This window comes from Nocardia acidivorans NBRC 108247, from assembly GCF_001625085.1.
Lineage (GTDB): Bacteria > Actinomycetota > Actinomycetes > Mycobacteriales > Mycobacteriaceae > Nocardia > Nocardia acidivorans.
In genome coordinates this window covers 1-56,992 of record NZ_BDAW01000030.1, presented here as the reverse complement: position 1 = coordinate 56,992, position 56,992 = coordinate 1, and the positions used below count along the sequence as shown (strand labels likewise).

Sequence of the window (56,992 nt, the reverse complement as noted above, 5' to 3'; positions counted from 1 at the left end):
GGAATTCGCGGTTGTACTCGTCGATATAGCCGAATCGTGGTGTGCCGCTGAGGCGTTTGGCCTCGGCCTGGTAGATGGCGACGGCCGCGTGCCACTGGTCGAAGGACTCGTAGGAGGCGATCACCAGGGCTTCGAGGGTGTCGCGGGCGCTCAGGCCGGAGCCGACGATTTCGCGGTAGCGGCTGAAGAGGTCGTCGAGGAAACCCCGCAGAATTTCGTCCACCATCGCTTCTTTGGAATCGAAGTGGTGGTAGAGACTCCCGGATAGAATGCCCGCGGCGTCGGCGATATCGCGAACCGTGGTGGCGCGCAGTCCTCGTTCGGCGAAGAGGTTGGCGGCCAAGCCGAGCAGCTCGCTACGACGCGCAGACTTGGAAGGCTCCGGGGGTGTGGTCACGTAGCCCAATATACAACCAAGCATTTGCTTGGTCGAGGGGGGTGAGAACAACTCTCGCAACTCTCAGGGGCCTCCGCCCCCGAACCCCCGACAACTCTCGGGGCTTCGGCGCTTCGCCCGAGCCTCCGAAGCTATCGGACCGAGTACCTGAGTGGCGAGGAAACGGACAGGTCGGCCAGTAATCGGTCGCAGATGACTATCGGGGAGATTCCGGCTCTGGCCATGCGGGCCACGAGGGCCAATCTTCGTTCGGGGCTGTCCCATTCGACGGTGAGGGGTTCCCGGCCCGGTCCGGCGTCCACGGTCGCCATGACGCGGGGCGGTTCGCCGTCGTAACCGGGTTCCTCGACGATCTTCAGGACCATGCCGCGCTGCCAGGCGCGATAGGTCTCCATATCCGCGCCCTCCACCAATTTGTCGGTGGCGGCGCACAATCCCTTGGCGATGCCGTCTGCGAAGGTGGTGCGGTCGTAGTGCACGCGCCCGCAGGTTCGCACCACTTCCAGCAGATCGGCGCGCACTTCACGGAGTAACTCGGTCTGTTTTCGCCGGCGCTGTTCGGCCTCGGACGGCGGATGCCAGGATTCGCGGACCAGTCCGATCCGCCTGGCTCGATCGCGATCGCGAATCAGATCGTGGCGCAGGGCCGCGCGCGGATCGCGCAGGACTTCGCCCTCGTCGACCGCGTGCTGTTCGAGTATCTGCGCCGCGCGCGCGGCGGTGGCGCGTTCGGAATCGTGTTCGAGTAATTCCGCGCCCAGGGTGAGCGCGGCCAAAACGACATTGTCGAGTCTTCGGCGCGCGAGCACGACCTCGCGGACCAACTCGAGTTCCAACTCGGAACGGGGTTCTTGCGTGGCTGCTTGTTGTCGGCGATCCGGACCCATGGGTCGCGCCCTTCGACTATGCGGAACCGGCCTAAACCAGGATTGCACAACGACACCATCGGCGCGCCAACCATTTCGCGCCGCCGATAAATCAGGCAGCGTTCAGGGCTGAGAAAACGCACCGCCAAACCCTCGCGGCGGATGGCGGTGCGAAATACCGCAACCGGGTGACACGGCTTTCCACATCACCCGTATATCCGAATTCGGTTGTGTTGAACCGAAATCGGTGAAATTACGTCAAATCAGGCGCGCTGACTCGAAATGGAGACCACCTCGCCGGTGAGGTAGGTGGTGTAATCGCTCGCCAGCATGGCGATGGTGGCGGCCACCTCCCACGGTTCGGCGGCGCGACCGAAGGCCTCGCCCGCGGCCAGGCGATCGAGCAGATCGCCCGAGGTGACCTTGTCCAGGAAGGCGTGCCGGGCGATGGACGGCGCGACGGCGTTGATGCGCACGCCGTATTCGGCGGCTTCGACGGCCGAGCAGCGGGTCAGCGCCATGACACCGGCCTTGGCGGCGGCGTAGTGCGCCTGCCCGTGCTGGGCGCGCCAGCCGAGCACGCTGGCATTGTTCACGATGACGCCGCCGTGGCCCGCCTCGCGGAAGTACTCGAGCACCGCGCGGGTAGCGCGGAAGGTGCCGTTCAGGGTGATGTCGATGACCTTGTCCCACTGCTCGTCGGTCATATCCACGACGGGGGTCTCTCCGCCCAAACCGGCATTGTTGACCATGATGTCGATGCGGCCGAGCGCGGCGACGGATTCGGTGATGAGCTGGTTCACCTGCTGGGTGGAGCTGACATCGCAAGGCACGGAAGCGATTCGGCGGTCCGGGAATTCGGTGTGCAGCGCCTCGGCGGTTTCCCCGAGGCGACGCTCGTGCCAGTCGGAGACCACGACATCCGCGCCCTCGGACAGCAGACGGCGCGCGGTGGCGGAACCGATTCCGGTACCGGCGGCGGCGGTCACCACGGCGACCTTGCCCGCGAGCAGATTGTGGCCGGGGGTGATTTCGGGGGCGGTGGACAAGTCGACGGCGCCCACTGGCCGTTCGCTTCGCTCACTCATGGACGAGCCTCTCGAGGAAGTCCGAGCACCCGCTCGGAGATGATATTGCGCTGTACCTCGTTCGAACCGCCGTAAATGGTGTCCGCGCGAGTGAAGAGGAAGAGTCGCTGCCAGGCATTGAGGTCATCGCCGGGAGCATCGGCGATGAGGCCGGGCGCACCGAGTACGTCCATGGCCAGTTCGCCGAGATCGCGATGCCAATTGGCCCACAGCAGTTTGGTGACCGACGCCGAACCGGCCGCGGTGCGGGCGTCGACGGTGGCGCCGTCGTGACCGGACTCCAGGGTGCGCAGCACGTGTGCGCGCAGTACGCGCAGTCCAACCCACGCCTTGTCGAAACGGTCTGCGACAACGGCGTTTTCGAGGGTCCCGTTCTTGCGGGCGACATCCTCGAGGTCGGCGAGCTCGCGGGCGTAGCGGATCTGCTGACCCACCGTGGAGATGCCGCGCTCGAAGGTGAGCGTGCCCATGGCGACCTTCCAGCCGTCGCCGGGCGCGCCGACCACCAGATCGGCGGCGGTGCGGGCATTGTCGAAGTAGACCTCGTTGAACTCCGCGGTCCCGGTGAGCTGGATGATCGGCCGCACCTCGACACCGGGCTGATTCATCGGCACCAGCAGATAGGACAGACCGTGGTGACGGCTCGAGCCCTTCTCGGTGCGCGCGACCACGAAGCACCAGTCGGCCAGGTGCGCGAGCGAGGTCCACACCTTCTGTCCGGTGATCGACCATTCGTCGCCGTCCAGATACGCCGAGGTGCTGACCGCGGCCAGGTCCGAGCCCGCGCCGGGTTCGGAGTAGCCCTGGCACCAGAGTTCGGTGACATTGCGGATACCGGGCAGGAAGCGGCGCTTCTGCTCCTCGGTGCCGAAGGCCAGCACGGTCGGGCCGAGCAGTTCCTCGCCGAGGTGCGAAACCCGGCTGGGCGCATCGGCCTTGGCGTACTCCTCGTGGAAGATGACCTGCTGCGCGAGGGTGGCATCGCGGCCGCCCCACTCCTTGGGCCAGCCCAGGCAGGTGAGACCCGCGGCGGCGAGCGCGCGATCCCATTCGAGGCGTTCCTCGAAGGCTTCGTGCTCGCGTCCGGGACCACCCAGACCGCGCAGTTCACGGAACTGTCCGTTCAGGGCTTGGGCCAGCCAATCCCGCACCTCAGCACGAAATTCCTCGTCTTGCCTGCTGGTCGTCCCGCTGGCCGGTTCGGGGGTCTGGATCATGCTCACCCCCGTAGAGTAACCTACCAAGCACTTGCTTTGTTAGACCCATTCCCGGACGCTCGGAGACCCTGTGACATCCCCACCGCAGACCACTCCGCTCGCACTGCACCACGCCGCGAGCGTCTTCGGTTCCGCACCCGCCGTCTCCGACGGTGCCGTGCGATTGAGCTGGGCACAACTGCTCGACTCGGTCCGCGAGACCGCCCGTGTGCTCATCGCCCGCGGTGTGCGACGCGGCGACAAGATCGGCATCTGGGCTCCGAACACCCACCACTGGGTGACCGCGGTACTGGCCACCCACTATGTGGGTGCGGTCATCGTCCCGTTGAACACCCGATACGTGGCCGATGAGGCCGCCGACGTGCTGGGCCGGGTGGAGGCCAAGGCGCTGTTCGTCGTCGGCACCTTCCTGGGCCGCGACCGGCTCGCCGAACTGCGCGCGGACACACCGGAATTGGCGATCGAGACCGTCATCGTGATTCCCGCCGAGCGGGAAGAGGATGTCGAGAACGCCATCGCCTGGTCCGAACTGCCGAAGCTGGCCGAGGCCGTCAGCCTCGACGATGTCATCGCGCGCGCGGAATCCATTCGGGCCGAGGATCTTTCGGATATCCTGTTCACCTCCGGCACCACCGGCCGCAGCAAGGGTGTGCTCATCTCACACGGCAAGGCGCTCACCAGCGCCCGCGCCTGGGCCGACTGCGCCACCCTGAACAGTGCCGACCGCTACCTCGTGGTGCCGCCGTTCTTCCACAGCTTCGGTTACAAGGCGGGCATTCTCGCGTGCCTGGTCACCGGCGCGAATATCCTGCCGCAGGCCACTTTCGACGTGCCCGAGACCATGCGATTGATCCAGGATGAGCGGATCACCGTGCTGACCGGTCCGCCGACCATCTTTCAGACCATTCTCGAGCATCCGGCGCGCGCCTCGGCCGACCTGTCCTCACTGCGCGTCGCGGTCACCGGCGCGGCCACCGTGCCGGTCGTGCTCATCGAGCGCATGCGCGATGAACTGCGCTTCGATGTGGTGCTCACCGCGTACGGGCAGACCGAATCCGGCGGCTTCGGCCTCATGTGCCGCCCCGAGGATTCGGCAGAGACCATCGCCAATACCTGCGGCCGGGCCATCGACGGCTTCGAGGTCAAGCTGGCCGACAATGGCGAACTGCTGCTGCGCGGTTCGCAGATCATGGTGGGCTACCTCGATGACGCGCAGGCCACCACCGACACCATCGACCAGGACGGCTGGCTGCACACCGGCGATGTCGCGGTGATCGATGACCGCGGGTACGTGAAGATCACCGACCGGCTCAAGGACATGTACATCTCGGGCGGCTTCAATGTGTATCCCGCCGAGGTGGAACAGGCCATGGCGCGACTGGACGGCGTCGCCGAGACCGCGGTCATCGGCGTACCGGACGAGCGCCTGGGCGAGGTCGGCAAGGTGTACGTGGTGCGCCGCCCCGGCGCGACCCTCACCGCCGAAGACGTACTGGCGCATGCCAAGACGCTGCTCGCCAATTTCAAGGTTCCGCGGTTCGTCGAGTTCCGCGATCAGTTGCCCTACAGCGCCGCGGGCAAGGTTCTCAAGCGGCAACTACGTGAGGAGAAGGAATGACCGGTCAAGCGCGGAGGCGGCAGCGCAGCGTAACCACGGAGCGCTCCGGTCATTCCGGAAAGGATGCGGCGTGAGCGCGCACGACAGGGCGGATCCGGGACCGATTCCCGATGAGGGCGATGTCGTCCTCTATGAGAAGCGGGGACCGGTCGCGGTCCTCACGCTGAACCGGCCGGACTATCGCAATGCGCAGAACTCGGTCATGACCTACGCCCTCGATGCCGCCTTCGTGCGCGCGGTCGAGGATGCCGAGGTCAAGGTGATCGTCTTGGCCGGCGCCGGAAAGCATTTCAGCGCGGGGCACGATATCGGCACACCCGGGCGCGACCATCACATCAAGTACGAGAACCAGGCCGCGCTGTGGTGGGACCACACCGATCGGGCGGGCGGGGATCAGCGGTTCGCCCGCGAGACCGAGGTCTACCTGAACATGTGCCGGCGCTGGCGGGAGATCCCCAAGCCGACCATCGCCATGGTGCAGGGCGCGTGCATCGCGGGCGCTTTGATGCTGGCCTGGTCGTGCGACATGATCGTCGCCTCCGAAGACGCCTTCTTCTCCGATCCCGTTGTCCGCATGGGCATTCCGGGTGTCGAGTACTTCGCCCATCCGTGGGTGCTGGGCCCGCGCCGCGCCAAGGAGATCCTCTTCACCGGCGACCGCTTCACCGCCGCACAGGCTTACGAGTGGGGCATGGTGAATCGCGTTGTGGAGCGCGAGAATCTGGAGACCGAGACCTTCGCGCTGGCCGAGAAGATCGCCACCATGCCGCAGTTCGGATTGGCGCTGACCAAGAAGGCCGTCAACCAGTGCGAGGACCTCATGGGTATGCGCGCGGGGATGGATTCGGTATTCGGGCTGCACCATTTCGCGCACGCGCACAATGCCGAGGTCGGCGCGGACTCGCTCGGCGGTATGAACGCCAAGTCCATGAAGGCGACCGCCACCACCACAGACGCTGCAGAGCAGAACGGGGCGAAGTAAGTGGATCTCGAATTCGACGCCAAGACAGAGGAATTCCGCCGCGAGGTCCGCGAATTCCTGGCGGCCAACGTCCCGGCGACCCCGCTGCCGTCGATGGACACCAAGGAGGGCTTCGAGGCGCATCGGGCGTGGGAGGCCACGCTGGCCGAGGCCCGGCTGTCCTGCGTCGCCTGGCCCGCCGAGTACGGCGGCCGCGATGCCTCGATGATCGAATGGGTCATCTTCGAGGAGGAGTACTACGCCGCGGGCGCGCCCGGCCGCGTCTCGCAGAACGGCATCTTCCTGCTCGCACCGACGCTCTTCGAGCACGGTTCGCCCGAGCAGCTGGCCCGCATCATGCCGAGAATGGCGCGCGCGGACGATATCTGGGCGCAGGCGTGGTCCGAACCGGAGGCCGGAAGCGATCTGGCCGGTATCCGCTCCACCGCCAAGCGCACCGAGGGCGGCTGGCTGCTCAACGGTCAGAAGACCTGGAGTTCGCGTGCCTCCTACGCGGATTGGGGCTTCGGCCTGTTCCGCAGCGATCCGGAAGCTCAGCGGCACAAGGGACTCACCTACCTGATGTTCCCGCTCACCGCGGAAGGCATTACGGTGCGGCCGATTCCGCAGCTGGACGGCGAGCCCGGCTTCGCGGAGATCTTCCTCGACAATGTGTTCGTCCCGGACGCCGATGTGATCGGCGAGGCCAATAACGGCTGGAAGGTCGCCATGGCGACCTCGAGCAATGAGCGCGGACTGTCGCTGCGCTCGCCCGGCCGGTTCAATGCCACCGCCGACAAGCTCATCGGGCTGTGGAAAAACGCTGCGGCCGAGACCGATACCGCGGTGCGCGACCGCGTGGTCGACGCGTGGGTGGGCGCCGAGGCATATCGCCTGAACACCTGGGCCACCGTCACCCGGCTCGCCGACGGCGGTCAACTGGGCGCGGAATCCTCGGTGAACAAGGTGTTCTGGTCCGATCTGGATATCGCCATGCACGAGACCGCACTGGATCTGCACGGCGCGGCGGCCGAACAGGAATCGGCCTGGACCGACGGTTACCTGTTCGCGCTGGCGGGTCCGATCTACGCGGGTACCAATGAGATCCAGCGCAATATCATCGCCGAACGCCTGCTCGGGCTGCCGCGCTAGTCATCCGGAGGACGAACATGCGATTCGCACTGACCGCAGAACAGATCGATTTCGCCGCCAGCCTGCGCAAGATGGGCGAGGCCGCCAAGACGCCCGGTGTCGTACGGGCCTGGGGCACGGGCGATTCCACCGCAGGTAGGGCACTGCTGGGCCAGCTGGCCGAGGCCGGTGCGCTCGGCCTGACCATTACCGAGCAGAACGGCGGCTTCGGTGCGGGCCCGGTCGAGCTGATCGTGGCCTTCACCGAGATCGGCCGGGCCGTCGTGCCCGGACCGCTGGTGGAGACCGCCGCCGCGATTCCCGCACTGCTACAGGCGCTTCCGGATACAACGGCGGCCGCCGAATGGCTGCCGCAGCTCGCCGAGGGGGCCGCACTCGGCACCCTGGCCATCGGCACCGGCGTGAATACCGCCGCGGGCGTGCACAGCTCGGCGGGCGCGGGGACCGCCGGGGCCAGCGCACTGTCCGCGTCCGGCGCGCCGGTCGCGCTGGACGCCGACCTCGCCGACCTGATCCTGCTCGCCGAGGGCGATCGGGTCTCCATCGCCACCGCGGGCGCGCAGGCCGCGTCCGTCGATGCTGCCCGCCGCCTCTTCCCGCTGACCGCCAACGCTGTCCTCGCGGAGGGCGAAGGGGTCGGCGCCGCAATCGATCTCGCCTTCGATACGGCCGCCCTGGCCGCCGCCGCCCAACTGCTCGGCGCGGGACGCGCCCTGCTGGACACCAGCGTCGACTACGTGAAGCAGCGCCAGCAGTTCGGCAAGCCGATCGGCCAGTACCAGGCCATCAAGCATCACCTGGCCAATGTCCTCATCGGCCTGGACATGGCACAGCCGCTGCTCTACCGCGCGGCACTCACCCTGCAGGACGACGCGGATGCCGCCACCCGCGCCCGCGATATCTCCGCGGCCAAACTGGCCTGCGGTGAGGCGGCGTACCGGGCGGCCCGCATCGCGCTGCAGGTGCACGGCGCGATCGGCTACACCGCCGAATGCGATCTGTCGCTGTGGCTGACCAAGGTCACCGCCCTGCGTTCGGCCTGGGGCGCCCCGGCCTTCCACCGCGCCCGCATCGCCACCGCGTTGCGCGCCGAGTCCACCGCGGCCGTGGCGTGAAAGCCGCTGGGCGACAGTGCCGCGCGGCCGACCCGCTCGGCGGCATCGGCCCCTCTCTCCGACAGCTCGACACGATGGGAGCCGACGCATGAGCATCACGGCCGATCAGCAGGAACTCGTCAGCACCGTGCGCGCGGTGCTGACCAAGCACGGCGGCAGCGCGGCCATGCGGCGCGGCCTGGACGCCGAGCGCGGGTATGACGAGCAGCTGTGGAAACTGCTCTGCGAGCAGGTGGGCGTTGCGGCGCTGGCCATTCCGGAAGAATTCGGCGGGGTTGGGGTCGGCCTGGTCGAATCCCTGCTCGTGGTCGAGGAACTCGGCCGCACCCTGGCCGCGCCGCCCATGCTCGGCTCGGCCGTGCTGGGTGTGCAGGCGCTGCTGCTCGCGGACGACGCCGAGGCCAATGAGCGGCTGCTGCCCGAGGTCGCCGAGGGTGTGCGCACCCTGGCGGTGTGCTGGGCCGGACCGCAGGGCTGGGATGCCTTCGGAGTCCGCGCCGAGGGCGAAACCGTCTCCGGCACCGCGCATTACGTCCTGGACGGCGCGCACGCGGACACCCTGCTGGTGCTGACCGCCGACGGCCTCTACGAGGTCGACGGCGCGGCCGAGGGCGTCATCCGCACGGTCGTTCCGACCATGGACCCGACCCGCCGTTTGACCACCATCGAGTTCGCCTCGACCCCGGCCCGTGCCCTCGGTGCGGTCGATCTGCCGCGACTGCGCGAAATCGCCTGGGCCGCGGTGACCGCCGAACAGCTCGGCGCCGCCGAGCGCTGCCTGGACCTGACCGTGGAGTACAGCAAATCCCGCGTGCAGTTCGGCCGTCCGATCGGCAGCTTCCAGGCCCTCAAGCACCGTATGGCCGATATGTACGTGCTGGTCGAGTCGACCCGCTCGGTCGCCTACCTCGCCATCGCCGGTCTGGCGGACGGCACCGCCGAGTCCGTCGATGTGGCGTCGGCGCGCATTCACGCCACCACCACGCTCAATTCGGTGGTCTCGGAGACGGTCCAGATGCACGGCGGTATCGCCATCACGTGGGAGCACGACGCGCACCTGTTCTTCAAGCGCGCACACGGTGACGCGCAGCTGTTCGGCACCCCGGCACGGCCCCTGGCCCGTCCGGCGTAGGCGCGGCATTCACTCGGCACAGGCCGGGATCCGGCGCATAAGCGCTGGTCCCGGCCTTGTGTTGTATTTCACCACGGAAATATCGTTAGCATATGTAATTAGATAGTTAGCTTGTGCAACAATCTATGAGTGCAGCCGAACAGGCTCGCCCAGGCCGGACCGGTCCCGCGGAGCGTCAGTCCCCGGCGATTTCAAAGCCGCAATCGCCACCCCCGCGGGCCGGATCCCCTCGGCTTCAGGCTGTGAATCAACCGCACTCGTAGATGAGGAACTGACCTTGAGCACAATGTCGGTTACGCGGCCCGCCACCAGCGACGGACCAGCCAGCACCACACAACCCAAATCCGTATGGGCCGTCGCTTTCGCCTCGGTCATCGCCTTCATGGGAATCGGCCTGGTCGACCCCATCCTGAAGCCGATCGGCGAACAGCTGCACGCCTCGCCGTCCCAAGTGACCCTGCTCTTCACCAGCTATATGCTCGTCACCGGCTTCGCCATGCTGATCACCGGCGTCATCTCCAGCCGCTTCGGCGCGAAGCGAACACTGCTCGCGGGCCTGGCCATCATTGTCGTATTCGCCGCTCTCGCAGGCGCTTCCGGCACCGTCGGCCAGATCGTGGGCTTCCGCGCGGGCTGGGGTCTGGGCAATGCGCTGTTCATCGCGACGGCCCTGGCCACCATTGTCGGCGCGGCCAGCGGCGGCACCGCCCGGGCCATCATCCTCTACGAGGCCGCCCTCGGCATCGGCATCGCCACCGGGCCGCTGGTCGGCGGTTTCCTCGGCCATTTCAGTTGGCGCGCACCGTTCTTCGGCGTCTCGGTGCTGATGGCCATCGCCATCGTCGCGCTGGTGGTGCTTCTGCCCGAATCCCCGAAACCGGCGCACCCCACCTCGATCACCGCACCCTTCAGGGCCCTGGCCTATCCGGGCCTGCTCCTGGTGAGCGTCACCGCCCTGCTCTACAACTACGGCTTCTTCACCCTGCTGGCCTACACGCCCTTCCCGCTGGATATGGGCACCTATTCCATCGGTTTCATCTTCTTCGGCTGGGGCCTGCTGCTGGCCTTCTCCTCGGTCTTCCTCGCGCCGAAACTCCAGCGCGCCTTCGGAACCGTCCGCATGATGGCGCTGGCCCTGGCCCTGTTCGCCGCCGACCTGGCCGTCATGGCCGCCTGCGCCGACCACAAGCCCGTCCTGGTGCTCGGCACCGTCCTGTCGGGCCTTTTCCTCGGCATCAACAACACCCTGATCACCGAGGCCGTCATGGAATCCGCTCCGGTGGAACGCGCCACCGCGTCCGCGGCCTACAGCTTCGTCCGCTTCGCGGGTGGCGCAGCCGCCCCCTACCTCGCGGGCAAACTGGGCGAACACCATATGGCCCTGCCGTTCTGGGTCGGCGCGGGGTGCACCGCGGCCGCCGTGGCGGTACTCCTGTCCGGCCGAAAGCTGCTGGCACACATGGACGAACGCTCCCCCGCCGCCCACACCCCGGATGAGGCCCTCGCCATCACCCTCGGCGACGACTGAGCCCCGGACCGCCTCGCACCCCGATCAGGGGCGCAACACCTCCACCTCGTGCACCGGCGGCTTCTTACCGAAGCGCTTGCGCAGCGGGTAGAGAGCGGCCACCACCAGCAGGCTGACCGTGGAGGCCAGGAGTTGGTTGCGCTGATCGGCTTTGGTCGCCATGGCGACGAAGACCGCGAAGATCGCGACGATGACGGCCCAGGAGATGTAGGGGTAGCCCCACATACGGTAGGTGAGAGCCGAGGGGTCCTCGCGGCGCAGGCAGGCGCGAAGTCGCAACTGCGAGAGCATGATCGCCACGTAGACGAAGGCCAGCACGACACCGATGGAGTTCACCAGGAAGGTGAAGACCTGGTCCGGGGAGATGTACGAGGCGATGACCGCGCCCCAGGCCGCGACCGTGCCGAGCAGGACCGCGCGCGCCGGAACACCGCGCTTGTTCACCCGCACCAGCGCGGACGGCGCGTCACCGTCCCGGGTCAGCACGTAGAGCATGCGGGAGGATACGTAGATCGCCGAATTCAGCACCGAGAGAACGGCTGTGAGGATGACAACCTGCATGATGGTGCCCGCGGCGGGGACGCCCATACGGTCCAGGGCGCTGACGAACGGGCTCTGCAGCACGTGCACGTCATTCCACGGCAGGATGGTCACGACCAGAAAAATCGAGGCCACATAGAAGAGGCCGACGCGCCACAGCACATTGTTGGTGGCGCGTGCCACGGCCTGGCCGGGCTCCCTGGATTCGGCGGCGGCGACGGTCACAATCTCGGTGCCACCGAAGGCGAACATGACCACCACGATGGCGGAGAAGATTCCGGTGATCCCGTGGGGCGCGAATCCGCCGAATGCCGTCAGGTTGCCGAACCCGCTCTGGGCATCCGGCCAGAGTCCGAGGACCCAGGTCGCGCCGATCACCAGGAACAGCACGATCGCCACGACTTTGATGGAGGCGAACCAGAATTCGAATTCGCCGAAGGATTTCACCGACACCAGATTGACCGCGGTCATCAGGGTCAGCAGCGCGGCCGAGAGCACCCACTGCGGCAGATCGATCCAGCTGGACAGGATGGCCGCGCCCGCCACCGCCTCGGCCCCGACCAGGATGACGTAGAGGTACCAGTACAGCCAGCCGATGGTGAATCCGGCGAACGGACCCATGGCCATCCGCGCGTATTCGGCGAGCGATCCGGCGACCGGGCGGGCCACCACCATTTCGCCGAGCGCGCGCATGACGCACAGCACCAGCAGTCCGGCCGCGGCATAGGAGAGGATGGCGGCCGGTCCGGCGGTGCCGATGACCGAGCCGCTGCCGACGAAGAGTCCCGCGCCGATCGCACCGCCGATGGCCAGCATGGTCATATGGCGGCGGCGCAGCCCGGTCCGCAGGCCCTGCTGCTCGGTGCTGATCGGGTGGGACATCTGGCCGCCTAGAGGTTATTGCTCGAATATTGCCGGACCACCATATCGGGGCAGGTCAGGAGAGCGGAATCCGCAGGCAGGCGGCGTGCTCGCGGCCGCCGCGCGGCGTACCGTCGGGAGGTATGTCCGAGTCGAAGACGGGGCGCGTCGAATCCAGCGCCAAGCGGGTACGCGTCTATCTGGGCGGCCATCTGGCCGTCGACACCATTGCCGCCACACTGGTGTGGGAGCACGACTACTACCCCACCTACTACTTCCCGGTCGATGAGCTGCGGGTGAAACTCGAGCCCACCGGCGACGACCGGCCCGCCAATCACCTCGGCACCCCGGTCGGTTTCGACGTGATCGCCGAGGGCGTCGTCGCCCCGGGGGCGGCCGTGCAGTACGTCGACTCCCCCATCCCGGAGTTGCGGGACCTCGTCCGCCTGGACACCAATGCCATGGACCAGTGGTTCGAAGAGGACGAAGCCATCTACGGCCATCCCCGCGACCCGTACCACCGGGTCGACATCCTCTCCAGCTCCCGGCACATTCGGGTGGAGGTCGCCGGACAGACCGTCGCCGAATCCCGCAACCCGCGCATCCTCTTCGAAACCGGTCTGCCCGCCCGCTACTACCTGCCGCTCACCGATATCCGAATGGACCTGCTCGAACCCTCGGAAACCGAATCCCTGTGCCCCTACAAGGGTTTCGCCGCCTACTGGAATGTGAAACTCGGCGAGGACATCTACCCCGATCTGGTCTGGATCTACCGCACCCCGTTCCCGGAGAGCCAGAAGATCGCGGGCTTCGCCAGCTTCTACAACGAGAAGGTCGACATCTACATCGACGGAGCCCTGGAGGCCAAACGCGAAAGCCCGTTCAGCTAGCTCGAATCCACCGGACCCCACTCGCCCGACGACCGGAACAGGCGGCTCGCAATAGTGTGGTGCCATGAGCACAGAGCGACCGAAGCTGGCGGAAGAACTGGATATGCTGCCGCATCCCGAAGGGGGCTGGTATCGCGAAACCTGGCGCAGTGGAGTCGAATTCGAGCCGAAGGGGTATGACGGGCCGCGGGCGAGCGCGACGGCCATCTATTTCCTGCTGCTGCCGGGCGAGAAGTCCGCGCCGCATACCGTGCGCTCGGACGAGATCTGGTTCTGGCATCGGGGCGGTCCGCTGCTGCTGAATATCGGCGGTGAAGAGATCGTGCTCGGGCCCGATGTCGAGCGCGGGCAGCGGCCGCAGGCGGTCATTCCCGGCGGGGTGAGTCAGGCCGCCCGCCCTGCCGGTGAGGACTACGTGCTCGTGAGTTGCGTCGTCGCACCGGGTTTCGACTTCGCCGATTTCCGGCTGGACTGACACAGCGCCCCCGCCGTCGCGGGGACGGCGGGGGCGCTGACGGGGAGAAGCGACTACTCGTCGACTTCGAGCAGACCTTCGGCCACGGCGTGCTCGATGGTCTTCTCGAGGTTGGGACAGGAGTCCGGTTTTCCGAAGATCGGCCCGGCCTCTGCCATCTTGCGGAACACCGGGCAGTGATCGGCCGGATTCACCGTCCACTGCACGGTTTTCTGATTGCTGCTGTGCTTGCGCACCAGCACCTCGGTCCCGCAGGTCTGGCACGCGATCGGTGTCAGCCCGGATTCCATGTAGTGCTCTTTGTCGAGGACCGTCTGGGCGCGCACCTGCGCCCGGCGGTCCGGAAGGTCCGCGAAGTCGGGTGCTTTCGCCCAGGTGGTCATCAGACGTTCGCCTCCTCCGAAGCGGCAGCGGCGGCCTCGGCGGCCTCGGCGGCCTCGCGCTTCTTACGCATATTCTCCTCGACCTCGATACCCCATGCCTCATTGGCCTTGGTGGTGTCGACCTCGAACTCGAAGCGCTGTGTCGACTTGGGGTCGATATCGGCGACATCCACGTAGAACTGGTCGTACCAGCGACGCAGCTGGTAGACCGGCCCGTCTTCCTCGGTGAGCAGTGGATTGTCGATCTTGGACTTGTGCTTCCAGATCTCGACGTCCTGCAGGAAGCCCTCGGACACGCCCTCGGTCATCTTGGCGGCGAAGCTGGCGGCCTGCTCGTCCGGGAGGCCCTTGGGCTTCTCCAGGGTGACACCCCACTGCAGCACGAACGAATTCTGCGTGACCGGGTAGTGGCAGTTGATCAGGACCGTCTTGACCTCGTAGCCGCTGTAGCTGTTCAGCAGCGGATTGATCATGTACGACGGTCCGAAGTACGACGCCTCGGACTTGAGCAGCGAGTCGATGCCCGCCTCGGCCGCGGCCCCGATGTCGGGACGCCCCTTGGTCTCCAGGTACTGCGTCGCGACATGTCCTTCGAGCACGTTCTTGAAGTACGTGGGGAAGGCGTAGTGGATATAGAAGAAGTGCGCCATATCCACGACGTTGTCGATGATCTCGCGGCAGTTGGCGCCTTCGATCAGCAGCGAATGCCAGGTCCACGGGGTCCAGTCGCCGGACAGCTCCTCGAGCGGCTTGCCGTCCTTGTCCTGGAAGGGTCCGTCGATGTACGGGATGGTGACCTCGTCGGGCGGCGGATTGCCCTCGTGGTCGTGCCAGACGAACAGCTGGCCATTGCGCTCGAGCGTGATCCAGGACCGGGTGCGTGCCAACGGGGGAACGCGCCGGGCGTAGGGGATGCCCGTGCATTTACCGTCGCCGCCCCAGCGCCAATCGTGGAACGGGCAGGCGATGGAGTCGCCCTTGACCTCACCCATGGACAGGTCGCCGCCGAGGTGCCGGCAGTAGCCGTCGAGGATCTTCAGATCACCCTTGCTGTCCATGAAGACGACCAGCTTGGTGCCGAAGGCCTGAACCGAGTGCGGCTTGCCGTCCCGGAAGGTGCTGGCGAGTCCCAGGCAATGCCAGCCCCGGGCGTACCGGGTGGGCATCGCACCCACGTCGATCTCGCGAACCTTCCCACGGGGCTCGTGCGGGGTTGTTGACATCGTGATCCTCCTCTGGAAGTACTAGAACACGTTACAAAAAGGCAGCGCTTCACGCCAGTTTTCCGTCCAAACAATGGACAAAACGCCTCGTGAGGCGAAAGAGAGTGGCCAACGACTCATGGCAGCTACCTGTTCTCGACAGAAATAGGAACGTGTTCTAGTCTCAGAGACAAACGAGAACCGCCCGATTCACCAGGCAGGAGCAACTGGCGCGATGACGCAAGAAGTAGTTGAGCGGGTCGAGGCCCTGCTGCCCACTCTCCGCGAGCGGGCCCAGCAGGCCGAGGATCTCCGGCAGATCCCCGAAGAGTCCATCAAGGATCTGCAGACCGCCGGATTCTTCAAGCTGCTGCAGCCCAAGCAGTGGGGCGGATACGCCGCTGACCCGGTCGTCTTCTACGACACCGTGCGCAAGATCGCCAGTGCCTGCGGGTCCACCGGTTGGGTCGCGGGCATCATCGGCGTGCACAACTGGCACCTGGCGCTGTTCGATCAGCGTGCGCAGGAAGAGGTCTGGGGCGAGAACACCGACGTCCGCATCTCCTCCTCGTACGCCCCGATGGGTGCGGGTCTGGTGACCGAGGACGGCACCGGGTACACCGTGAACGGTTCCTGGGCGTGGTCTTCCGGCTCCGGCCACGCGGACTGGGTGGTCGTCGGCGGCCCGGTGATCAAGAACGGCAAGCCGGTCGACTTCGGCAGCTTCCTGATCCCGCGCAGCGAGTACGAGATCAAGGACGTCTGGAACGTCGTGGGTCTGCGCGGCACCGGCTCCAACACCATCGTGGTGGAGAATGTCTTCGTACCCAAGCACCGCTTCCTCAGTTTCCGCGCCATGGGCGAGCTGAAATCGCCTGGCCTGGAACAGAATACCGACCCGGTCTACAAGATGCCGTGGGGCACCATCCATCCCACCACCATCTCCACCCCGATCGTCGGAATGGCCTACGGCGCTTACGAAGCGCATGTGGAGCATCAGGGCAAGCGCGTGCGCGCGGCCTACGCCGGTGAGAACGCCAAGGACGATCCGTTCGGCAAGGTGCGCATCGCCGAGGCCGCCAGCGATATCGACGCCGCCTGGCGTCAGCTGTCCGGCAATGTCGCCGACGAGTACGCCTACCTGCTGCGCGGTGAGGACGTGCCGTTCGACGTGCGCGCCCGCGCCCGCCGTGACCAGGTGCGCGCCACCGGTCGCGCCGTCGCCTCCATCGACAAGCTCTTCGAGGCCTCGGGCGCCACCGCGCTCGCCAACGGCACTCCGCTGCAGCGCTTCTGGCGCGATGCGCACGCCGGCCGGGTACACGCGGCCAATGACGCCGAGCGCGCCTACGTCATGTACGGCACGCACGCGTTCGGGCTGCCGATCACCGACACGATGGTGTAGTCCATGACCACTGCATCTGATTCGCGGGCCGCCGCGGTCGAGGACATCACCTTCGAGTCGACCTCCAAGTACGCGCAGGTCCGGCCGGATCTGAAGCTGCACTATCACGAGGCGGGCGTCGGCAACGGCCCCACCATCGTGCTGCTGCACGGCGGCGGTCCCGGCGCGTCGTCATGGTCGAACTTCTCGAAGAACATTCCGGTGCTGGCGCGTGAGTTTCACGTGCTGGCGGTGGATCAGCCCGGCTTCGGATTGTCGGACAAGCCCACCGAGCATCCGCAGTACTTCGTGCACTCGGCCTCGGCGCTGAAGGATCTGCTCGACACCCTGGGCATCACCGATCGCGTGCACCTGCTGGGCAATTCGCTCGGCGGCGGCGCGGCCACCCGATTCGCGCTGGACTACCCGGATCGTGCGGGCAAGCTGGTGCTGATGGGTCCGGGCGGGTTGTCCACCAACCTGTTCGCACCGGACCCCACCGAGGGCGTCAAACTGCTGTCGAAGTTCAATTACGAACCGACACAGGCGAATCTGGAAGCCTTCCTGCGGATCATGGTCTTCGACCAGAAGCTGATCACGCCGGAGCTGGTCGCCGAGCGCTTCGAATCCGCCGGCAAGCCGGAGTCCTTGGAGGCCACCCGCGCGATGGGTCGCTCCTTCGCGAGCGCGGACTTCGAGAAGGGCATGATCTGGCGCGACGCCTACAAGCTGCGTCAGCCCGTGCTCATGATCTGGGGCCGGGAGGACCGGGTGAACCCGATCGACGGCGCGCTCGTCGCGCTGAAGATGGTCCCGCGCGTCCAACTCCATGTCTTCGGCGGCTGCGGTCACTGGGCGCAGCTGGAGAAGTTCGACGAATTCAACCGCCTGGCAACCGACTTCCTGCTCGGCGTCAAGGAGAAGTGAGCATGAGTATTCGAGCGCTCGGATACATGCGCATCGGGGCCACCGATATGGCGGCCTGGCGCGAGTACGGGCTCAAGGTGCTCGGCATGATGGAGGGCACCGGACCCGATCCGGACGCCCTCTACCTGCGCATGGACGATTTCCCGGCGCGCCTGGTGATCGTGCCGAGCGATGTGGACCGGCTCCAGGTCTCGGGCTGGGAGGTGACCGATGCGCCCGCGCTGCAGGAGCTTCGGGAGAAGCTCGCCAAGGCGGGCGTTGCCTTCCGCGAGGGCACCAAGGAGGAGGTCGCCGACCGTCGTGTCGAGGCGCTGATCTCCTTCCAGGATCCGTCCGGCAATGTGCTGGAGGCCTTCCACGGCTCGCAGTACCTGGCGCGGCGTTTCGTCAGCCCGTACGGGCACAAGTTCGTCACCGCCGAGCAGGGTTTGGGGCACGTCGTGCTGACCTGCGATGACGATGCCGCGGCACAGGCTTTCTACCAGGACATCCTGGGCTTCCGGCTGCGCGACTCGATGAAGCTGCCGCCGCAGATGGTCGGCCGTCCCGCCGACGGCGATCCGGCGTGGCTGCGGTTCTACGGCTGCAACCCGCGCCATCACGCGCTGGCGTTCCTGCCCCTGCCGAACCCGACCGGCATTGTGCATTTGATGGTCGAGGTGGAGAATTCCGACGATGTCGGCCTCTGCCTGGATCGCGCGATGCGCAAGAAGGTGAAGATGTCGGCCACCCTCGGACGGCATATCAACGACAAGATGCTGTCGTTCTATATGAAGACGCCCGGTGGCTTCGATATCGAATTCGGGTGTGAGGGTTTGGAAGTCGAGGACGAGTCCTGGATCGCACGCGAATCCACCGCGGTGAGCCTGTGGGGCCACGACTTCACCGTCGGATTCAAGTAGCACAGGGTTCCAGGAGCGAAAAGGGCGGCACAGCAATGACAACGACGGACGACCAGCCCGAAATCGACGCGCGTCAATTTCGGAATGTGCTGGGGCAGTTCTGCACCGGCATCACCGTCATCACCACGTTCGGCGCGGACGGTGCGCCGATCGGCTTCGCCTGCCAGTCGTTCGCCGCGCTCTCGCTGGAGCCGCCGCTGGTGCTGTTCTGCCCGACCAAGGCCTCCAAGTCCTGGGCGGCGATCGAGGCCAATGGCAAGTTCTGCGTGAATATCCTGGCCGAGGAGCAGCAACCGGTGTGCGCACGCTTCGGTTCGCGGGAACCGGACAAGTTCACCGGAGTCCCTTGGCGCACCTCCGCTTTGGAACTTCCGGTGCTGGACGACGCCCTGGCCACGATCCAGTGCACTGTGGATCAGGTCGTCGACGGCGGGGATCACTACATTGTGATCGGCCGCGTGCAGGCCCTGTCGGAATCCACCGATTCCGGCAGGCCCCTGCTCTTCTACCGCGGGCAGTACACCGCCATCGAACCGGAGAAGACCGTACCCGCGCCCTGGCGTGCGGACCTGGAGCATTTCCTCACCACCACCACGCTCGATACCTGGCTGTGAGGCCGGCGGCTCCATACTGAGTCGATGACGCAAGTGCCCCTGCGGAACTCATCCACAGGGGCACTGTGCATCCGGGCGGGTTGTGGATAACTGTGGATAACTCCAGCTTTTATCCGCACGTATCACCCGCGAGACGGTCACCGACCTATCCGAGCAACCCCAACTGCGCGGCACACACCCCCACCTGGAACCGCGTGCTCACCTCGAGCCTCACCATCAGCTCGGCCACATACCGCCGATAGGTCCGCAACGACACCCCGAGCCGCCGCGCCGCCACCTCATCCTTGAGCCCACTGTTCAACGCGTCCAGCACAGCCAGATCCCGCTCATCGAACCCCGCCCGCCCGAACCCGGGCCGCGAAGCCGGCCGCGCCGCCGATTCCCAAGTCATGGCGGCGAATTGGTGAATCGCCCCGATCAACGCGGGATCCCTGACCATCACCAGGTACCGCTGCTTCGCGCCCGCACCACTCCACAGCACCGCCGCATGCCGATCGATGATGAAGGTGTTCTGGAAGTCATGACTCGACACCCGAATCCTCGGCCCCAGGGTCGAATCCTCCAGCAACGGCCGCCGATCCCGTGATTCCAGGAAATCCGGCGAGTACAGCAACCGGATCCGCTTCCCCGTTCCCGTCAACTCCCGCACGGCCAGATGCCCCAGCGCGCGATGATCTTCCAGCCGCATCGGACTGGACACCGCCACCACCGCCTCGGACCGCACCCGCTGCAACAGCTGCCGCACATCACCACCGAGATCCCCACTCGGCCGAAGCCGAACAATCCCAGGTCCGATCACCCCGTGCTGCCGCATTTCCCCATCATCTGCCCCACCCCGGGCTTTCCGCCAGCCTTGGCAGCTTCATGTCACAGGCGACGAAAGGTACCGGGTAGCGGAGCCACCCCCACCTCCGAACCCTAGGCGACCCTTATAGCCGACGAGCTGGTCTGCCCCCCGGCAGGCGGATGATGTCAGCCCTTTGCGGCGGCGGCCAAGTCGGCGTTGGTGGGTTCGATGAGGACCGTGCCGTTGGGGAAGACGATCACGGGGATGTTCTTGCGGCCGTTGGCAAGTTCTATGGCTTTGGCGCGGGCGGCTTCGTCGTGTTCCACGTCGATTTCGGTGAAGGGGATGTTGTTTTCGCGCAGCCATAGCTTTGCGCGGCGGCAGTCGCCGCACCAGTCCGCTCCGTACAGCACGATGTTGGTCATGGATCGACCATAGGGGACGCGGGGGTGGGTGCCGGGGAGCGGATAACCCACAGGGCGGGATCATCGCAAGCACAGAGAAGGATTACTGTCCGACCCTAGAATTCGGGGCATGTTGATTCAGGAGCGGATTACCTTCGATCCGGCGATCTGCCACGGCAGGCCGGTTATTCGAGGGATGCGCTACCCGGTCGGGCTACTGCTCGACCTGCTCGCCGCGGGAGTTCCGGCCGAGGAGGTTCTCGATGATCATCCCGAACTGGAAGCCGACGATGTGTTCGCGGCACTGGGGTTCGCGGCGCTGATGGTCGCCGGGGCCTGAAACGGCACTGGGCCGCAACCGGAATCGGTTGCGGCCCAGTGCACTGCTGCCAGGCGATCAGGCGGTGACCGCCGCCTTTTCGCGCTGGAGTTCCAGGGCGATATCGATGAGCTGGTCTTCCTGGCCACCGACGAGCTTGCGCTGGCCGGCGCGGACGAGCATTTCCGCGGCGGAGACGCCGTAGCGTTCGGCCTGGCGCTCGGCGTGCCGCAGGAACGAGGAGTAGACGCCCGCGTAGCCCATCATCAGGGCCTGGCGGTCCAACAGGCATTCGCTCGGCATGGCCGGGCGCACAACGTCTTCGGCGGCGTCGGTAATGGCGAAGAAGTCGACGCCGGTCTTGACGCCGAGCTTATCGCAGACGCCGATGAACGCCTCAACCGGCAGATTGCCCGCGCCCGCGCCGAAACGCCGTGCGCTGCCGTCGATCTGGGTGGCGCCGGCGCGCACCGCGTACACCGAGTTGGCGACGGCCAGGCCCAGGTTCTCGTGGCCGTGGAAACCGACCTGCGCGTCATTGCCGAGTTCGGCCACGAGCGCGGAGACGCGATCCGAAACCTGCTCCAGCACAAGAGCACCGGCGGAGTCGACGACGTAGACGCACTGGCAGCCCGCGTCGGCCATGATGCGCGCCTGCTTGGCCAGGTTCTCCGGGGTGGTGGAGTGCGCCATCATCAGGAAGCCGACGGTCTCCAGGCCCAGATCCCGGGCATAGCCGAAGTGCTGGATGGAGACATCGGCCTCGGTGCAGTGCGTGGCGATGCGGCAGATGGACGCACCGTTGTCCTGCGAGATATTGATGTCTTCCTTGATGCCCACGCCGGGCAGCATGAGGAAGGCGATCTTGGCCTGCTTGGCGGTCTCCGCGGCGGCCTTGATCAGCTCCTGCTCCGGGGTTTTGGAGAACCCGTAATTGAACGAGGAACCCGCGAGGCCGTCACCGTGCGTGACCTCGATCACCGGCACGCCGGAATTATCAAGGGCGGCAACGATATCGCGCACCTCGGTGACGGTGAACTGGTGACGCTTGTGATGCGAACCGTCACGCAGCGACGTATCGGTCACCCGCACATCGATTTCGCCAGAGAAGGGCTTCAACACATTGTTCATGATCGAATCTCCTTACACCCGAGCCGAGATGATCTGATCGGCAATCACATTGCCGACCTGGGTGGCGGCTGCGGTCATGATGTCCAGGTTGCCCGCGTACGGCGGCAGGAAGTCGCCCGCGCCCTCGACCTCGACGAAGATCGAAACCTTCGCCATACCACCGGAAACCAGTGACGGATCGTCGAACTGCGGCTCATTCAGCAGTCGGTAGCCGGGCACGTACTGCTGGATCGCCTTCTCCATCTCGTGGATGGAGGCGGTGATGGCATCGCGGTCCGCATCCTCGGGAATAGCGCAGAAGATGGTGTCGCGCATGATCATCGGCGGCTCGGCCGGGTTCAGAATGATGATCGCCTTGCCGCGCTGGGCACCACCGATGGTCTCGACGCCCTTGGAGGTGGTCTTGGTGAACTCGTCGATGTTCGCACGGGTTCCGGGACCGGCCGATACCGAGGACACCGACGCCACGATCTCGGCGTACGCCACGGGAACGATCCGGGAAACGGCCGCGACCATCGGAATCGTCGCCTGACCACCACAGGTGATCATGTTGACGTTCGGTGCGTCCCGCAGCGAATCCAGGTTCACCGGCGGAATCACGGCCGGACCGACAGCGGCGGGGGTGAGATCGACGGCGCGAATGCCCGCGGCCTCATACTTGGGCGCGTACGCGCGGTGCACGTACGCGGAGGTGGCTTCGAACAGCAGATCGGGCTTCTCATCAAGGGCGAGCAGCCAATCCGCGCCTTCGGCGGAGGTCTCCAGACCCAGTCCGCGGGCCCGTTTGAGGCCCTCGGAATCCGGGTCGATACCGATCATCCAGCGCGGTTCGATCTTGTCCGAACGCAGCAGCTTGTACAGCAGATCGGTGCTGATATTGCCGGAGCCGACGATGGCCGCGGTGACTTTGCCAGTCACAACTTTCTCCTACTCGGTTGTTGTCAGCTGAAACGCAGACGGACGGATCCGAGTCCGGCGAACTCGGCGATGAAGTCGTCGCCCGGGCGGGCGTCGATGGCGCGGGTGCAGGATCCGGGCAGCACGATGTCGCCCTTCTTCAGCCGGACACCGAACGAGGCGACCTTGCGGGCCAGCCACGCGACGCCGATGGTCGGATCACCGAGCACGGCATCGGAGCGGCCCTGCGCCACGACCTCGCCGTTGCGGGTGAGCACCGCGTCGATCTTCTTGATATCCAGCTCATTCGGAGCGACGCGCTCCTTACCGAGCACCCAGCCGGCAGAGGAGGCATTATCGGCGATGGTGTCGCACAGCCCGATCTTCCAGTCCTTGATGCGGGTGTCGATGAGTTCGATGGAGGGGGCATACGCGACTGTGGCGTTCAGCACATCCTCTTCGGTGCAGTCCTCGCCGGGCAGATCCGCGCCGAGTACGAAGCCGACCTCGACCTCCACGCGCGGGTACAGGAACTGGGAGGTATCCACCGGGACGTCTTCGAAGACCTCCATCTCGGCGAGCAGATGCCCGTAATCGGGTTCGTCGACCCCCATCATCTGCTGCATGGCGGCCGAGGACAGGCCCACCTTGTGACCGATGATGCGGGCGCCGGCCGCGGTCCGCCGCCGGATATTGAGCAACTGGATCTCATAGGCGTCGACCACGTCGATGTCGGGATAGCGCGCGACCAGCGGGTCGAGCGGAATCCGGTCCCGCTCAGCCAGGGCGAGCTCTTCTGCCAGTTCACTCCGTAGCGCGTCGGTCAGCACGCTGTTTCCTTCCATCGAGGGGCCCGGCCGGTGGCCACGCAGTTAAGAGACTAGAAACTGAAACGAGTTTTTGTGAAGTAAATCGCCTCAGCAGTCCTATCTGCCAGACCAACATAGACCAAACCAGGATTGATTCTATAACGTGTTCTACATGACTGATCGGGATTACGACGTGGTGGTGGTCGGCAGCGGTGCCGCCGGTATGACCGCCGCCCTCACCGCCGCACACCGCGGTCTGCGCGTGGTGCTCATCGAGAAGGCCGCGCATTACGGCGGTTCGACCGCCCGCTCGGGCGGTGGTGTCTGGATCCCAGGCAACAAGGCGCTCAAGGCTTCGGGACGCCCCGACGACCGCGAGGACGCCCGCACCTACCTGCGCAGCATCATCGGCGATGCGGTGCCCGCCGACAAGATCGATACCTATATCGACCGCGGCGCGGAGGCTTTCGACTTCGTGCTGGACCACTCCGCCCTGAAGATGAAGTGGGTGCCGGGCTACTCCGACTACTACCCGGAGGCACCGGGCGGCCGCGCGGAAGGCCGCTCCTGCGAACCCAAACCGCTGAACCTCAAGATCCTCGGCGACGAACGTTTCAACCTGGAACCGCCCTACTCCAAGGCTCCGCTGAATGTCGTTATCCTGCAGGCCGATTACAAGAAGCTGAACCTGCTGCGCCGCCACCCCATCGGCTTCGCCACCGTACTGCGCGTCGGAACCCGTTGGGCCTGGGGCAAAGTCACCGGCAAGGCGCTCGTCGGCATGGGCCAGGCGATCATCGCCGGTCTGCGCAAGGGCCTGCTGGACGCGAATGTGCCTGTGCTGCTGAACACTCCGCTCACCGGACTGGTCATCGAGAACGGCGTGGTCACCGGCGTCGAGGCCGAGCAGAACGGCGAGCCGGTGCGCTTCAACGCCAAGTACGGCGTCGTCCTGGGCGCGGGCGGCTTCGAGCACAACGCCGATATGCGGCACAAGTACCAGCGTGAACCCATCACCACCGAATGGACCACCGGCGCGGCCGCCAATACCGGCGACGCCATCCGCGCGGGCCTGGAAGCCGGTGCGGCCGTTGACTTCATGGAGGACGCCTGGTGGGGTCCGACCACCATGAAGGGTCAGGGCAAGCCGTGGTTCGCACTCGCCGAGCGCAATCTGCCCGGGTGCATCATCGTCAACGCCGAAGGCAAGCGATTCGGTAATGAGTCCGCTCCTTACGTCGAAGCTGTGCACACCATGTACGGCGGCGAATACGGGCAGGGTGACGGCCCCGGCGAGAACGTGCCCTCATGGCTGGTGTTCGACCAGCGCTACCGGAGTCGCTACATCTTCGCTGGTCTGCAGCCCGGTCAGCGTTTTCCGTCCCGCTGGATGGAAAACGACAATATTGTCGTGGCCCCGACCTTGGCCGAGCTCGCCGAGAAGATGGGCGTGCCCGCCGATAGCCTGGGCGCGACCGTCGAACGCTTCAACGGATTCGCCGAGACCGGTGTGGACGAGGACTTCAGCCGCGGTAAGAGCGCCTACGACCGCTACTACGGCGATCCCACCATCAAGCCGAATCCGTGCCTGAACAAGCTCGAGGTCGGCCCGTTCTACGGCGTGCGGATGTACCCGGGCGACCTGGGCACCAAGGGCGGTCTGGTCACCGACAACGACGGCCGGGTGCTGCGCGAGGACGGGACCGTCATCGACGGTCTGTACGCCGCGGGCAATACCTCCTCGCCGGTGATGGGCCACACCTACGCCGGTCCCGGCGCGACCATCGGACCCGCCATCACCTTCGGCTATCTGGCCGCCCTCGATATCGCCGCCAAGGCGAAGGACGGGCAGCCGGTTTCGGCCGAGCAGAACTCCTGAACCGTCCCAACCCGGTTCAGGACGGGTTGGGCGCGAGTCCGGGTCACGTCGGATTCACGCCCAACCCACCCCGGCCGGACCGCCGCCACCGGAACCCCCTGCCCGGCGTCGGCGGTCCGGCACCATAACTTCAGACCCCGGCGGTACCGGCCCCGCCATCCCGCCCGAACCACCCGTCATCCCGGCGCGTTTCGGCCGGGATCCACACCGGCGGCCGATCAACCACGGTGGAACCCGGCCAAAAAGCAGGCCGGGCCGACGAAGGCCGGTGAGAATCCCGGCGAGCGGGCGCGTTGCTTGCTTGCGGGAGCCGAGCGCCGCAGGATCGGACCCGAGTGGGTCCCTGGGTGACCGCCCACCGATTCACGAGGAGAACTTCATGCCCATCGATCCGAATATCGCGCTCGGCGCACAGCTTCCGTCCGTCGACTTCAGTTGGACGCCGTCGGATGTGCAGCTGTACAACCTGGCGCTGGGTGCGGGTGCGCGCTGGACCGAGCCCGCCGAGCTGCGCTATGTGGATGACCGCAATCCGCAAGTTCTGCCCTCTTTCGCTACGGTCGCACCGTTCTTCCATGAGACCGAGCCGCCCAAGGTGCAGTTCCCGGGTGTTGACATCGACCTCGCGAAGGTGGTTCACGGCAGCCAGGAGATCGTGGTGCACCGGCCGATTCCGGCCTCGGGCAAGGCGGTTTTCGAGCGCCGGATCAGCGAGATCTGGGATAAGGGCTCGGCCGCGGTGATCTGGCAGGAACACACCGCCACCAGCTCCGATGGCGAATTGCTGTGGACCGCGCGCTCTTCCATCTTCGCCAAGGGCGAGGGTGGTTTCGGCGGCGATCGCGGCCAGTCCGCCAAGACCGAACTGCCCGATCGCGCACCGGATTTCGATGTGCTGACCCGGACCCTGCCGCAGCAGGCGCTGCTGTATCGCATGTGCGGTGACCGCAATCCGCTGCACTCGGACCCGGAATTCGCCCGTAATGCCGGATTCCCCAACCCGATTCTGCACGGCCTGTGCACCTACGGTCTGGTGCTGAAGACGGCCACCGATGCGGTGCTCGGCTCGGATGCCGCGCGCGTCACCGGATTCCGCGCCCGATTCGCCGGAGTTCTCTACCCGGGCGAGACGCTGCGCACCCGTATCTGGCAGAGCGAGGGCGAACTCCTCATCGCCGCAACGGTGGTCGAACGCGATGACGCACCGGTGCTGGCCGATGTGGTGCTGACCCACACCGCGTAAAGCACCCGAAACAACTGGGCCGCGACCGATTTCCGGTCGCGGCTCGTTCTGTTTTCGGTCACCGTAACGTTTCCGGGCAATCGGAATTTTTCAATCGCCCGATTGCTTTCGCGGGCCCGATGGCGACGTTCCCCCGATTGCGTTCAGCTCACCCGAATCGAGACCCGGCCGCGGTTCTCCCGTGCGAACTGTCCGGGCGACTGTCCCTTCCAGGCGCGGAAGGCCGAGGTGAAGGCCGAGACGCTGGCGTAGCCGAGCCGAACCGCGGCCTGCTCCACCGTCATTCCGGTAATGAGCAACTCCTCGGCCAGCATGCCGATGGTCTCGGTGGTGAGCTCACGGAAGGTGGTGCCCTCATCGGCGAGGCGACGGCGCAGGGTGCGCACACTGAGGTCCAGCTCGGCCGCTATGCGTGATTGGTCGGCTATACCGCCGCGGCTGATGAGCAACTGCCGCACCCGGCCGCTGATCCCGACCCGGCTGCGCCGACGCTGCATGAGATCGGCGCACTGCTGTTCGTAGAAGCGCGCGGTCGCCGAATTCGATTGCGGCAGTTGCAGACTCTGGATATCTGCGGGACCGGTCACCACCGAGCGGGCGGCATTGAAGATCACCTCGTCCACCCCCAGCATGGCCCCGAACATCTCGTAGACCGGATGCGGCGGAAAGGCCACCGCCACCCTGGTGATGGGTGGACGCATGGGCAGCACATCCTGCTGGATCGTCCAGATGGCCGCCACATCGCGCTCCACCGCGAAGCGGCGCACCTCGCGCGGAACTCCACTGTCGTCCCGGACAATTGAGACATCCGATCCGTCGATCACCAGGTGGTGGCGGGCCACGGTGAAGGACAGATCCGCGTAGCGCAATGCCAGACTCACCGCATCGCGCACGGTCGGACAGCTCATCAGCGCGAAGCCGAGCACCCCCAAACTGGGCGGATGGCACAGTAATCCGGCCATCAATCCCATTCCCGGTTCGTCGCCGACCCCGGCCACCACATTGCGCATGAGGGCCAGTTCCTGACCGAGGGTGATCTCGGCGGTGGAGTCGAGCAGATCACCCTCTCGAATCCCGGTGCCGCGCAGCAGGGCCGGTGTGGCTATCCCCCGTCCGGACGCGAATTCGACCAGCAGTGCCGCACTGGTTATGGAACGCAACTGCGCCTGGCCGTCGGTCACAGGAAAATCTTCGCAAACTCCCGGCGTACTCAGGGTCGGAACCAGCGGGTAAGTTGCTGTTATAGGCCGAAATTCGGCTGTTTCTGACCTACGAAGTACTGGCCCGATGAGCCGCTCCGGTCTTATGGTGAATATCTAGCGAACTACTCCTGATACACCCCGATACAACCGATAGACATGGAGAAGGTGAACCAATGGCCGGCTGGCAGGTGTTCACAGCCACCCTGGCAATGCTCACGATCATGGCCGTCACGGTCGCGAGCCTGCATCAACCGCATCGCGATCCGGACAGACTCTCGGTGGATCGGATCCGCGAGCGAATCAGCAATGAGCACACCGCATCCGCCGATCCGATCCTGTCCACTTCGGCCTGGTCGCACGGCGCCCCGGACCATCAACTCGACGTGCAGGAGGCACACCGCACCATGCAGCAGCATCGCCGCTGCGTGGTCGGTGAATGCGACCGCAAGGGCGCGGCCTTCCGCGCCCTGGTCGAGGCCGGGCGCATCAAGCCGACGCGGATGCCACCGGCCCTGCAATAGCGGTCAGCCGCCGGACCGCTCGTCCACCAGTCCTCGAACGATCAGGGCGTACAACAGGATCACCGTGATCGGCGCGATGATCGGCATCCAGGACAACCCCGCGGGCAACAGTGTCGCGACTCCGGCGGCCACCGTGAAGACCAGCGCGCCCGCCACCGAGGGGACGGTGGTGGGCACCACCCCCACCGGCGCCGAGACCGTCGCGGTATTGAGCAGGTAGGTGGTGGCGACCACACCGATGGCCCCGGCTACCAGGGCGCCGGTATCGGTGCAGGCGAGCACGGCCAGTGCGACCAGTACCGCGCCGACCGCGCTCACCCGCCACCGCCAACCCGCCACGGCGAGCGCGAAAGTGGGTGCGGCCACCCAGGGCAACACCAGGGCGACCCCCAGCGTGAGCAGCAGCCCGGCGAGCACCGCGAGGAATCTGGTCATCGGCGCACCCGGACGGTGCGACGCTGCTGCGGCAGCAACCGCATGATCTGATCGAGCCGGGTGTCCTCCGGCCACGGCACGATATCCACCCCGACGGTGCTCATATCGCGGTACATGGCGGTGCGCTCCAACTGCCACATGCGCGCCAGCGTGGAGTCCAGCCCGTCCCGGAACGGCGGACCGCGCAGTACGTCCACCACCACCACGACATGTCCGCGCTTGCGCAGATCGATCAGGGCCAGCGCGAATTGGGTGTCCAGCAGGGTCGAGAAGGCCACCACCACCGCGCCGATCGGCACCCCCGCGTGCGGGGCAAGCGAGCCCGAGATGGCGATATGCTCATCGCCCACATCGAGCACGGTGTCGACAATGCGATAGAACTGCCGGCGGCCGATATCGGGGCGCAGCCAGCGCGGCGAATTCCCCAGGCAGACAACGGCGGTGCGGTCACCGGCCTGCAACGCGGACTGCGCCACCTGGGCCGCGCCGCGCACCGACAGCTCCAGCGAATCCGAGGCCGGGCCGGGGGCCTGCATCGAAGTGTCCACCAGTACAACGACATCCGCCGCGCGGTTGGTGAAGCGCTCGGTAACGAACAACCGCCCGCGCCGAGCGCTGACCGCCCAGTTCACCGTGCGCAGCTGATCACCGGGCGCGTACGCGCGCACATCGGCGAACTCCACGCCCGGACCGTGCCTGCGGGTCAGGTGCGAACCGATACGCTCGGGAAGTTCGGTGCGCGGCAGGCGCATTCGCTGCGGATCGGTGATCGGGTACACGTACACCTGACCGGCGGGCAGCTGCACCGAGGCCACCGCCAGCCCGGCCGGACTCAACGCGGTCACCCGCACCGGCACCGGATACCTGCCCCAGCGCGAGGCGGACAGGGCCAGCCGCATTCCGGCCGGGGAGGTCCCCGAGTCGAAGGACTCCTCCACCCGCATCTCCATACCGCGCACGGGCTGGGAATGCAGGCGCAGCAGTGCGTGTCCGCTCTCCACGAACGCGCCGGCGGTCAGCACGACTTCCTCGGTCTCGAAACAGCGCAGCACCCCGACCCCATCCACTTGGATCCTGGTGCGCGACTGCTGCAAGGGCGCGGTGGCCAGCACCCCGAGCATCGGCGCGGCGAAGACCACCAGCTGCCACTGGCCGAGCATCACCGCCGCCACCAGAGCGGGCACCGACACCGCCGCCAGCATGAATACCAATGGTGCGGGCCGCCAACGCAATTCGGTCTCCGTGGCGGCGCTCAGATCACGATGCTTCACCGATACCTCCCCGCCGGTGTGGATCCCGGCCGAGAACATGCCGGGATGATGGGGGTTGGGACTGGCACCGGCCGGGATGACGGGGCAGGGACTCGCACCGACGGGCCGGGGCGCGCTCCGATGTCGCCCCGCCCGGCGGAACCCCGCCTCGTCATCCCGGCGCGCTTTTGGCCCGGATCCACCAAACCCGATACGCACACTGCCGGTGTGGATCCCGGCCGAAAGCATGCCGGGATGGCGGGCGGAGACTGCGGCCGGGGCTGTACTACGGCGGGTGGCGGCTGGAGGTTCATGTGCGGCTCATGCCGGGGTGGCGCGGGGAACCGGGAGGCGGCGCAGGAGTTCGGCGATGACGTCCTCGCCGCGGATGCGGCGGACCCACATCTCCGGGCGCAGGGTGATGCGGTGTGCCATGGCGGGAATGGCGAGGGCTTTCACGTCTTCCGGGACCACGTAGTCGCGGCCGTTGAGAAGGGCTCGGGCGCGGGCCATTTGGACCAGGTCGAGTTCGGCTCGGGGGCTCGCGCCGACCTCCACCTGGGGATGGCCGCGGGTGGCGGAGGCAAGGGAGACGACATAGCCGACGACATCGGGGTGCACCGTCACGAATTCGACGGATTGGCGCATCTCCATCAGGCCCTCGGCATCGACGACCTGACCGATCTGCGCGGGCTGCGATCCGCGTTCCAATCGGCGGCGGATCATCTGCATCTCATCGTTCTCGGAGAGATAGCCGAGCCGCAATTGCATGGCGAAGCGGTCCAATTGGGCCTCGGGCAGCGGATAGGTGCCCTCGTACTCGATCGGATTGTCGGTCGCCATCACGATGAAAGGCTGTGGCAGCGGGAAGGTTTCACCGTCGATGGAGACCTGCCCCTCGGCCATGGCCTCGAGCAGCGCCGCCTGCGTCTTGGGCGGGGTGCGGTTGATCTCGTCGGCCAGCAGCATATTGGTGAAGACCGGTCCGCGGCGGAAACTGAAACGGCCCGAATGCATGTCGTAGATGGTGGAGCCGATCAGATCGGCGGGCAGCAGATCCGGGGTGAACTGCACCCGGGTGAAGTTCAGCCCCAGCGCCGTCGCGAACGAGCGCACGATCAAAGTCTTGCCGAGGCCCGGCAGATCCTCGATGAGGGTATGCCCGCCCGCCAGCACCGCGATCATGATGAGCTGCAGTTCATCCCGCTTGCCCACCACCACCCGGCCCATCTCCCGCAGCACGGCATCGGTGCGCTTGACGGTCATGTCCATCGGTGAGGTCATATCAGTACTCGCATATCAGAAGCCTGTTCACATGTTCTGGAGGCGGCGCAGGATCTCGTCCAGCGCCGGTCGGCCCGGCGCCGGATTCACCTGATCGCGTAGCGCCGCATTCGCGGGATCCACCCAGCGCCACAGTTCGGGTCCGAACAGTAGTTGCCCGGCGGCCTCGGTGGCCCGCCGATTCTTGGCCATCCGATGGCCGCTACTGCTCTCGAATTCCTTGGCGAGCAACGGCCGCAGATGCCGATCCCACTCCGCGCGGGTGCCCTCGGCACGATCGGCGAGCAGCTGTGCGCGGGCCTGCCAGCGGATCAGCATCTCGGCCGGGCCATTGTCGATCTCATTGTCGGCCGGGCCGGTGGGCTCGTACCGGCGGGCGCGGTCCAGCAGTGACCAGACCAGCAACCCCAGCACCCCGGCGACCGGGATGCCCGCAATGGGCAGCAGGGTGGTGCGCTCATTGTTCAAGGCGATCAGCTCGAAGAGGCCGGCCAGGATCAACCCGACCACCACGATCGCTACCCGGTTCATGGCGTCGCCGCCTCTCCCTGCAAGTCCGCCAACACTATTCGCAGTAGTTGTTCGGCCCTCATGCGCTGCCACTCCAGCATGGAGTGCGGGCTGAAACGGGCTTCCTCGAAGAGCGCCACCAACTCTCGCGCCGAGGCGTCGTGCAGGAAGCCTCGATCGAAGGCGCGGGCCAGCACCTCCGAGGGGGTGTCCGAGGCCAGCGGCGCGACCTCGCGCGCCTGCGCCAGACCGCGCTCCATGGCGACATAGCAGGCGATGATGGCGGTGCGCGGATCCTGGCCGGGCGCGATCATGGCCGCCAGGCCCATCTCCGCGACCTTGGCCAGCGAGACCGCCTCGGTCGGCGTATTGGGCTCCGCACCAGTGGTTTTCGTTTCGGGGCGGCGACTGGAGCTGACCGCGACCACCACCAGACCGGTCATGGCGACCAGAACCAGCGCGACCGCGCCGACCGCCACCAGCACCAGTACGGTGCCGCTGAGCGGTGGATCGGGCAGCGACTCCGGCGGCGGGGTCACGGTCTCCACCGGTTCGGTCACCGAGGTGGTGGGCGGCCCGGTGGTGACGGTCTGCTCCGATTGATCATTTCGGCCCGGGCCGACCAGGTAGATGCTCAGTACCGCGGTGAGCACCAGGGTGACCGCGGCCAGTGCGATCAGTATCAGCAGGCCCAGGCGTGGCAGACCGGTGCCGCGGCGGTCCGATTCGCGGTCCGGCTCCGGCATGGACAGCGGCAGGCGGTGCTGGCTGTTGATCACGCCGGCCGCCAGGATCACCACCGAGACCAGCAGCAATACCGGCATGAGTGCGAGGGTCACCGCCGAGGGTGTGCCCGGGGTGGATGGCCCTCCGGTGCCGGGGATATAGCCGCGCAGGGCGACGACGGCCAGCATCAGCAGGGCGATCGAACCGATCACCCGCGATGCCAGTGTCCCCACCCCAGTCACGCGTACCCCTAACCAGAGTCCTGTAAATCAGGCACATAGTTACATGCCGGTAGGTCCGGTTGGGGGGAATTGGCAAACACCGATTACATGCGGTTCCCGCATATATCGGCGCTCGAGGTGTGGCCACCGCACCGCACGTCTCCCGGTAGCAAGACAGACAGTTCGTGCCAATGGCTCATAACAAACCGCACTGAATAAACGGAACGCCGGACCGAATCGAGCCCGGCGCGCGGGGGCCGCACCCGCAGAATTCGGCGGCCATACCCGGTGGATTCCGCGGCTACGCCGAGCGGCGCACCCGCGCGCGCAACCGGTTCAGTGCCGAATCCGTCAGTGCGGCAGGTGCTTCCGGAGTCCGTCGGACGTTCCGGAGCAGACCCGGGCGCAGCGCCTCGGACGGCGCCGAGGTCCGGGATACCGGACGCTCCACCGGATTCCGGGATTCGACCAGCCGCCCGAGCGCCCGGAAATCCCAGCCCGCCGCCAGCCACGGCTCCGGATCCAGCGCATTGCGGGCATCGATCAGGGTCCGCCCGCGCGCAACCGTGCGCAGGAACGCGGGATCAAGATCCCTGAACTCACTCCACTCGGTCAGATGCAGCACCACATCGGCCTCGTGCAGCGCCGCGGCGGCGGTGGCGGCGTAGATCAACTGCGGGGCGACCGCGCGCGCCGGGGCCGTCGCCGCCGGATCGAAGGCGGTGACCTGTACACCGGCGGCCTGCAACCGGATCGCCACATCCAGCGCGGGCGAATCACGCACATCGTCCGAGAGCGGTTTGAAGGCAATGCCGAGAATGCCGACCCGGTGGGAACCGTTGGCGTGCAACAGATCCAGGGTCTCGCGCACCACGCGCTCGCGGCGGCGCAGATTGATGGTGTCGATATCGCGCAGGAAGTCCACGGTCTCGGCGGCCCCGAGTTCACCCGCGCGGGCGATGAGCGCGCGCACATCCTTGGGCAGACAGCCGCCGCCGTAACCCAGTCCCGCACCGAGGAATTTGCGGCCGATCCGGTCGTCGTGGCCGAGCGCGTCCGCCAGCAGCGTCACATCCGCGCCGGTGAGCTCGCACAGTTCGGCCATGGCATTGATGAACGAGATCTTGGTCGCCAGAAAGGCATTCGCGGAGACCTTGATCAACTCCGCGGTCGGCAGATTGGTGATCACCACCGGGGAGCCCGCCGCGATCGGGGTGGCGTAGACCTCGCGCAGCGCCCATTCGGCGTCCGGGGTGGTGACGCCGAAGACCAGGCGATTGGGGCTCAGCGTGTCGTGCACCGCGTGCCCCTCGCGCAGGAACTCCGGATTCCAGGCCAGATCCACCGAGATGCCGGGCGGGGCCAGCTCTGCGATGCGGGTGGTCAGCGCCTCGGCGGTGCCGACCGGCACCGTAGACTTGCCGACGATCAGACAGTTGCGGGTCAGATGCGGCACCAGACCCTCCAGCGCGGCGTACAGCTGGGAGAGATCGGCCGCGCCCTGGGGTCCGGGCGGGGTCCCCACACAGAGGAAATGCACATCGGCGAAGCGGGCGGCGGCCACCAGCGAAGTGCCGAACCGCAACCGGCCCGACCGCACATGTCCGGCAAGCAATTCCGGCAGTCCGGGCTCGTGGAAGGGCACCCGGCCCGCCGAGAGCGCGGCCGCCTTGGCCGGATTGTTGTCCACGCCGAGCACCTCGAAGCCGAGTTCGGCCATACCCGCGGCGTGCGTGGCGCCGAGGTAGCCGGTGCCGATGACGGAGATGCGCAGCATCAGGAGGCCTCCTTGGAGAGCGGGCCGCGGAGGTCGCCATCGCCTGGCAGTCGGCGGCGTTCCGCGATCACTTCGCGGTAGTGGCGAATCAGCAGATCGTTCACGGCCGCCCAGGAGCGGTCGCGCACGCTGCGCTGAGCGGTCTGGGCGGTCCGCGCGCGCAGGTCGTCGTCTTCGGCGAGGCGGCGCACCAGGGCCACCATGGCCTCGGCATCGCCCGGGGGATACAGGAATCCGGCGCCGGGGGTGACCACATCGATGGGTCCGCCCGAGCGCGGCGCGACCACCGGCACACCGGAGGCCATGGCCTCCTGCGCTGCCTGGCAATAGGTTTCGTGGCGTCCGGTGTGCACGAAGACGTCAAGGGAGGCATAGGCCGCGCCCAGTTCGGCGCCGTGCAGCACACCGAGGAACTGCGCGCCGGGCAGCAGTTTGCGCAGCCGCTTCTCCTCGGGGCCGCCGCCGACGATCACCAGCTTCACACCGGGCAGCGGCAGCAGGTGCGCGAGGAGTTCGAGCTCCTTCTCCGGGGCCAGGCGGCCGATATAGCCGACGAGCGTTTCACCGTTGGGGGCCAAGCGATTTCGCAGTTCCGCCGAGCGGCGGAACGGGCCGAACTGCTCGAGATCGACCCCGCGCGGCCAGCGCGCCAGACCGGGGACACCCATCAGCTCCAGCTGCCGCAGGCTCGCGGTGGAGGGGGCCAGGGTGCGGTCGACCTGGAGATGGATGCGCCGGGTGAGCGCGGCCATGGTGCGCACGCCGCCGGGCAGGTCATAGCGTTCGGCGAATCCGACCAGGTCGGTTTGATAGATGGCCACGGTCGGCACCCCGAGCTCACCGGCGACCCGCGCCGCCTGATACCCCAGCGTCGCCGGGGAGGCGATATGCACGACATCGGGTTCGAAGTCGCGCAGCACCTTTCGCAGGCGGCGGCGCGTCTCGAGCCCGATCCGGAAGTCGCGATAGAAGGGCAGGCGCGCCCCGCGCACCACGTGCACCCGGAATCCGGCGTACTTCGCGGGACCGGTCGGAGCCATCAGAACGGCTTCGTGCCCTTTGGCGGCCAGGTGGTCCAGTACCCGTCGCACCGAGTTGGTGACGCCGTTGACCTGGGGAAGGAAGGATTCGGCGACCACCAGCACGCGGAGTCGACCGCCGGGGATGCTCGGGTGCCGGGGCGCTGAACCCCTGGCCTGCTCGCGGATTCGCATCGGTCCCCTCCGGTTCGGTGCTGCCTCCTGATTGCACGGTAGGAAGCCGCTCGCAACGCAAGCCCCCCTCCGCGTAGACGGCACGTGAACCGTTTCCGTCGATCAAGTCGGCGTGTTCACCCGAGCGTCGCCACCCCGTCGCGCATCGGTCTCGCGCACCGCGAAAGGGCCGGTCGTCAGGGGGTCGGGACCGGTGTAGCCAATTCGCTCAGGCGACTCAGGGTGCGGTAGAGATCGGGGACGCGGGCGACCCGGGCGCCCAACTCCGCGAGCGGAACCCGGGCGTACAGCGAGAGTTCCAGGTCCGCGTCGTAGAGCACGTCGACCAGGTGCACCAGGCGCATCACCCAGTCCGCCGGGATCGAATCCATGGGCGGGACCTCGCACAGGGTCCACTTCTCGAATTGCCCGGCGAGTTCCAAGAAGTCGGCCGCCGACACCGGGATGCCGCAGAGCTCCGCGAAATCGACCGTCAGTTCGCCATTCTCGGCCGCGCGCGCGTGCAGTCGGCGATGCGCGACGGGCACCCGCGCCGAACCGATGGTCGGGCACTCGCCGACCATGTAATGCCCGCCCGCGAATCCGGTATGCCGTTCGCCGCGGCGGCGGTAGTCCTGCGGGCCGTTCACCGAGAGCACATCGAGGTGCTCGACGATCAGGTCGATGGTGGGCTCGAACATCGGGTGCCACAGTGGATTCGGCATCAGCTCCCGCGGCGGGTAATTCGAGGTCACCACCAGTGTGATCCGCCGGGCGAACAGCAGATCCAGCAGTCGGGCCACCAGCCGGGCGTCGCCTGCGTCGTGCACATGGAATTCGTCGAAGCAGATCAATCGCGCGTCGCCGAGCAGTGCGGCCGCCGAGGCGTCGATATTGCCGTATTCGTGAATGCCCGCGTTGAGCCGGGCGAAGAAGCCGTGGAAGTGGTACCTGCGCTTGTGTTCCGAGGGCACCGCTTCGAAGAACCGGTTCATCAGCATGGTCTTGCCGCGCCCCGGGCCGCCGTACAGGTACAGCCCGCGCGGCCGCCGCCACCGCCTGCCCACCCGCGCCGCGAGGGCATCGAGTCGGTCGGCGGCCAGTTGCTGGTCGTGGTCGAGAACAATCCCACCGGTTTGCACGGCGACCTCCCTGGGTCCGAATCGGCTTCCTCTATAGATATAGAGGAAGCTGCGGCCGCGGAACAGCGGAGGTGATCACATACACAGCATGGAACTCAGAGATGTTGCGTAATCCGCAGATCGGGCCACGGCGGCCGCTTGAACACCGCCGCCGTCGCCAGCGCCGCGGCCACGAACCCGGTGAGCACCCCGATCAGGGCGATCCGCCCGTCATCCTCCACCGGCTCCCACCGCACCTCACCCCCGTGCACCACGAACACCCCGAGCGGCCGGGGCCGGGGCCGCAACCAGCCCCCGACCCCCGTCACCGTAATGATCGTGGCCCCCTCGGCCGTCTGCATCGGCTCCCCGTAGACCCGCGAATAATCCACCGCCGGAAGCTCTTTCATTCGATCCTGCAACACGGCCGGCCCCTTCCCTCGTCGGTCCCCCAAACCTACGCTCACACCGCCAGTTGCAAGGCCGGAGTCGCGATGGCCGTATCCCATGTACAGCACCGGGGAACACCGTCGTCTTAGACGACCGCGCCCGAATCGTGGTGATCACCGCGCCCGCGAAGTAGAGGATCACCCCGATCGCCGCCGCGATCCCGGTCACCCGAATGAAGAACCCGACGATCAACCCGAGCGCCCCGCCCCTTGGCCAGCGCCAGCGGATTCCACCACGCCCGCGGCACCCCGTACTGAATCAGTGGATTATCCCCGCACCCTTGAACCAATGTGTCGGCACATCACCGGGTTTCGGGTTGTGGCCATTGCGGAATTAGCGGCCGTTCAACTCGGCGGGGATACTGCCGCGCACGGTCAGATCGGGTGCGGACAGCTCATCCGGGACGGGCTCGTAGTGTGCGGACAGGTACCGCTTGGCAAGCATGACAAATCTTTCCTATCGATGAAATCCGCTGGGCGATCGGATGAATGGCCGCTATTGCGCGGGGACGAGCACGACTTTGCCGGTGACGGTGCGGGATTCGGCCAGGGACAGGGCTTGGGCGGCCTGGGTCAGGGGGAAGCGGGCGGCGATCTGAGCGTGCAGGTCACCCTTGACGGCGAGGGCGAAGACCGCGGTCAGGTCCTGGGCCAAACGGCGGCGAAACGCGGTCGCGCGGCGCTGTCCGGCCCAGATGTTGTAGAAGTGGGCATTGCGCTTGTTGGGCAGGACATTCCACAGCATGAGCCGGGCGAACAGGCGCAGCACAGGAAGCCGAGAATTGCCCGCGTCATCTTTGGTGGAGGCGGTGCCGTAGGCCATCAGGGTGCCGCCGGGTGCGAGCAGCGAGAACGAATCCACAATGCCCGGACCGCCGACGTGATCGAAGACCGCGTCCACGCCGTCGGGGGCCAGCGCCCGCACCTGTGCGACCACATCGCCGCGGTAGTCGACCGGCGTCGCACCGAGGGCGGACACCTGGTCGGCATTGCGGGCCGAGGCGGTGCCGATCACCCGTACGCCCGCGGCCAGGGCGAGCTGCACCAGCGTCGACCCGACCCCGCCGTTCGCGCCGTGCACCAGAATTGTCTGTCCGGCACGGACTTTCGCACCCCGGTGCAGCATCTGCCAGGCGGTGATGCCATTGACGACAAAGGTTTCGGCGGCATCGGGGGCCAGCTCCGCGGGCACCTCGATCAGGTCGGCGGCCTCCAGCACCACGTGACTGGCCCAGCCGCCGGTCTTGGTCAGCGCGGCGACCCGGCGGCCCACCAGTGCGGAGTCTTCCGCCGAGCCGACCGCGGCGACCGTCCCCACCAGGTCGTATCCCGGCACGAAGGGGAAGGCGGGCTGGTCGTAGTACTTGCCGCGGCGCATCTGCTGCTCGGCGAACGAGACCCCGGTGGCCTCGACCCGGATCAGCGCCTGCCCCCGGCGCGGGTCCGGGAGCTCGCGGTGCGCGGTGACCAGCCCCTCGGGCTCGACGGCTCCCGGCAGCACGATTTCGGTGGCGGTGATCGACATCTTCCTACTCCTTCAATGGTGAGTGACTATTCAGTCACTCGTTGGGTAAATGAAAAGCCTCCGGTCGGGAGGCTCGGAGAACTCAGCCCGGGTGGCGAATGCCGAGATTGAGAATCGCGGCCCAGCCACCTTCGTGCCCGTCCAGGCCCAGCGTGGTGATCAGGTGACACAGCTGCCCGTAGGCAATGAACTTCTGCACCTCGGCATCGGATGCCCCCGATCGCGACTTGGCGTAATCGGTGACCCGGGCCAGCCCCCGCCGCAGTGCCTCGGCGATCTCGTCGATATCGGTCGCCGACTGCGCGTGCACCTGGAGCATGAGCAGACTCTTGTTCGAGATGAGTTCGGCGTAGGCCCCGCCCATTTCGTGCAGAATCTTCTCCGGATCGCCCGCCTCGGCGCGGGCCGCACCGGTGGCGAGCGCCCGCTCGACCTGTTCGAAGCACCGATCCAGCGCCCCGACGAACAACTCCACCTTGCTCGGAAACAGTTTGAACACGTACGCCGTCGATATCCCCGCCGCCGCGGCGACGGTGGTGATCGGCGTCCCGTGGTAGCCGGTCCGGGCGAACTCCACGATCGCCGCGTCGAGCACGGCTTCCCGGCGAACATCCGAGGTGGAGAGGAGAACTCCGCGCTTTGCCATGTGAGTGACTGTACACTCACTCATTCGCGTGTCACAAGTCCCAATTGTCAAAACAGCCGTAACCTGGCCCTATGACCGAACCGGAGCGCACCGAAGACGCCACCACTCCCCCGGAACCGCAGGGAAAATTCCTCGGCGTCCCCTACGACTGGCGGCGACCGACCTGGGAGCGGGTCAAGGCCCGCTGGTGGAATCCGGAGGACCCGAGGTTCCTCACCCCCAAGTCCTACGGCTGGGGCTACGACTTCAACCTCTACCGGGTGTTCCACCGGAATTAGGCCCCGCACGCGAAAGGCCCGAGCGGAGAACTCTCGCTCGGGCCTTGTCTGCCGTCGATCAGTTGGCGCTGAGCACCAGACCGGAGGTCGGCACACCCGTTCCGGCGGTGACGACGATATTGCGAAGGTCCGCAACCTGATTCACGGAGGTGCCGCGAATCTGGCGCACACCCTCGGCAATCCCGTTCATACCGTGGATGTACGCCTCACCGAGTTGGCCGCCGTGGGTGTTCAACGGCAGCCGGCCGCCCACCTCCAAAGCGCCGTCCTTGATGAAGTCCTTGGCTTCGCCGCGACCGCAGAAACCCAGTTCCTCGAGCTGCATGAGGACGAACGGGGTGAAGTGGTCGTAGAGGATCGCCGCCTGCATATCCTCCGGGCGCAAACCGCTTTGGGCCCACAATTGGTCCCCGACCAGGCCCATCTCCGGCAGGCCGGTCATGGCGTCGCGGTAGTAGCTGGTCATGACGTACTGGTCCGCGCCGGAACCCTGTGCCGCGCCGACGATTACGGCGGGCCTGTTCGGAAGATCCTTGGCGCGTTCGGCACTGGTGACGACAATGGCCACCCCGCCGTCGGTTTCCTGGCAGCAGTCCAGCAGGTGCAGGGGTTCGGCGATCCAGCGGGACGCCTGATGCTCCTGCAGGGTGATGGGCTTGCCGTAGAAGTGCGCGTTCGGGTTGACCGCGGCGTGCTTGCGATCCGTCACCGCGATGGTGCCGAAATCCGCACTGGTAGCGCCGTATACGTGCATGTAGCGTCGCGCGACCATGGCCACCTGGGCGGCCGGTGTGCCCAGACCGTGCGTGTACGAGAACGCGTTGTCCACACCGGAAGAGGTGGCATTGCCCGCCAACTGGGTGGAGAACTGCCCGAAGCGATGCCCGGAGCGCTCGTTGAAAGCCCGGTACGCCACAACGACATCCGCGACGCCGGTCGCCACCGCCATGGCGGCCTGCTGCACCGTCGCCGCGGCCGCGCCGCCGCCGAACGGGATATTGCTGAAGAACTTCAGGCTCGGGATACCGGCGGCCCGGGCCACGGCGGCCTGGGTATTGGTGTCCATGGTGAAGGTCGTCAGGCCGTCCACATCGGCGGGGGTGAGTCCGGCATCGGCCAGTGCGGCGGTGACCGCCTCGGCGGCCAGGCGCAGTTCACTGCGGCCGGAATCCTTGGAGAAGTCGGTGGCGCCGATGCCGACGATGGCCGCGCGCCCGCTCAGACCCGTCACGCGCGTGCCTCCTGCAGCGAGATAACGGCTTTCGCCGTGATGTGGTCGCCCAGGCTGTCCTTGCCGACCACGTCGATGGTGATTTCGGTGCCCTCGACGGCCGATACCGTGCCGGAGAGGGTGAGGGTGTCACCCGCGTACAACGGCACACCCAGGCGCAGCGAGATCGACTTCACCCGCGCGGCCGGTCCGGCCCAGTCGGTGACGAAGCGCTGCACCAGACCGGTGTCGGTGAGGATATTGACGAAGATGGTCTTGGATCCGCGCTGCACCGCCTTCTCCGGATCGTGGTGCACGTCCTGGAAGTCGCGGGTGGCCAGCGCGGAGGAGACCACGAAGGTGGTGTCGGCGTGAATCGCCAACTCCGGCAATACGGTTCCGACCCGCACGGCCGCAAGTTCCACGGTGGACGTCATCGAACAGCCTTCCAATAGGGCACGGTGTTGTCGTCGTCGAGCGCCTCGAAGCCGACCTCGACGGCCTGCCCGATCGCGACCTCGGCGGGATCGATACCGCGCAGCTCGCCGAGCATGCGCACCCCCTCCTCGAGCTCGACCAGCGCCACCACGAACGGCAGCGCCCGGCCGGGCACCTTCGGGGCGTGGTGCACGACGAAACTGAAAACGGTGCCGCGACCCGAAGCCACGACGTAGTCGGTCTCCTCGGCCCTGTCCTGCCAGATGGCCGGAACCGGCGGATGCTGCAGCGAGCCATCGGGCCGCCGCTGAATGCGCAGCTCACCGAGTTTCGTTCCGGCCCAGAAGAATTCAGTGTCATGCGACACTACCGGCTTGACCCGCTCGCCGAGATCCTGCGCCGGATCGGCCTTGGGCGCGGCACCCGTGCCCGGCATGAACTTCAGCAGCCGGAACAGCATCTCGGTGACCAGCTCATCGCCGACGTACCAATTCGTGCGGTAGGTCAGGAACCAGCCCTCGCCCAGGCCGGTACGCTTGGGCCCCACAATGGAATCCAGCGAGGATCGCACCGCGACCCGCTCGCCGATCTCCAGATACCGGTGGTAGGTCTGATCGCAGTTGGTGGCGACCACCGAGGTGTACCCGGCGGCATCGAGCAGCTCGTTGGTGACCGTCATCGGGTCGTCCTCGGGCCGAGACCCGGTGAGCCCCAACATGGTCCACACCTGCGCCATGGCGGGTGGAGCGACGATGCCCGGATGTCCGGCGGCGATGGCCGCGGCCTCGTCCACATAGATCGGGTTGGCGTCCCCGATCCCCTCCACCCAGTTGTTGATCATGGGCTGGTTGACCGGATCGCGGCCCAGGCGCGGGGAGGACTCCCCCGCCTGCTTGATCTTCTCGGCGGCCGCCAGGATCTCCTCGGCCGTGAAGCTTTGCGTCACTGTCGAATTCCTCTATCTCGGTACGCGCGGCAGGCGCAGGCCCATTTGGGCGATGAGCTCGCGCATGACTTCGTTGACGCCGCCGCCGAAGGTCACCACCAGGTTCTGCTTGGTGCGCCGGTCCAGCCACACCAGCAGCTCGGCCGTACCCGGATCGGCGGGGTCGCCGAAGCGGCCCACTATCTCCTCGGCCAGACGGCCCGCCTCCTGCAGCGCCTCGGTGGAGTACACCTTGGTCGCCGACGCATCGGCGATCACATCGGCCGGATCGGCGTCCGGGCGCTCCATATTGGAGGCCACCTGCCAGTTCAGCAGTTCGTTCAGGCGCACCATGGCGTGCAGGCGGCCCAGTGAGCGCCGCACCTCGGTATCACCCAGCACGCCCTGCTTCTGCGCCCATTCGCGCACCCGGGTGTAGAGCTGTTCGATCTTGCCGGACGGCCCCAGGCTGACCCGCTCGTGGTTGAGCTGGGTGGTGATGAGCCGCCAGCCCTTGTCCACCTCACCGACGACCATGCTCGCGGGCACGCGCACATTGTCGAAATAGGTGGCGTTGGTGTGGTGCGCGCCGTCGGCGGTGATGATCGGCGTCCAGGAGTATCCGGGATCCTTGGTGTCCACGATCAGGATCGTGATGCCGCGGTGCCGCGATTCCACCGTGCCGGTGCGCACGGCCAGCCAGATGTAATCGGCCTCGTGCGCCCCGGTGGTGAAGATCTTCTGCCCGTTGACGATCCAGTCGCCGTTGGCGTCCCGCACGGCGCTGGTGCGCAGCGCCGCCAGGTCGGTGCCGGCATCGGGTTCGGAATAGCCGATGGCGAAATGAATGTCACCGGTGAGGATTCCGGGCAAGAACTTCTGCTTCTGCTCCGGTGTGCCGAACGATTGCAGCGCCGGTCCGACGGTGAGCAGCGTGACCAGCGGAACGGGCACATCGGCCCGGACCGCCTCGTTGTAGAAGATCTGCTGCTCGAGCGGGCCGAAACCCTGCCCGCCGTACTCCTTCGGCCAGCCCACACCCAGCTTGCCGTCCGCGCCCATGCGCTTGACCACCGCGCGATAGGCGTCGCCGTGCCGGTTGACCAGCATCTCGTTCTCCTCTTCGGGAGTGACGAGACCGGAGAAGTACGAACGCAATTCGTCACGGAGGCGACGCTGCTCGGCGGTCAGTTCGATGAACATCTGGCTCCCAAACGGTCCAGCCGGAACGATTCGCCGCCCAACCAGCGCGCGATGTCCTTGGCCTGTGAGTAGTAGCGGTGCAGTGGATGGGTGATATCGACGCCCAGGCCACCGTGCAGGTGATGACACTTCTGCATGGCGGCGGGCAGCTCGGAGGCCACCGTGTACGCCAAAACATCCAAATCATCTTCGGTGCGCTCACTATGTTCGGCGTTGTTTTCCCCGTCCCGCGAGGAAGACACAGCCTGAGCGAGCGCCCAATTGGCGGAGACCGCGGCCGCGTGCAGGGTGCGCGAGGTGACGTACACATCGGCGATCTGCTGTGCGACGGCCTGGAATTCGGCCAGCGGACGGCCGAACTGCTCCCGGGTACGCACATGCTCGGCGGTCAGCGCCAGCACGCCCTTGAGCAGACCGTCCGCCACCGAGCCGATTCCGGCCAGCGCGAACCGATGCAGTTCGGCGATGCCGCCGGGCAGCAACTGCTCCGCGGGAATCTGCACCCCGTCGAAGCGCAGCGAAAACTCCGGCACGCCATCGGATGTCGGGCCGGCGGTCTTGGTGACGCCCGGCGCGTCACCGTCGACCACCGCGACACCGGCATTGGTCGGCACCAGGATCCAGCGCGCGGTATCGGCGTAGGGCACCGCCACCTTGTTGCCGGTAATGCGCACGGTGTCGCCATCGGCCACCGCGGCGGTCGTCGGCTTCACCACGAACGGCGAGCCCGCCTCGTGCAGTGCGGCGGTGAGCACCGCGCCTTCCGCGACGGCGGGAAATACCTTCTCCGCCAACGCATCCGGCACGCCGATCGCCAGCAACGGCAGGACGCCGAAGGCCAGCGTGCTCAGCGCCGGGATCTGCACCGCGTCGGTGGCGAGTTCGGTCAGCATGGCGGAAACCTCCAGCAGACCCATCTCGTCACCGCCGAAGCGCTCGGGTAGGGGCACGGCCAGCAGCCCGCTGCCGGAGAAGATCGGCCAGAGCGCGATATCGCGCGCGCTTTCACGCTCCAGCAAACTTACAACAACCTCGGCGACAGCATCTTGGCTCTCGTCCCGCGTGAAGTCCAATTCATTACTCCCGGTTGAGGTGTGGGCTAACCGTGCGATTCGCGCGGCAGTCCGAGAATTCGTTCACCGGCGACGGTCAACAGAATCTGCTCAGTACCGCCCGCAATGGACAAACAGCGTGTGAGCAGGAATTCTTTCACCACATCGGTTTCCATGGCACCCGCCGCGCCCGCCACTTCGACGGCAAATTCGGCGACCGCCTGCCGGTGTCTGACACCGACCAGCTTGCGTACGCTGCTCTGCGGACCCGGATCTCCTCCGGATAGCAGTTTCTGCGCCGCACGAGCATCCAGCAATGTTCCAGCTATGGATTCGGAGACGAGTCCTCCGAGTCGGTCCGCCACCAGTTCGGCACCCGGTCCCGAGGTCGGCGCGGCGGCGATCAACGCCTCCAGCTCGTCCCCGATTCCCTTGCCGCCCATGGCGACTCGCTCGGCGGAGAGCGTGGAGCGGGCGATCTTCCACCCGTTCTCCAGCTGCCCGACCAAGCAATCGTCCGGGACGAAGACGTCATCGAGGAAGACCTCGTTGAACCGCGCCTCACCGGTGATCTCGACCAGCGGCCGGATATCGATGCCCGCGCTCTTCATATCGACCAGGAAGTAGCTGATGCCCTTGTGCTTGGGTGCGGCCGGATCGGTGCGCGCCAGGCAGATGCCCCAGGTCGCCTTGTCCGCCAACGAGGTCCAGACCTTCTGACCGCGCAGCTTCCAGCCGCCCTCGACCCGCTCGGCCACCGTGCGCAGCGCGGCCAGATCGGATCCGGCCTCCGGCTCGGAGAAGAGCTGGCACCAGATGACCTCACCGGTCAGCGTCGGCCGCGCGTAGCGCTCGATCTGCTCGGGCGAACCCCATTGCAGCAGAGTGGGAATCGCCCAGTTGGCGATCGCCAACTCGGGCAGCGCGATACCGGCCTTGCGAATCTGGTCGTCGATCCAGGTGCGCTGGATCGGACCCGCGCCCCGGCCGTACGGCTTGGGCCAGTGCGAGGCCAGCAATCCGGAGGCGGCCAGCGCGGCGCGCTGCTCGGACTCCGAGAGTGCGGCGATCTTGGTCAGCTCGGCGGCCAGCACGGCCGCCTCGGCGGCATCCAAACCGACGGCGTCCCAATTGGGTTCGCCCGCGGAGCCACCGGAGGCGGCGCCCAGATCCAAACCCACGGTGCGGCGCACACCCCGCAATGTCAATTCGGTGACCCGGGCACGCCAGCGCGCGGAACCGCCCAGCAACTGCCGCATGGCACTCGCCCGGCGCAAATACAGATGCGCGTCGTGCTCCCAGGTGAAACCGATTCCACCCAGGACCTGAATGCAATCCTTGGCGTTCTCCACCGCGGCGTCCAGGGCAATGGACAGTGCGACCGCCGCGGCGAGCGGAAGTTCACCGGACTCGGCGTCCACGGCGGCGGCGGCATCGGCGGCCACCGCGCGAATCTGTTCGGCCCGGCACAGCATCCACGCGCAAATGTGTTTCACCGCTTGGAATTCGCCGATCTTGCGCCCGAATTGTTCACGCACCTTGGCGTATTCGGTCGCGGTCTCCAAACACCAGCCGGCAATACCGGCGGCCTCGGCGGCAATCAGCGTCGCGGCGATATCGAGGACCGAAAGCTTCGGTTCGAAAAGCCGGTCCGCGGCGACGGCAACCTCCGCGCATTCGACCCGGGCGAGCGGAACGGTGTGGTCCATGGCGGGCAGCGGCTCCACCCGCAAGCCCGCGGCATCGGCGTCGACGAGCGCCCACAGATGGCGCTCACCGTCGCGGACCGGCAGCAGCAGTGCGGTGCCCGGGGCGGCGCCGAGCACCGCGTCCCAGGCGCCGGACAGGCGGGCGCCGGATTCGTCGGACGTTATTGCGATTTCGCCCTCGAGCGCGACACCGCACGGCGTATCCTCGTCGAGCATCTCCCCGGCAACGAGGCCGGCAAGGGCCGTCGAGAGCACGGGACCGCCCACGAGATCATGCGCCGCCTGCTCCACCAGGACAGCGAGATCTCCGACGGAACAACCCGCTCCACCGGCCTCTTCCGGTACCGCGACCCGGAAAATTCCGAGATCGGCGAGGCGCGACCAGTATGCGCGCCAGAAATCCGACCCACCGGAACGCATTGTTGCAATTGGGCGCACCGACGCCGCCCATCCACGCATGGACTCCTGGACGGCTTTATGCTCGTCAGTGGTGGCTATGGTCACACTCCATACCGCCTTTCCGGGGTGACTTCCACTCCTAGAACATGTTCTAATGTTCGAGCCGGGCGTAAGTCAAGCGCCGCCCAAACGCGGTACGAACTCGAAGCCGGGATGAATCGAACGATTCGTGTAGGAAAGGACTTTCAACCGATGGCCAGTCCCTCCCGATCGCAGTCCGCCGAGGGGGCCACCCCGCCCGCAGGCACCGGGCGCACCGCGCCCGTGACGACCCTCAGCGAGGAGGACCTGAGCTCGGCGGCACAGCGCGACCGGCGCAAACGCATCCTCGACGCGACGCTGGCGCTGGCGTCCAAGGGCGGCTACGACGCGGTCCAGATGCGCGCGGTGGCCGAACGCGCCGATGTCGCGGTCGGGACCCTGTACCGGTACTTCCCGTCCAAGGTGCATCTGCTGGTCTCGGCCCTGGCCCGGGAATTCGAACAGCTCGAAGGCCGCCGCAAACCGCTGCCCGGCGGCGAACCACGCGAGCGCATGCACCTGGTGCTCACCCAGATCACCCGGGCCATGCAGCGCGATCCGCTGCTCACCGAGGCCATGACGCGAGCGTTCATGTTCGCCGACGCCTCCGCGGCCGCCGAGGTCGATCGGGTCGGCAAGGTGATGGACCGCTTCTTCGCCCGCGCGCTCTCGGACGAGACGCCCGATGAGCGTCAGCTCGCCATCGCCCGCGTCATCAGCGATGTGTGGCTGTCCAATCTGGTTGCGTGGCTGACCCGCCGGGCCTCGGCCACCGATGTGACCGAACGCCTGGAGCTGACCGTCGATCTGCTCATCGGCGACAAGTGAGGTTTCTCATCGTCTACTCCCACGCCTGGGAGTAGCACGCGGCGAACGCAATCCGGGCTTTCGCACGGATGCACCCGGGGCCGGTCGTCTTCTCGAGACGATCCGGCCCTTGTTCTTTCATCCACAACGTCGCTGTTCACAGGCGTCGAACCCGCTCTGCGCGAGCGGAAATCGGACATTTGGTGAACGGTGCGCGAGCGTCTTGTAAACGCTATGTATCACCGTCAGAACGAGCGGGCAATCATCACCCAGTAGAGTCACGCTCGCCCTGAAAAATCTCCTCCGATCACTAGGTTGGATGCGTGAGCGCACAGGATTTGCCACTGGAACTTCGCCGTGCGTTGGCGGCTGTCGCCCGAGTGCCACGGCTGCTGGTCGCTTCGGACTATGACGGGACTATCGCGCCCATCGTTTCCGACCCCGCGAAGGCCTATCCCCATCGGGAGTCCGTGAGCGCGTTGCGCGCGCTCTCCGGACTCACCGCCACCACCGCCGCAGTGATCTCGGGGCGAGCCCTGCGTGATCTCGCGGCCCTGTCCCGGCTGCCCGTCGAGGTGCAGTTGATCGGAAGTCACGGTTCGGAATTCGATGTCGGCTTCGTGCACGCCATCGACAACGACGCCAAACAACTGCTGCAGGAAGTGCAGTCGACCCTGAGCCAGATCGCTCAGGACAATCCCGGTGCGACCGTCGAGGTCAAACCGGCCAGCGTGGCATTGCACGTGCGCAATGCCAGCCCCGAAATCGGCCGTCGCGCAGTGGTTCAGGTCCGTCAGGGCCCGGCCAGCTGGGTCGGCGTGCAGACCACCGAGGGCAAGGAAGTCATCGAACTCGCGGTCGTCGAGACCGACAAGGGCGCGGCCCTGGATATCGTCCGCCATCAGCAGGGCGCCTCCGCCGCGGTCTTCATCGGTGACGACGTCACCGATGAGAAGGCCTTCAAACGCCTGTCCGGACCGGACGTGGGCATCAAGGTCGGCGACGGCGAAAGCCTCGCCAAGTACCGGGTATCGAGCACCGAGGACGTCTCCAAGGCCCTCGCATTCCTGCTCGAGGAGCGGCGCACCTGGTTGGCAGGAGCCTCCGCCCCTCGAATCGAACGGCTGACCATGCTGGCCAGCCCGCGATCCAAGGCCCTGGTCACCCCGGACGGCACCATCACCTGGCTGTGCCATCCCGAACCCGATTCCGCGGCGGTCTTCGCACACCTGCTCGGCGGACCGGGCGCGGGCCACTTCACCATTCAGCCCGAACGCGCCGGACTGCCGCTGTCGCAGCGCTATGTCGACGGCACCATGACCGTCGAAACCCGTTGGGCCAGTTTGTCGGTGGTGGACTACCTGCCGCACGACGTGGTGCCGGAGCGGACCGACCTGACCCGTGTCATCACCGGTGACGCCAAGGCGGTCATCACCTTCGCACCGCGACCGGAGTTCGGGCAGGTGCCGGTGCGCATCGTGCGCGACAGCGCCGGACTGCGGGTACAGGGCACCAATGATCCGCTCGTCCTGCGCTCCCCGGGCGTCGAGTGGGTCATCATCGACGAGGGCAATCATCACACCGCCCGCGCCGTGGTCGATCCTCGGCAGGGCCCGATCGTGCTCGAAATGCGCTGCGGCACCTCCGATCTCGCACCCTGCATGACCCCCGAACCGGACCGGCGGCGCGAAGCCGAACGGTACTGGGCGGACTGGGCCGCGACCCTGGAGCTGCCCCCGCTCAAGCCGGATCTCATGAAGCGCTCCGCGCTCACCCTGCGCGGACTCGTGCACGCCCCCTCCGGATCGATCCTGGCGGCGGCCACCACCTCGCTGCCCGAGGACATCGGGGGCGTGCGCAACTGGGATTACCGGTACTGCTGGCTGCGCGACGCCTCACTCACCGCGTCGGCGCTGGTATCGCTCGGTTCGGTCGGCGAGGCCGAGGAGCTGCTCGCCTGGGTGCACCGGGTGCTGGAGACCCTGCCCGGACCCGAGCGACTGCACCCGCTGTACACCCTCTACGGCGAAACCCTGCCGCCCGAGGCCGTCATCGACCAGCTGCCCGGCTACGCCGGATCACGGCCGGTGCGCGTCGGCAACGCGGCGAATATGCAGGTGCAGCTCGACGTCTTCGGACCCATTGTCGATCTGATCTCACAGCTCGCGCACGCCCGTGAGCGCAAGGGCGTCAGCGATCCGAAAAAGGCGCTGCCAGATGCGGATTGGGAGCTGGTGCACGCCATGGTCTCGGCCGTACAGCGGCGCTGGCGCGAACCCGACCACGGCATCTGGGAGATCCGCGGCAACCCGCGGCACCACGTGTACTCCAAGGTGATGGGCTGGCTCACCGCCGATCGGGCGATCACCCTCGCCCGCCAGTTCGACCGGACCATCGAACCCGGTTGGGAGAAGCTGCGGGACACCATCGCCAGCGAGGTCAAGGTCGAGGGCTGGAGCGAAGAGGTCCAGTCCTACACCGCCGCCTACGAGGGCACCGACCTCGACGCCGCCACCCTGCACATCGGGCTGAGCGGTCTCATTGATCCGTCGGATCCGCGTTTCGCCGCCACCGTCGTGGCGACCGAAGCCGAATTGCGCAGTGGCTCAACGGTGTACCGCTACCACCACGACGACGGTCTGCCCGGCGGCGAGGGCGGGTTCCACCTCTGCGCGGCCTGGCTGGTCGAGGCGTACCTGCTCATCGGCAAACGCGAGGACGCCGAGGCGCTCTTCGCGCAGCTCGTCGATGTGGCGGGTCCGACCGGTCTGCTGTCCGAGGAATATGACCCGGTCGCCGAACGCTCGCTCGGCAACCACCCGCAGGCCTACAGCCACCTCGGCCTGCTGCGCTGCGCCCAGCTGCTGAGCCAGCCGGTCGCGGCAATGACGTAAGCGGCTCAACAAAGCAATATCGGCCCCCGCGAACAGTGTTCGCGGGGGCCGAATGCGTTGGTGACAGGAGCCGAACCGCCCAGGCGATGCGGGGCCGAGTGCCGAGGCAGGGCGAGTCCGTCGGGGGGAGGGTGGGGGCAGGCCCCACGTGTCCCCCACCACACCAACCGGTCTGGGTTGGGTCGAAGCGGTCACTTGCGCTACCTTTTAATGGCAATCGTTTTCGTTTCTGTTAAGAGTGTTTCAGGAGTACCCCCGCGTGACCAGAAGCTTTGCCAAGGGATTCGCCGTGCTCGCCGCCGGACTAGCCACCGTCGCCACCCTGAGCGCCTGCGGATCCTCGAAGACCGATTCCGGGCTGACCATCGTCGCCTCCACCAATGTCTGGGGTGATATCGCCAAGCAGGTCGCGGGCCCCGACGCCAAGGTCGAATCCCTGATCAGCGATCCGGCCGCCGACCCGCACTCGTACGAGGTCACCGCCGTACAGGCCGCGCAGATCAGCGATGCCGACCTCATCGTCTACAACGGCGGCGGCTACGACGAATTCATCGACAAGGCCGTCTCGGGCAAGAACAAGCGCACCGTGAACGCGGTCGACATCGCCGGCCAGGACTCGCACGGCGAGACTCCGGCCGCGACCGGCCACGGGCACGATCACTCCGGCGGCAATGAGCACGTCTGGTACGACGCGCATATCGTCGGCCACGTCGCCGAGCACATCGCCGAAACCCTCGGCGCGATCGATCCGGACCACAAACAGGGCTACGCCGATCGCGCGGCCGCCTTCACCGCCCAGTTGAGCGGGATCGAGGCCATTACCGCCAAGATCGCCGCCGAGCATCCGAACCAGCCGATCGTGCAGACCGAACCGCTCGCCTACTACATGCTGTTCGACGCCAAGGCCGACGACCGCACCCCGCACGCCTTCCAGGAGGCCGTCGAACAGGGCACCGACCCCTCCCCCGCCGATGTGGCGGCGGTCCGGGATCTGCTGTCCGGCAAGCAGGTTCGCGCCCTGGTCTACAACATCCAGACCGAGGACAAGACCACCAAGGATATGAGGGCCATCGCCCAGTCCGCCGGTATCGCGGTCGTCGAGATCACCGAAACCCTGCCGCAGGGCCTGGATTACGTGCAGTGGATGACCCGCAACGCCCAATCCCTGGCCACCGCGCTCGCCTAGGCGTCGCCATGTCCGCCGCCGCAGCTCAGACCACCCCCGTCGCGCAACCCGCGCGCGGGGGCTCTCCCACCTCCGCAGCCGGGAGCAGCACCATGAATACCGAATCCGCGCTCGAAACCTGCCCCACCGCACCGGAATCCGGCTGCCCGGTGACCGGCGGCGTGCCCACCGAGACGCCCACTCCGGCCCCGCGCGTCGTCACGCCCGCCGTGCGACTGGCGAACGCGCGACTGGCCTACGGTGACCGAACCCTGTGGCAGGGACTGGATCTCGAGGTCGCGCCCGGAGAATTCATCGCGGTGCTGGGCCCCAACGGATCCGGTAAGACCTCGCTGCTGAAAATGCTGCTGGGCCAGGTCGGACTGTCGGAGGGCACCGCCGAGATCGCGGGTTCTCCCGCGCGCCTTGGCAATTCGGACATCGGGTACGTACCGCAGCAGAAGACCATGGACGCGGGCGTGCAATTGCGCGGCGTCGACCTGGTCGGCCTCGGCGTCGACGGCCACCGCTGGGGTCTCGGCTTCCGGGGACGCAGGGAGCGCAAACGCAAAGTGGCGCAGGCGATCGCGGATGTCGGCGCGGAGAAATACGCCTTTGCGCCCATCGACGCCCTCTCCGGCGGCGAACAGCAGCGATTGCGCGTGGCCCAGGCGCTGGCGGGCGATCCGCGCGTACTGCTCTGCGATGAGCCGCTGCTCTCGCTCGACCTGGCCAACCAACGGCTGGTCTCCGAACTCATCGATAAGCGGCGGCGCACCCACGACACCGCCGTGCTGTTCGTGACCCACGAGATCAATCCCATTCTGCCGCTGGTGGATCGGGTCCTCTACCTGGTCGACGGCAAATTCCGCATCGGCACTCCCGACGAGGTCATGACCTCCGAGGTGCTGTCCGAGCTGTACCGCACCGAGGTCGACGTCCTGCGCGTGCGCGGCCGCCTGGTGGTCGTCGGCACCGGCGACGTCATGGACGCGCTCGGCGAAGCGGGCGGCCACTGCCACGGCGGCGATGAGCACAGTCGCCCGAAGACGAGCGGTCGCGGTGACAACCAGACCGGTCGAGGCCGACGAACCGGCATTGCGGGCAGCGGTCGAAGCGATGCCGGCGCCGGCACCCCCGACGCGACCGGCGACGACACAAGCGCGACCCACGGCAGCACGAGCGCGGCTGGCGGCGGCACGAGCGCGGTCCGCGGCAACACAAGCGCGACCCACGGCAACACGAGCGCGACCCACGGCAACACGAGCGCGGCTGGCGGCAACACGAGCGCGGCTGGCGGCGACATGAGCGCGACCCACGGCAACACGAGCGCAGTCCGCGGCGGCACCGCCGCAGCGGTCGACGGGGATCAAACCGGCGAATCGGGTGGAGCGCGCGCATGATCGACAAACTCTCCGGCGTCTTCTCCAAGATGTTCGACTTCTCCACCACCGCACACCTTTTGGGCTATGACTTCGTACAGCAGGCGGTCCTGGCCGCCGCGCTGCTCGGACTGCTCGCCGGTGCCATCGGACCGCTCATCATCAGTCGGCAGATGTCCTTCGCCGTGCACGGCACCAGTGAGCTGTCGCTGACCGGCGCGGCGGCGGCACTGCTGGCCGGGGTCGGCGTCGGGTTCGGGGCCATTGCCGGATCGGTGGTGGCGGCGGTGCTGTTCGGGGTGCTGGGTTCGCGTGCCCGCGAACGGGATTCGGTGATCGCCGTGGTGCTCTCGTTCGGCCTCGGCCTGTCCGTGCTGTTCCTGTGGCTGGGCCCCGAGCGCGCGGGTTCGAAATTCTCGCTACTCACCGGACAGGTGGTGAGCGTCGGCTACAACGGCCTCACCCTGTTGGCCACCTGCACCGTCGGCGTCCTGATCGTGCTGGCCGCGGTCTACCGGCCGCTGCTGTTCGCCAGCTCCGATCCGGAAGTCGCTGTGGCGCGCGGGGTTCCGGTGCGCGCGCTCGCCATCGTGTTCGCCGTGCTGCTGGGCATCACCGCCGCGTTCGGCGTGCAGATCGTCGGCGCGCTGCTGGTGCTCGCGCTGCTCATCACCCCGGCGGCGGCCGCCGCGCAGATCACCGCGAGTCCGGTGCGCGCCACGATTCTCGCGATCGTCTTCGCCGAGACGGCCGCGGTGGGCGGCATTCTGCTGTCGCTGGCACCCGGCGTCCCGGTCTCGACCTTCGTCACCGCGATCTCGTTCACCATCTACCTGGTGTGCCGGGTCATCGGCTCCCGCACCAGAACCCGCCGCCGCGCACTGGTGGCCGCCTGAGAAACGGTGAATCCCGGCCAAAAGCATGCCGGGATGACGGGTACGAGTTGCCGGGATGACGGGGCACGATCTACCGGAATGACAGGGCACGATCTACCGGAATGACGGGGCACGATCTACCGGAATGACAGGGCACGATCTACCGGAATGACAGGGGACGGTCTTCCAGGATTATCGGTGCGATCTGCCGGGATGACGCGCCGAGTCGCCGGATAACGGGGTGGGTTGCCGGGATGACGGGGTGCGATCTGCCGCATGAGGGGCGGCGGATCGTGTCGCGAACGGGGCCTGAGGGCGGTGGCTACTCAATCGCTGCCGCCATCAGGTCCCGTTGGTCTTGGACCCCCTACGCGGAGCCGCCTTCGCCCGCGAGGGCGAACAAGCCGTCCGCGGTCTGCTCGATGAGGCCGTCGACCAGTAGGGAGTCCAGGGCGCGATCGCGTTGGCCCACGTCACGGGTCCAGGCCATATCCAGGCGAATTCGCTCCACCGGGCCGCTCGCGTCGCGCAGCACATCGAGCAGCCGCCCGCGGGCCTGGCGGTCGGTGCCCTCGTATTTCTGTGTGCGGCGCACGATTTCCGACGCCGGTCGGCCCGCCGTGATCCAGGCGCAGGACGGCAGCGGGCAGCGTTCGCAGTCGGGGGTGCGGGCGGTGCAGATGGTCGCGCCCAACTCCATGAGCGCCGCCGAGAAGACCGCGGCACGATCGATGCGGGCGGGCAACAGCGCCTCGGTTTCGCCGAGATCGCGGGCGGCCGGATTGCCCGCCTCCGCGCGACCGTGCACCGCCCGCGCCACCACGCGCCGAACATTGGTGTCCACCACCGGAACTCGCTGACCGTAGGCGAAACAGGCCACCGCGCGGGCGGTGTAGGCGCCGATGCCGGGCAGGCTCAGCAGCACGTCCACATCCGCGGGCACCTCATCGCCGTGCTCTTCGGCGAGCACGCGCGCGCATTCGTGCAGGCGCAGCGCCCGGCGCGGATAACCGAGTTTGCCCCAGGCGCGCAGTACCTCGCCCTGTGGGGCGGCGGCCATGGCCGAGGGCACCGGCCAGCGCGCCACCCACTCGCGCCAAATCGGTTCCACCCGCACCACGGGGGTCTGCTGGAGCATGATCTCGCTCATCAGAATCTGCCAGGCGGTCACGCCGGGGCGGCGCCACGGCAGATCCCGGGCGGTCTCCCGGTACCAGTCGATCAGAGTGTCGCTGTCCACTGTCATATCACGCTCACAGTCCTTCGATCCCGCACCAGCTCACCCCTTCCGCGACCGCCCCGCCAGCGGCCGGTTGCCGGACCGTAACGTCCCGGACTCGCCAGTAACCGCTGCCGTATGGAGAATGAGACACATGCCGCAAACCAACCCGATCAGCGCCTGGAAGGCCCTCCGCGAAGGCAATGAACGCTTCGTCAACGGCACGTTGCAGCATCCTAGCCAGGGAGCCGCCGATCGAGCCAAGCTAGTCAGTGGCCAGCAACCCGGCGCGATCCTGTTCGGCTGCGGCGATTCCCGCGTGGCCGCCGAGATCATTTTCGACCAGGGCCTCGGCGATATGTTCGTCGTGCGCACCGCCGGTCACGTCGTGGACTCCTCGGTGCTGGGCTCCATCGAATACGGCGTGGAGGTGCTGCACGTACCGCTCATCGTGGTCCTCGGCCACGACAGCTGCGGGGCCGTGCGCGCCACCATCGACGCCCTGGACCACGGCAATGTGCCGGGCGGATTCATTCGCAGTGTGGTCGAGCGGGTCACGCCCTCCATTCTCATCGGCCGCCGCGAGGGGCTGAGCGAGGTCGACGAACTGGAGGCCCGGCACGTCGAGGAGACCGCCCGCCTGCTCATGCAACGCTCGATGATCATCTCCCAGCGCGTGGCGACCGGTGAATGCGCCATCGCGTGTGTCACCTACAACCTCGCCGAGGGCCAGATCGAACTGCACCGCGTGATCGGCAATATCGGCGAGGTCGCCTAGCCGCATCGCGTCGAGATCCCTTGTGCCCGCTGTGGATACGGCGGGCACACCCATTCCCGAGCAGGCTGGTCGGTCGCCCGGGCGGCGAAATGTACCTGGCCCATAGGCTCTTTCACCACCGACACGCCGAGACCCTGCGGGGGACACACCCGACGCTGCCCTTACCGTTGTCAGCGTGCTGGAACCGAATGGACCACTGCCACCGGAAATCTACTGGCGCCGTCGCCTGGTCGCGATCGGCGCGATCGCGGTCGCCCTGCTACTGGTGCTCTGGGTGGCCTTCGCGCTGCTGCGCAGCGGCGGCGGCGAGGAGAAGAAGGCCGATGCCAAGGCGCCCACCTCCGCCCCCGGCGCGACCAACAAACCCGCCGGGAGCTCCTCGGGCGCACCCGATTCGGGTTCGGCGAAACCGTCGGCCCCGGTCAGCGGCAGCGCGGCGCCCGTCGCCGGTTCGGCCCAGTGCTCGGATCAGTCCCTGGCCGTGAAGGTGAATGTCGGGCAGCCCACCTACAAGACCGGTGAGCAGCCGATCTTCGGCATCGTCATCACCAATATCTCCAGCGCGGCGTGTGAGCGCGATATGGGTTCGGGGCTGCAACTGGTCTCGGTGCAGTCGCTGGACGGTCAGCGCCGGCTCTGGGCCAGCACCGACTGCTACCCGGACGGCACACCCGATATGCGCACCCTGATGCCCGGCCAGCAGGCGGCCTTCACTGTCACCTGGTCCGGGGCCACCTCGCAGCCCGGCTGCGCCGGCGAGCGCGTCCCCGTGCCCGCGGGCCCCTACACCGTTGTGGCCCAATTGGGTTCGGTGCGCAGCGCACCGGAGCCCTTCAATATCGCCTGATCAGCACCGAAGGCATCGCCTGATCGAGCACTGAAGATCGCGTAAGAGCGCACTCGCCAACGTTTTTCAGCACGAAGGCCGGACCCGCCGGGTCCGGCCTTCGCCGTTGGCGCGGTGGGACCGGCCTTCGCCGCCCGCACGGTGGGACC

General features: G+C 67.0%; 55 protein-coding genes and 1 pseudogene (1 of these 56 cut by a window edge). 24 read left to right on the top strand and 32 right to left on the bottom strand.

Annotated elements, in window-relative coordinates; all coding sequences use genetic code 11:
• The 4 genes from NA10_RS17820 to NA10_RS17805 all read right to left on the bottom strand — a co-directional run.
• On the bottom strand, positions 1 to 397 hold the 5' portion of the coding sequence (locus tag NA10_RS17820) for a TetR/AcrR family transcriptional regulator (protein WP_373862388.1). The gene continues 212 nt to the left of window position 1, outside the view; only the first 397 of its 609 coding nucleotides appear in the window; it begins with the start codon at positions 395 to 397; its stop codon lies off the left edge, out of view.
• 131 nt (positions 398 to 528) lie between these two features.
• Positions 529 to 1,233, bottom strand: coding sequence for a hypothetical protein (locus NA10_RS17815; protein ID WP_245677582.1), 705 nt, complete (start codon positions 1,231 to 1,233; stop codon positions 529 to 531).
• Between the two features lie 293 nt (positions 1,234 to 1,526).
• Positions 1,527 to 2,351, bottom strand: coding sequence for an SDR family oxidoreductase (locus NA10_RS17810; RefSeq protein WP_067569221.1), 825 nt, complete (start codon positions 2,349 to 2,351; stop codon positions 1,527 to 1,529).
• The gene (locus tag NA10_RS17805; protein WP_067569218.1) at positions 2,348 to 3,568 is read right to left on the bottom strand and encodes an acyl-CoA dehydrogenase family protein; all 1,221 of its coding nucleotides are present in this window, start codon (positions 3,566 to 3,568) and stop codon (positions 2,348 to 2,350) included. The genes NA10_RS17810 and NA10_RS17805 overlap by 4 nt, the downstream gene beginning before the upstream one ends.
• Before the next feature lie 70 nt (positions 3,569 to 3,638).
• Here NA10_RS17805 and NA10_RS17800 point away from each other — a divergent pair, with 70 nt between their 5' ends.
• The 6 genes from NA10_RS17800 to NA10_RS17775 all read left to right on the top strand — a co-directional run bounded on the left by NA10_RS17800 (position 3,639) and on the right by NA10_RS17775 (position 11,074).
• Entirely contained in the window at positions 3,639 to 5,186 is a 1,548-nt protein-coding gene (locus NA10_RS17800; RefSeq protein WP_067569215.1) for a FadD3 family acyl-CoA ligase, read from the top strand.
• 70 nt (positions 5,187 to 5,256) lie between these two features.
• Positions 5,257 to 6,168 carry an enoyl-CoA hydratase gene (locus NA10_RS17795; protein WP_067569212.1) on the top strand — a complete coding sequence of 304 codons (912 nt, stop codon included), beginning with the start codon at positions 5,257 to 5,259 and terminating at the stop codon, positions 6,166 to 6,168.
• Entirely contained in the window at positions 6,169 to 7,299 is a 1,131-nt protein-coding gene (locus NA10_RS17790) for an acyl-CoA dehydrogenase family protein (protein WP_067569209.1), read from the top strand.
• A gap of 17 nt (positions 7,300 to 7,316) precedes the next feature.
• Positions 7,317 to 8,414: an acyl-CoA dehydrogenase family protein gene (locus NA10_RS17785; protein ID WP_067569206.1), complete on the top strand. Its 1,098-nt coding sequence runs from the start codon at positions 7,317 to 7,319 to the stop codon at positions 8,412 to 8,414.
• Between the two features lie 88 nt (positions 8,415 to 8,502).
• The gene (locus NA10_RS17780) at positions 8,503 to 9,546 is read left to right on the top strand and encodes an acyl-CoA dehydrogenase family protein (RefSeq protein ID WP_067569202.1); all 1,044 of its coding nucleotides are present in this window, start codon (positions 8,503 to 8,505) and stop codon (positions 9,544 to 9,546) included.
• 286 nt (positions 9,547 to 9,832) lie between these two features.
• A complete protein-coding gene (locus NA10_RS17775) occupies positions 9,833 to 11,074 on the top strand; it encodes an MFS transporter (RefSeq protein ID WP_067569199.1) in 1,242 nt (413 codons plus the stop codon).
• 24 nt (positions 11,075 to 11,098) lie between these two features.
• Here the strand turns inward: NA10_RS17775 and NA10_RS17770 are convergent, their stop codons facing one another.
• Entirely contained in the window at positions 11,099 to 12,496 is a 1,398-nt protein-coding gene (locus NA10_RS17770) for an amino acid permease (RefSeq protein WP_067569195.1), read from the bottom strand.
• Between the two features lie 122 nt (positions 12,497 to 12,618).
• Here NA10_RS17770 and NA10_RS17765 point away from each other — a divergent pair, with 122 nt between their 5' ends.
• Together NA10_RS17765 and NA10_RS17760 are read left to right on the top strand one after the other, a co-directional pair.
• Entirely contained in the window at positions 12,619 to 13,365 is a 747-nt protein-coding gene (locus NA10_RS17765; RefSeq protein ID WP_067569192.1) for a DUF427 domain-containing protein, read from the top strand.
• A 64-nt stretch (positions 13,366 to 13,429) separates the two neighbouring features.
• Entirely contained in the window at positions 13,430 to 13,840 is a 411-nt protein-coding gene (locus tag NA10_RS17760; RefSeq protein WP_067569189.1) for a cupin domain-containing protein, read from the top strand.
• A gap of 53 nt (positions 13,841 to 13,893) precedes the next feature.
• On the opposite strand, the gene NA10_RS17755 is transcribed toward NA10_RS17760, so the two are convergent.
• Both NA10_RS17755 and NA10_RS17750 read right to left on the bottom strand, forming a co-directional pair.
• Complete coding sequence (locus NA10_RS17755; RefSeq protein ID WP_067569186.1) at positions 13,894 to 14,223, bottom strand: hypothetical protein; 330 nt, start codon at positions 14,221 to 14,223, stop codon at positions 13,894 to 13,896.
• A complete protein-coding gene (locus NA10_RS17750; RefSeq protein WP_067569183.1) occupies positions 14,223 to 15,446 on the bottom strand; it encodes a 3-ketosteroid-9-alpha-monooxygenase, oxygenase component in 1,224 nt (407 codons plus the stop codon). The genes NA10_RS17755 and NA10_RS17750 overlap by 1 nt, the downstream gene beginning before the upstream one ends.
• 214 nt (positions 15,447 to 15,660) lie before the next feature.
• On the opposite strand from NA10_RS17750, the gene hsaA reads away from it, so the two are divergent.
• From hsaA to hsaB, 4 genes are read left to right on the top strand one after another with little or no spacing between them, the layout of a single operon-like run.
• Positions 15,661 to 16,830, top strand: coding sequence for a 3-hydroxy-9,10-secoandrosta-1,3,5(10)-triene-9,17-dione monooxygenase oxygenase subunit (hsaA, locus tag NA10_RS17745; protein WP_067569180.1), 1,170 nt, complete (start codon positions 15,661 to 15,663; stop codon positions 16,828 to 16,830).
• A gap of 3 nt (positions 16,831 to 16,833) precedes the next feature.
• Positions 16,834 to 17,736 carry a 4,5:9,10-diseco-3-hydroxy-5,9,17-trioxoandrosta-1(10),2-diene-4-oate hydrolase gene (gene hsaD, locus NA10_RS17740; RefSeq protein ID WP_067569177.1) on the top strand — a complete coding sequence of 301 codons (903 nt, stop codon included), beginning with the start codon at positions 16,834 to 16,836 and terminating at the stop codon, positions 17,734 to 17,736.
• 2 nt (positions 17,737 to 17,738) lie between these two features.
• Positions 17,739 to 18,638, top strand: coding sequence for an iron-dependent extradiol dioxygenase HsaC (gene hsaC / locus NA10_RS17735; protein ID WP_067569174.1), 900 nt, complete (start codon positions 17,739 to 17,741; stop codon positions 18,636 to 18,638).
• A 35-nt stretch (positions 18,639 to 18,673) separates the two neighbouring features.
• The gene (gene hsaB, locus NA10_RS17730; protein WP_067569151.1) at positions 18,674 to 19,252 is read left to right on the top strand and encodes a 3-hydroxy-9,10-secoandrosta-1,3,5(10)-triene-9,17-dione monooxygenase reductase subunit; all 579 of its coding nucleotides are present in this window, start codon (positions 18,674 to 18,676) and stop codon (positions 19,250 to 19,252) included.
• 145 nt (positions 19,253 to 19,397) lie between these two features.
• Here the strand turns inward: hsaB and NA10_RS17725 are convergent, their stop codons facing one another.
• The gene (locus NA10_RS17725) at positions 19,398 to 19,997 is read right to left on the bottom strand and encodes a helix-turn-helix domain-containing protein (RefSeq protein ID WP_067569148.1); all 600 of its coding nucleotides are present in this window, start codon (positions 19,995 to 19,997) and stop codon (positions 19,398 to 19,400) included.
• A 227-nt stretch (positions 19,998 to 20,224) separates the two neighbouring features.
• Positions 20,225 to 20,464: a glutaredoxin family protein gene (locus NA10_RS17720; protein WP_067569145.1), complete on the bottom strand. Its 240-nt coding sequence runs from the start codon at positions 20,462 to 20,464 to the stop codon at positions 20,225 to 20,227.
• Positions 20,465 to 20,573: 109 nt separating this feature from the next.
• Between NA10_RS17720 and NA10_RS17715 the strand changes: the two genes are divergently transcribed.
• Positions 20,574 to 20,783 (top strand): DUF433 domain-containing protein, encoded by a 210-nt coding sequence (locus tag NA10_RS17715; protein ID WP_067569143.1) that lies wholly within the window; start codon positions 20,574 to 20,576, stop codon positions 20,781 to 20,783.
• A 57-nt stretch (positions 20,784 to 20,840) separates the two neighbouring features.
• Here NA10_RS17715 and dmpG read toward each other — a convergent pair whose 3' ends face one another.
• From dmpG to NA10_RS17700, 3 genes are read right to left on the bottom strand one after another with little or no spacing between them, the layout of a single operon-like run.
• A complete protein-coding gene (gene dmpG / locus NA10_RS17710; protein ID WP_067569140.1) occupies positions 20,841 to 21,893 on the bottom strand; it encodes a 4-hydroxy-2-oxovalerate aldolase in 1,053 nt (350 codons plus the stop codon).
• Between the two features lie 12 nt (positions 21,894 to 21,905).
• A complete protein-coding gene (locus NA10_RS17705) occupies positions 21,906 to 22,811 on the bottom strand; it encodes an acetaldehyde dehydrogenase (acetylating) (protein ID WP_067569138.1) in 906 nt (301 codons plus the stop codon).
• Between the two features lie 23 nt (positions 22,812 to 22,834).
• Positions 22,835 to 23,635 carry a 2-keto-4-pentenoate hydratase gene (locus NA10_RS17700; protein WP_373862387.1) on the bottom strand — a complete coding sequence of 267 codons (801 nt, stop codon included), beginning with the start codon at positions 23,633 to 23,635 and terminating at the stop codon, positions 22,835 to 22,837.
• 136 nt (positions 23,636 to 23,771) lie between these two features.
• Here NA10_RS17700 and kstD point away from each other — a divergent pair, with 136 nt between their 5' ends.
• Positions 23,772 to 25,478, top strand: coding sequence for a 3-oxosteroid 1-dehydrogenase (kstD, locus tag NA10_RS17695; protein WP_084514864.1), 1,707 nt, complete (start codon positions 23,772 to 23,774; stop codon positions 25,476 to 25,478).
• Between the two features lie 379 nt (positions 25,479 to 25,857).
• Complete coding sequence (gene chsH3, locus NA10_RS17690) at positions 25,858 to 26,721, top strand: enoyl-CoA hydratase ChsH3 (protein ID WP_067569128.1); 864 nt, start codon at positions 25,858 to 25,860, stop codon at positions 26,719 to 26,721.
• A gap of 143 nt (positions 26,722 to 26,864) precedes the next feature.
• Here chsH3 and NA10_RS17685 read toward each other — a convergent pair whose 3' ends face one another.
• Positions 26,865 to 27,902 carry an AraC family transcriptional regulator gene (locus tag NA10_RS17685; RefSeq protein WP_067569124.1) on the bottom strand — a complete coding sequence of 346 codons (1,038 nt, stop codon included), beginning with the start codon at positions 27,900 to 27,902 and terminating at the stop codon, positions 26,865 to 26,867.
• 194 nt (positions 27,903 to 28,096) lie between these two features.
• Between NA10_RS17685 and NA10_RS17680 the strand changes: the two genes are divergently transcribed.
• Positions 28,097 to 28,444: a hypothetical protein gene (locus NA10_RS17680; RefSeq protein ID WP_067569121.1), complete on the top strand. Its 348-nt coding sequence runs from the start codon at positions 28,097 to 28,099 to the stop codon at positions 28,442 to 28,444.
• A gap of 3 nt (positions 28,445 to 28,447) precedes the next feature.
• Here the strand turns inward: NA10_RS17680 and NA10_RS17675 are convergent, their stop codons facing one another.
• From NA10_RS17675 to NA10_RS17625, 12 genes are all read right to left on the bottom strand, one after another.
• Positions 28,448 to 28,879 carry a hypothetical protein gene (locus tag NA10_RS17675; RefSeq protein ID WP_067569118.1) on the bottom strand — a complete coding sequence of 144 codons (432 nt, stop codon included), beginning with the start codon at positions 28,877 to 28,879 and terminating at the stop codon, positions 28,448 to 28,450.
• Complete coding sequence (locus NA10_RS17670) at positions 28,876 to 30,150, bottom strand: DUF58 domain-containing protein (protein WP_067569273.1); 1,275 nt, start codon at positions 30,148 to 30,150, stop codon at positions 28,876 to 28,878. Before NA10_RS17670 ends, NA10_RS17675 begins: the two co-directional genes overlap by 4 nt.
• A gap of 300 nt (positions 30,151 to 30,450) precedes the next feature.
• Entirely contained in the window at positions 30,451 to 31,413 is a 963-nt protein-coding gene (locus tag NA10_RS17665) for an AAA family ATPase (RefSeq protein ID WP_067569116.1), read from the bottom strand.
• Positions 31,414 to 31,440: 27 nt separating this feature from the next.
• Positions 31,441 to 31,944: a hypothetical protein gene (locus NA10_RS17660; RefSeq protein WP_067569113.1), complete on the bottom strand. Its 504-nt coding sequence runs from the start codon at positions 31,942 to 31,944 to the stop codon at positions 31,441 to 31,443.
• Positions 31,941 to 32,891, bottom strand: coding sequence for a DUF4129 domain-containing protein (locus tag NA10_RS17655; RefSeq protein ID WP_245677581.1), 951 nt, complete (start codon positions 32,889 to 32,891; stop codon positions 31,941 to 31,943). The genes NA10_RS17660 and NA10_RS17655 overlap by 4 nt, the downstream gene beginning before the upstream one ends.
• Positions 32,892 to 33,171: 280 nt before the next feature.
• Positions 33,172 to 34,644 carry a UDP-glucose dehydrogenase family protein gene (locus NA10_RS17650; protein WP_218021543.1) on the bottom strand — a complete coding sequence of 491 codons (1,473 nt, stop codon included), beginning with the start codon at positions 34,642 to 34,644 and terminating at the stop codon, positions 33,172 to 33,174.
• A gap of 2 nt (positions 34,645 to 34,646) precedes the next feature.
• Positions 34,647 to 35,861 (bottom strand): glycosyltransferase family 4 protein, encoded by a 1,215-nt coding sequence (locus tag NA10_RS17645; RefSeq protein ID WP_067569104.1) that lies wholly within the window; start codon positions 35,859 to 35,861, stop codon positions 34,647 to 34,649.
• A 176-nt stretch (positions 35,862 to 36,037) separates the two neighbouring features.
• Complete coding sequence (gene zapE / locus NA10_RS17640) at positions 36,038 to 36,982, bottom strand: cell division protein ZapE (RefSeq protein ID WP_067569101.1); 945 nt, start codon at positions 36,980 to 36,982, stop codon at positions 36,038 to 36,040.
• Between the two features lie 95 nt (positions 36,983 to 37,077).
• Positions 37,078 to 37,323, bottom strand: a complete 246-nt coding sequence (locus NA10_RS17635) for a hypothetical protein (protein WP_245677580.1) — start codon at positions 37,321 to 37,323, stop codon at positions 37,078 to 37,080.
• Positions 37,220 to 37,579 (bottom strand): hypothetical protein, encoded by a 360-nt coding sequence (locus NA10_RS38700; RefSeq protein WP_245677583.1) that lies wholly within the window; start codon positions 37,577 to 37,579, stop codon positions 37,220 to 37,222. The genes NA10_RS17635 and NA10_RS38700 overlap by 104 nt, the downstream gene beginning before the upstream one ends.
• Positions 37,580 to 37,906: 327 nt before the next feature.
• Positions 37,907 to 38,935 carry a medium chain dehydrogenase/reductase family protein gene (locus NA10_RS17630; protein WP_067569095.1) on the bottom strand — a complete coding sequence of 343 codons (1,029 nt, stop codon included), beginning with the start codon at positions 38,933 to 38,935 and terminating at the stop codon, positions 37,907 to 37,909.
• Positions 38,936 to 39,017: 82 nt separating this feature from the next.
• Positions 39,018 to 39,581, bottom strand: a complete 564-nt coding sequence (locus NA10_RS17625; protein ID WP_067569092.1) for a TetR/AcrR family transcriptional regulator — start codon at positions 39,579 to 39,581, stop codon at positions 39,018 to 39,020.
• Positions 39,582 to 39,652: 71 nt separating this feature from the next.
• Here NA10_RS17625 and NA10_RS17620 point away from each other — a divergent pair, with 71 nt between their 5' ends.
• Positions 39,653 to 39,859, top strand: coding sequence for a DUF5808 domain-containing protein (locus NA10_RS17620; RefSeq protein ID WP_067569089.1), 207 nt, complete (start codon positions 39,653 to 39,655; stop codon positions 39,857 to 39,859).
• A gap of 58 nt (positions 39,860 to 39,917) precedes the next feature.
• On the opposite strand, the gene NA10_RS17615 is transcribed toward NA10_RS17620, so the two are convergent.
• Genes NA10_RS17615 through NA10_RS17590 form a run of 6 tightly spaced genes read right to left on the bottom strand, consistent with a single transcriptional unit; the run spans position 39,918 to position 46,900 of the window.
• On the bottom strand, positions 39,918 to 41,090 hold the full coding sequence (locus NA10_RS17615; protein WP_067569086.1) for a lipid-transfer protein: 1,173 nt from the start codon (positions 41,088 to 41,090) through the stop codon (positions 39,918 to 39,920).
• On the bottom strand, positions 41,087 to 41,506 hold the full coding sequence (locus NA10_RS17610; RefSeq protein WP_067569083.1) for a MaoC family dehydratase: 420 nt from the start codon (positions 41,504 to 41,506) through the stop codon (positions 41,087 to 41,089). Before NA10_RS17610 ends, NA10_RS17615 begins: the two co-directional genes overlap by 4 nt.
• Positions 41,503 to 42,453 carry a bifunctional MaoC family dehydratase N-terminal/OB-fold nucleic acid binding domain-containing protein gene (locus tag NA10_RS17605; protein ID WP_067569080.1) on the bottom strand — a complete coding sequence of 317 codons (951 nt, stop codon included), beginning with the start codon at positions 42,451 to 42,453 and terminating at the stop codon, positions 41,503 to 41,505. The genes NA10_RS17610 and NA10_RS17605 overlap by 4 nt, the downstream gene beginning before the upstream one ends.
• A gap of 12 nt (positions 42,454 to 42,465) precedes the next feature.
• Positions 42,466 to 43,635: an acyl-CoA dehydrogenase family protein gene (locus NA10_RS17600; protein ID WP_067569077.1), complete on the bottom strand. Its 1,170-nt coding sequence runs from the start codon at positions 43,633 to 43,635 to the stop codon at positions 42,466 to 42,468.
• On the bottom strand, positions 43,620 to 44,708 hold the full coding sequence (locus NA10_RS17595) for an acyl-CoA dehydrogenase family protein (RefSeq protein WP_067569075.1): 1,089 nt from the start codon (positions 44,706 to 44,708) through the stop codon (positions 43,620 to 43,622). Before NA10_RS17595 ends, NA10_RS17600 begins: the two co-directional genes overlap by 16 nt.
• 26 nt (positions 44,709 to 44,734) lie before the next feature.
• Entirely contained in the window at positions 44,735 to 46,900 is a 2,166-nt protein-coding gene (locus NA10_RS17590) for an acyl-CoA dehydrogenase family protein (RefSeq protein ID WP_067569072.1), read from the bottom strand.
• A 147-nt stretch (positions 46,901 to 47,047) separates the two neighbouring features.
• On the opposite strand from NA10_RS17590, the gene kstR reads away from it, so the two are divergent.
• The 5 genes and pseudogenes from kstR (at position 47,048) to NA10_RS17565 (ending at position 54,020) form a co-directional block, all read left to right on the top strand.
• Entirely contained in the window at positions 47,048 to 47,704 is a 657-nt protein-coding gene (kstR, locus tag NA10_RS17585; RefSeq protein WP_067569070.1) for a cholesterol catabolism transcriptional regulator KstR, read from the top strand.
• Between the two features lie 302 nt (positions 47,705 to 48,006).
• A complete protein-coding gene (otsB, locus tag NA10_RS17580; RefSeq protein WP_067569068.1) occupies positions 48,007 to 50,577 on the top strand; it encodes a trehalose-phosphatase in 2,571 nt (856 codons plus the stop codon).
• 259 nt (positions 50,578 to 50,836) lie between these two features.
• Positions 50,837 to 51,763, top strand: a complete 927-nt coding sequence (locus NA10_RS17575; RefSeq protein WP_067569065.1) for a metal ABC transporter solute-binding protein, Zn/Mn family — start codon at positions 50,837 to 50,839, stop codon at positions 51,761 to 51,763.
• A gap of 92 nt (positions 51,764 to 51,855) precedes the next feature.
• Positions 51,856 to 52,779 (top strand): annotated as a pseudogene (locus tag NA10_RS17570) (metal ABC transporter ATP-binding protein); the annotation flags it as partial.
• 362 nt (positions 52,780 to 53,141) lie between these two features.
• Positions 53,142 to 54,020 (top strand): metal ABC transporter permease, encoded by an 879-nt coding sequence (locus NA10_RS17565; protein WP_067569061.1) that lies wholly within the window; start codon positions 53,142 to 53,144, stop codon positions 54,018 to 54,020.
• Positions 54,021 to 54,366: 346 nt separating this feature from the next.
• Here the strand turns inward: NA10_RS17565 and NA10_RS17560 are convergent, their stop codons facing one another.
• Positions 54,367 to 55,245: an HhH-GPD family protein gene (locus NA10_RS17560; protein WP_067569059.1), complete on the bottom strand. Its 879-nt coding sequence runs from the start codon at positions 55,243 to 55,245 to the stop codon at positions 54,367 to 54,369.
• Between the two features lie 127 nt (positions 55,246 to 55,372).
• Here NA10_RS17560 and NA10_RS17555 point away from each other — a divergent pair, with 127 nt between their 5' ends.
• A complete protein-coding gene (locus tag NA10_RS17555; RefSeq protein ID WP_067569057.1) occupies positions 55,373 to 55,996 on the top strand; it encodes a carbonic anhydrase in 624 nt (207 codons plus the stop codon).
• A gap of 175 nt (positions 55,997 to 56,171) precedes the next feature.
• The gene (locus NA10_RS17550; protein WP_067569055.1) at positions 56,172 to 56,843 is read left to right on the top strand and encodes a hypothetical protein; all 672 of its coding nucleotides are present in this window, start codon (positions 56,172 to 56,174) and stop codon (positions 56,841 to 56,843) included.
• Positions 56,844 to 56,992 lie beyond the last annotated feature (149 nt).

Excerpts from the sequence above, each read along its gene's own strand:
- NA10_RS17665 (WP_067569116.1), bottom strand. The coding sequence starts at position 31,413 with ATGACCTCACCGATGGACATGACCGTCAAGCGCACCGATGCCGTGCTG.
- NA10_RS17700 (WP_373862387.1), bottom strand. The coding sequence starts at position 23,635 with ATGGAAGGAAACAGCGTGCTGACCGACGCGCTACGGAGTGAACTGGCA.
- NA10_RS17635 (WP_245677580.1), bottom strand. The coding sequence starts at position 37,323 with ATGCAGACGGCCGAGGGGGCCACGATCATTACGGTGACGGGGGTCGGG.
- NA10_RS17680 (WP_067569121.1), top strand. The coding sequence starts at position 28,097 with ATGGCCGGCTGGCAGGTGTTCACAGCCACCCTGGCAATGCTCACGATC.
- NA10_RS17805 (WP_067569218.1), bottom strand. The coding sequence starts at position 3,568 with ATGATCCAGACCCCCGAACCGGCCAGCGGGACGACCAGCAGGCAAGAC.
- NA10_RS17565 (WP_067569061.1), top strand. The coding sequence starts at position 53,142 with ATGATCGACAAACTCTCCGGCGTCTTCTCCAAGATGTTCGACTTCTCC.
- NA10_RS17780 (WP_067569202.1), top strand. The coding sequence starts at position 8,503 with ATGAGCATCACGGCCGATCAGCAGGAACTCGTCAGCACCGTGCGCGCG.
- NA10_RS17750 (WP_067569183.1), bottom strand. The coding sequence starts at position 15,446 with ATGTCAACAACCCCGCACGAGCCCCGTGGGAAGGTTCGCGAGATCGAC.
- NA10_RS17660 (WP_067569113.1), bottom strand. The coding sequence starts at position 31,944 with ATGAACCGGGTAGCGATCGTGGTGGTCGGGTTGATCCTGGCCGGCCTC.
- NA10_RS17560 (WP_067569059.1), bottom strand. The coding sequence starts at position 55,245 with ATGACAGTGGACAGCGACACTCTGATCGACTGGTACCGGGAGACCGCC.
- chsH3 (WP_067569128.1), top strand. The coding sequence starts at position 25,858 with ATGCCCATCGATCCGAATATCGCGCTCGGCGCACAGCTTCCGTCCGTC.
- NA10_RS17775 (WP_067569199.1), top strand. The coding sequence starts at position 9,833 with ATGTCGGTTACGCGGCCCGCCACCAGCGACGGACCAGCCAGCACCACA.
- NA10_RS17630 (WP_067569095.1), bottom strand. The coding sequence starts at position 38,935 with ATGTCGATCACCGCCACCGAAATCGTGCTGCCGGGAGCCGTCGAGCCC.
- NA10_RS17600 (WP_067569077.1), bottom strand. The coding sequence starts at position 43,635 with ATGTTCATCGAACTGACCGCCGAGCAGCGTCGCCTCCGTGACGAATTG.
- NA10_RS17555 (WP_067569057.1), top strand. The coding sequence starts at position 55,373 with ATGCCGCAAACCAACCCGATCAGCGCCTGGAAGGCCCTCCGCGAAGGC.
- hsaC (WP_067569174.1), top strand. The coding sequence starts at position 17,739 with ATGAGTATTCGAGCGCTCGGATACATGCGCATCGGGGCCACCGATATG.
- hsaB (WP_067569151.1), top strand. The coding sequence starts at position 18,674 with ATGACAACGACGGACGACCAGCCCGAAATCGACGCGCGTCAATTTCGG.
- NA10_RS17785 (WP_067569206.1), top strand. The coding sequence starts at position 7,317 with ATGCGATTCGCACTGACCGCAGAACAGATCGATTTCGCCGCCAGCCTG.
- NA10_RS17645 (WP_067569104.1), bottom strand. The coding sequence starts at position 35,861 with ATGCGAATCCGCGAGCAGGCCAGGGGTTCAGCGCCCCGGCACCCGAGC.
- NA10_RS17755 (WP_067569186.1), bottom strand. The coding sequence starts at position 14,223 with ATGACCACCTGGGCGAAAGCACCCGACTTCGCGGACCTTCCGGACCGC.
- NA10_RS17715 (WP_067569143.1), top strand. The coding sequence starts at position 20,574 with ATGTTGATTCAGGAGCGGATTACCTTCGATCCGGCGATCTGCCACGGC.
- NA10_RS17810 (WP_067569221.1), bottom strand. The coding sequence starts at position 2,351 with ATGAGTGAGCGAAGCGAACGGCCAGTGGGCGCCGTCGACTTGTCCACC.
- NA10_RS17625 (WP_067569092.1), bottom strand. The coding sequence starts at position 39,581 with ATGGCAAAGCGCGGAGTTCTCCTCTCCACCTCGGATGTTCGCCGGGAA.
- NA10_RS17770 (WP_067569195.1), bottom strand. The coding sequence starts at position 12,496 with ATGTCCCACCCGATCAGCACCGAGCAGCAGGGCCTGCGGACCGGGCTG.
- kstD (WP_084514864.1), top strand. The coding sequence starts at position 23,772 with ATGACTGATCGGGATTACGACGTGGTGGTGGTCGGCAGCGGTGCCGCC.
- NA10_RS17610 (WP_067569083.1), bottom strand. The coding sequence starts at position 41,506 with ATGACGTCCACCGTGGAACTTGCGGCCGTGCGGGTCGGAACCGTATTG.
- NA10_RS17765 (WP_067569192.1), top strand. The coding sequence starts at position 12,619 with ATGTCCGAGTCGAAGACGGGGCGCGTCGAATCCAGCGCCAAGCGGGTA.
- hsaA (WP_067569180.1), top strand. The coding sequence starts at position 15,661 with ATGACGCAAGAAGTAGTTGAGCGGGTCGAGGCCCTGCTGCCCACTCTC.
- NA10_RS17720 (WP_067569145.1), bottom strand. The coding sequence starts at position 20,464 with ATGACCAACATCGTGCTGTACGGAGCGGACTGGTGCGGCGACTGCCGC.
- hsaD (WP_067569177.1), top strand. The coding sequence starts at position 16,834 with ATGACCACTGCATCTGATTCGCGGGCCGCCGCGGTCGAGGACATCACC.
- NA10_RS17620 (WP_067569089.1), top strand. The coding sequence starts at position 39,653 with ATGACCGAACCGGAGCGCACCGAAGACGCCACCACTCCCCCGGAACCG.
- dmpG (WP_067569140.1), bottom strand. The coding sequence starts at position 21,893 with ATGAACAATGTGTTGAAGCCCTTCTCTGGCGAAATCGATGTGCGGGTG.
- kstR (WP_067569070.1), top strand. The coding sequence starts at position 47,048 with ATGGCCAGTCCCTCCCGATCGCAGTCCGCCGAGGGGGCCACCCCGCCC.
- NA10_RS17760 (WP_067569189.1), top strand. The coding sequence starts at position 13,430 with ATGAGCACAGAGCGACCGAAGCTGGCGGAAGAACTGGATATGCTGCCG.
- NA10_RS17675 (WP_067569118.1), bottom strand. The coding sequence starts at position 28,879 with ATGACCAGATTCCTCGCGGTGCTCGCCGGGCTGCTGCTCACGCTGGGG.